Origin of the sequence: Nocardia lasii (assembly GCF_042658545.1) — a bacterium.
Classification (GTDB): domain Bacteria; phylum Actinomycetota; class Actinomycetes; order Mycobacteriales; family Mycobacteriaceae; genus Nocardia; species Nocardia lasii.
The window spans coordinates 235,416-292,594 of sequence record NZ_JBHSQN010000015.1; the positions used below are offsets into that span (position 1 = coordinate 235,416).

Here is a 57,179-nt window from a genome sequence, read left to right on the forward strand (position 1 = left end):
TACATCGGGCCGTGGCTGCCCGAACCGCTGGCCACCTCCGCCGACGGTGGGGTCGAGCACGTGCTCACCGGGGAGGCGGTGAGCACCGCGATGCTGCTGGTGTTCGAGAAGCTCACCCCGGTGCAGCGGGCGGTGTTCGTGTTGCGCGAGGTGTTCGCGTTCGACTACCCGGAGATCGCGGCCGCGGTCGACAAGTCCGAAGCCGCTGTACGCCAACTGGTTCACCGCGCCCGCGACCGCGTGCACGCCCACCGCCACACCGCGATCGCCACTCCCGAGCAGGCTCAGTCGGTGGTCGAACGGTTCATGATCGCCTCCGCCACCGGCGATGTGCAGGCCCTGATGGACGTGCTCGCCCCCGACGTGGTCTTCCTCGGCGACGGCGGCGGCGTGGTGAACGCGGTGCGCCGCCCGGTTCTCGGCCAGGACAAGGTCGCCCGACTCGTCCTCGGCCTTCTCGCCAGGGGACAGCGCATGGGCGCGATGGACGTGCACCTCGGCATCTACAACGCGATGCCCTCGATCCTGGCGAGCTTCGACGGGGTGCTCGACCAGGTGACCTCCATCGAGGTCACCGGCGAGGTGATCACGGCCATCTACAGCGTGCGCAATCCCGACAAGCTCAGGGGCGTCAAAGTTCCGGAGTAGTTGTTCAGGAGAGCTGCTTCTTCTGCACCTTGCCCATCGCGTTGCGCGGCAGGGTGTCGACGAAGCGGACCTCGCGTGGGCGCTTGTGGGCGGAAAGTTGTTCGCCCACATGGGTGGTCAGCTCCACGGCGAGATCCTCGGAGCTGTCGTCGCGGGGCACGACGAAGGCCACGATCCGCTGGCCGAGGTCGTCGTCCGGCAGGCCGACCACGGCGACTTCCGCGACCGCCGGATGCCCGAGCAGCGCCGTTTCGATCTCGCCCGCGCCGATGCGGTAGCCGCCGGATTTGATGAGGTCGATCGACTCGCGGCCGACGATGCGGTGGAACCCGTCGGCGTCGATGACCGCGACGTCGCCGGTGCGGAACCAGCCGTCCTCGGTCCAGTCCTCGGCGGTCGCGTCGGGGCGGTTGAGGTAGCCGTCGAACAGCATCGGCCCGCGCACCTGGAGCCCGCCGATGCTCACGCCGTCGTGCGGGACGGGTTCGCCCGTCTCGTCGCGCAGTCGTGTCTCGACCCCGCGCACGGGCGTGCCGACCCAGCCCGGCCTGCGCTCGCCGTCCGCGCGGGTCGACAGGGTGATCATGGTTTCGCTCATGCCGTAGCGCTCGATCGGCGCCTGGCCGGTGAGTTCGGCGAGCTTGTCGAAGACCGGGGTCGGCAGGGGCGCGCTCCCGGAGACCAGCAGTCGCGCCTTGCCCAATTCGCGGGCCAGTTCCGGCTTTTCGACGATCCGGGACCACACCGTCGGCACACCGAAGTACAGGCTGCCGCCCGCCGCCGCGTACGCCTCGGGAGTGGGCTTGCCGGTGTGGATGACGGGACTGCCGACGCGCAGCGGACCGAGCAGTCCGAGGATCAGGCCGTGCACGTGGAACAGCGGAAGTCCGTGCACCAGTGTGTCTTTCCACGTCCATGCCCACGCCTGCACCAGCGCGTCGAGGCCGGCCGCGATCGCGCCGCGGCTGAGCATCACGCCCTTGGGCGCGCCGGTGGTGCCGGAGGTGTAGAGGATGAACGCGACCGAGGCGGGGTGCGGTTCGGGATAGGTGTGCCAGGAGCGGGCGTGCAGGCGGACCGGAACCACCGGCAGCTCGGTGCCCTCCGGCGCGGTGCCGAGCCATGCCTGCGCCCCCGAATCGCGCAGAATGTGTTCGCGCTCAGCGACTCCCGCGTCCGGCGGCACCGGGACCACCGTCACCCCGGCGATCAGGCAACCGACTACCGCCAGCACCGTGCGCACGGTCGGCTCGGCCAGTACCGCGACCCGGTCGGCGCGCGAGATCCGTTCCGCGACAGAGGTTGCCGCGCCGAGCAGATCACTGCGCGACAGGGTGGTGCCGTCGATGGTGAGGGCGTCGGGGATATCGTCCCCGGCCGCGACGGCGATCGGATTCAACGAGGCGAGCAGCAGCGGCGGACCGTAGGACATCCGTCCACGCTAACGCGGCCGGCCGCGACGGCGGCTGTCGCCGGTCCGTTGACACCCCGACGACATGATGAGACATTTTACGTGTAACTCTCTCACCGGAGAGGCTTCACCGACGTGAACGGGGTCGACGATGACCATCCTCTCGCGCGCACGGGCCGGCCGATCGAAGTCGGGGCAGTTCGATGTCCGTGACCACATCGACGGCGCCGCCGCCTTCTACGGGGCGACCGCCAACATCATCATGCAGCTCAGCCTGCCGCCCGTCGGCTACGGCGTCGCCGAATCCACGGTCCACACCGGCAGCATCACGCGCCATCCCGTGAAACGCACCCGCACCACACTCACCTACCTCTCGGTCGCCCTGCTCGGCACCGACGCCGACCGCGCGGCCTACCGCGCCGCCATCAACTCCGCGCACCGCCACGTGCACTCCACCGCCGCGAGTCCCGTGCGCTACAACGCCTTCGACAAGAACCTGCAACTGTGGGTGGCGGCCTGCCTGTACTGGGGTTCCAACGACGTGCTGACCCGCCTCTACGGCCCGCTCGACGAGGCCGTCGCCGACGAGTTCTACGACTACGCCCACCACCTCGGCACCACGTTGCAGGTCCCCCGCGACATGTGGCCGGCCGACCGCGCGGCCTTCGCCGACTACTGGTCCACCCACCTACCCCGCACCACCGTGGACCCCACCATCAAGGCCTACTTCGACGGCCTGCTCGACCTCACCATGCTCCCCACCCCCCTGCGCCTGCTCTTCGCGCCCTTCCACCGCTGGTTCACCACCGGCCTGCTCCCCCCACACCTGCGCGACCAACTCGACCTCACCTGGACCCCCGCCGACGAACGCCGCCTGACCCGCCTACTCCACACCACCGGCCGCCTCTACGCCCACCTTCCCCACCCCCTACGCAACTTCCCCTTCAACGCCACCCTCGCCGACATGCGCCGCCGCAACCGCCAGGGCAAACCCCTGATCTGACCCGACCCACCGCCTGCATCGGCTCAGTCCAACGTCAGATCGGTGGCGCCACCTGCCGTGGCAGTCGCGGATGCGCCGCCAGGTACACGGCGCCCATGCCGCCGCGTCCGAGCAGCCGGTCGATCCGATATCCCGCGAAGACCGTGCCGGCCGCGAACTCCACCCCGTGCATCCGTTGCGCGCCTTCCGATCCCGTGCCGACCCGACAGTCGGACCCTAACCGATCCGGTGGTGGTCCCACGCTGCCGGAGCGGTGCCCGCTACTTCCCGGCGGCGCGACCGGTCAGTGCCGGTATCCGAGGCGTCCCGGCGTCACCGCTTCGATCAGCTCGGCCGCCTGGTCGATCGGAATGTCGACCACCAGGTAACCCTTCCGTCCCGCCGCCGTGGCCGCGACGATGGTGGCCAGCCCCGCACGCCGCTGCCAAAACGTCTGTCGCACAGTCCAGCCGATGATCCCGGGCGCTTCGAGGCAGTCGCGATTGCGATCGAGGCTGCCCCGCCGGGTGATGAGCCAGGTGGGGCCGGTGGTTCCGGGGAGAACACGATGGCCCAGACCCCGGTAGCGGTCCTCGGCCAAGGCTGCGAGGACCAGGGCGAGCACCACCGGCACACCCCACGCCCATCCCGGCAGGGAGGTGCCCGTCACGCTGAGGACGACCATGACGACCACCGCGACACCGATGGGCCACAGCGCACGGGTGTAGCGGCGGCGTCGGGCGGCGGGGCCGTGCTGATGGAGCGGAACAGTGCCGAGTGTCGCGCCGGTAATCGGTTGGGGTGCAAGGATGTTCGCCACATCAGAAGACGGCACTTCAGGGGTGCTGGTCTTGGTCAGTGGCACCGACACACCCACGGATCGCAACTCACCCACCGATCGCGACTCGCCCGCGGACCACGCGACTACCGCGTCAGAGCCACCCACCGACCCGGCCGCCGATGCCGGCGCCCGCTCAGCCCCCTCCGAGGCACGAGGCCGCCGCCGAGTACGCAGCAGTTCGTCCAGGGTTCGCTCGACAGCCGCCCGTGGCGCCTGCGGAAGAACCTTCTGCCGAGGATTCTCCCCGGTCATGATCATTTCCAACTGCGCCGCACGAGCAGCCCGCAGCAGCAGCGGCTCACTGAGCGTGGCCCCGCGGAACCGAGCCAGATCCAGGGTGATCTGACGAGCGGTGAACAGTCCGTGCCGAAGATGCAGCGTGGCACCGTTGTCGAGCACGCGCAGCCCGAACCAGGTCGCCAGATACTGCGCGCAGGCGGCCAGACTCACCAGCACCAGCGACAACACCGTCAACCCCACGACGACCAGCGCCACCCCGGTGGCGCTGTCGTCACCGAGCTGCCGCACCACCGAACTCCGGGAAATCCACCCGATCAGCCCGTACTGCGCGGCCAACCCGAGCAGCGGCGCGAAGATGGCCAGCCCGGTCAGCGACAGCGGCGCGTAGCGCACCCAGGCCGGCTGCCAGTGCCCGATCTCCATCCCGGATTCGGCATCGGGCGGTGAATCCTCGGTGGCCTCCGTGTGTTCGGCTGTATGCGAGAGCAATTCGGTGCGCAGGGGCGGGATCCGTCGCGTATCGAGGGCGTCGAGCTTGAACTCCTCCCCCTTCGCGGTCTGCTTGCCGGTCCCGATCTCGAGCACCGCCAAACCGAGCACCCGGTGCAGCAGGTCGGCTTCCACATCCACCGAGCGAATCCGCGAGCGTGGCACGGACAGCTTCCGCCGTTGCAGGATTCCCGTGCGCAACTGCACGTGATCGGCGTCGATCCGGAACGAGGTGGTGAACCAGCGCGCCACACCGTAGGCGGCCACCAGCGCCACCGGGATCAGACTCCACATCGGGTTGCCGCTGGTGGTGCCGACGATGACCGTACCGAGCAGCACCGGAATGTATTTCACGATCTCGGTCACCGGATACACCAGCAGCATGCGCGGATCCAACCGCTGCCAGTCGGTCACGGGTGCGCTCACGTGGCGTCCCCGCGGTGCTGGGCGGCGATGGCGGTCAGGCGCGAGACGGTCTCCTCGGCGATCGCCAGATCCAGCGCGCTGATCTTCACCGCCCCGGCCGAGGACGCGGTGGTGACCGTGACCGTGGCCAACCCGAGCAGCCGTTCCAGCGGCCCGCGCTCGGTGTCGACGGTCTGCACCCGCGAGATCGGCGCGACCCGCGATTCCTGATCCAGCCAACCCACCCGCGTGAACACGGCCTCGTCGGTGACCTCCCACCGGTGCACCGCGTAGCGCCACAGCGGCACCACGACCACCGTGAGCGCTCCCAGCGCCGCGACGGCCAGCCCGGCCACCGCCTGCCAGCCCCGATGGGAGTCGTCGAAGAACACCCACACCGCGAGCCCGACGAACAGCACGACCACCCCGATCGCGTTCTCCACCGCCCACAGCACCTTCGCCTTGGGACTGGGACGCCAGGCGGGTTCGGCCAGAATGGTGGAGCGCGGCAACGACATGTCGACCATGGTTCCACGGACCACCGACGGATTCAGCCCCTCGGGAATACGGGCGGGCGTGCGCGAGGTTGTCGTGGCCACGAGCACGACCACGCCGGTAACCGGCCGACCACACGTTCGGGAGAGAAGTAGCGCATGATCGACGGGGTGAGCGACCTTCCGAAGCCGAGCGTTCCGATGCAGGCACCGAGTCCGGCGGCGATGCGCCGGGCCCTGCGCCGCGCGCGCGACGGTGTCACGTTGAACGTCGACGAGGCCACCGTGCTGCTCCACGCCACCGGCGACGACCTGGTCGACCTGTGCGCCAGCGCCGCCAGGGTCCGCGACGCGGGCCTCGAGTCGGCGGGCAGGCCGGGCACCATCACCTACTCGCGCAATGTGTTCATCCCGCTCACCAAGCTGTGTCGGGACAAGTGCCACTACTGCACCTTCGTCACCGTGCCCGGCAAGCTGCGCGCCGAGGGCAAGGGCATGTTCCTCGAACCCGACGAGGTGCTCGAGATCGCCCGCCAGGGCGCCGCGCTGGGCTGCAAGGAAGCCCTGTTCACCCTCGGCGACCGCCCGGAGGACCGCTGGCCCGAGGCCGCGCAGTGGCTCGACGAGCGCGGCTACGACTCCACCCTTGACTATCTGCGCGCGGTGTCGATCCTGGTGCTCGAGGAGACCGGCCTGCTGCCGCACCTCAACCCCGGCGTGATGAGCTGGAACGAGATCGCCCGCCTCAAGCCGGTGGCCCAGTCCATGGGCATGATGCTCGAGACCACCGCCACCCGCCTGTTCACCGACAAGGGCGAATGCCACTACGGCAGCCCCGACAAGGACCCGGCGGTGCGGCTGCGCTCGATCACCGACGCCGGTCGCCACTCGGTCCCCTACACCACCGGCATCCTGGTCGGCATCGGCGAAACGCTCACCGAGCGGGCCGAATCGATCATGGCGATTCGCAAGCAGCACCGCGAGTTCGGGCACATCCAGGAGGTGATCGTGCAGAACTTCCGGGCCAAGCACGACACCGCCATGCGCGATGTCCCCGACGCCGATGTGGCGGAGTTCCTGGCCACGGTCGCGGTGACGAGACTGCTTCTCGGACCGGATGTTCCGGTGCAGGCGCCGCCGAATCTGGTGTCGCACAGCGATTGTCGTGCCCTGATCGACGCCGGGATCGACGACTGGGGCGGGGTGTCGCCGGTGACGGTCGACCACGTCAATCCCGAGCGCCCGTGGCCGAACCTGGACACCCTGCGCGAGATCACCGAGGCGGCCGGGTTCACCCTGGTCGAGCGCACCTCCGCGCATCCGAAGTACGTGCGCGCGGGTCACCCGTGGATCGACCCGCGCATCGGCGCGCACGTCGACGCGCTCACCGACCCCGTCACCGGCCTGGCCAGGCCCGACGCCATGCCGGTCGGGCTGCCGTGGCAGGAGCCGGACGAGTCGTGGGACTCCGTCGGTCGGGTCGATCTGAACACCGCGATCGACACCGAGGGTCGCGCCACCGACAGCCGCAGCGACTCCGGGCTCGGCCAGGAAGTGGTCGGCGCGTTCGGCGACTGGGAGACCATCCGCGAACACGCCCGCGACCTGGCCGTCATCGCCCCCGAACGCCTCGACTCCGAGGTTCTCGACGCCCTGCGCGCCGCTGAATCCGATCCCGCCGGACTCACCGACGACCAGTACCTCGCCCTGGCCACTGCCGAGGGCGACAATCTGGAAGCCGTTGCCGCACTGGCGGATTCGCTGCGACGCGAGGTCTCCGGCGACGAGGTCACCTACGTCGTGAACCGCAATATCAACTTCACCAATATCTGCTACACCGGCTGTCGCTTCTGCGCGTTCGCCCAGCGCAAGGGCGACGCCGACGCCTTCACCCTCAGCACCGACGAGGTCGCCGACCGCGCCTGGGAGGCCCACGTCGACGGCGCCACCGAGATCTGCATGCAGGGCGGTATCGACCCCGAACTCCCGGTCACCGGCTACGCCGACCTGGTCCGCGCCATCAAGGCCAGGGTGCCGTCGATGCACGTGCACGCGTTCAGCCCGATGGAGATCGTCAACGGCGCCTCCCGGGGTGGTCAGAGCATCCACGACTGGCTCTCGGCCCTCAAGGAAGCCGGTCTCGGCTCGATTCCGGGGACGGCGGCGGAAATCCTCGACGACGAGGTCCGCTGGGTGCTCACCAAGGGCAAACTGCCCACCTCGGCCTGGGTCGAGGTCATCACCACCGCGCACAAGCTCGGCATCCCGTCGAGTTCGACGATGATGTACGGCCACGTCGACAATCCGAAGCACTGGGTCGGACATCTGCGCGTGCTGCGCGGAATCCAGGACGAGACAGGCGGATTCACCGAATTCGTCCCGCTGCCGTTCGTGCACCAGAGCGCCCCGCTGTATCTGGCGGGGGCCGCGCGCCCCGGTCCGACCAACCGCGACAACCGCGCGGTCCACGCGCTGGCCCGGATCATGCTGCACGGGCGCATCCACAATATCCAGACCAGCTGGGTCAAACTCGGTACCCTCGGCACCAGGGCCATGCTCACCGGCGGTGCCAATGACCTGGGCGGGACCCTGATGGAGGAGACGATCTCCCGAATGGCGGGCTCCCAGCACGGCTCGGCCAAAACCGTCGCCGAACTCACCGAGATCGCGGCGGGCATCGACCGACCGGTCCGCGAACGCACCACCACCTATGGTCGCGTCGCGACCGCACCCATCCCCCTACCCATCAGTTGACACCCCGCTCGAGTGCGCTGCGCCCCACCATCCGTCGGCGCAGGTAAGGGCAGGCTGACCTGGGGGTGGGCCGAGTTCCGCGCTAGGGTTGCGTGGGCGGAGTTTTCCCGCAGGTGAGGACAGACTAGGAGAACGGCAGTGCCGTACATCATCGCTGAACCGTGCGTTGACGTGAAGGACAAGGCGTGCATCGAGGAATGCCCCGTGGATTGCATCTACGAGGGTGGCCGCATGCTCTACATCCAACCCGACGAGTGCGTGGACTGTGGTGCGTGTGAGCCGGTCTGCCCCGTGGAGGCGATCTTCTACGAGGACGACACTCCGGACCAGTGGAGCGGGTACATCAACGCCAACGTCGACTTCTTCAACGAGCTGGGATCCCCCGGCGGCGCCACCAAGGTCGGCGCGGTCGACTTCGACCCCGACTTCATCAAGGCGCTGCCCCCCATGGCCGAGGAGTGAGCACTCCGGTGCGTGGCCGCGTGAGCAGCCTGCTCCCTGATTTCCCCTGGGACACCATCGCCGCGGTGAAGCAGAAGGCGGCCGCGCATCCGGGCGGGCTCGTCGACCTGTCCGTCGGCACCCCCGTGGATCCGGTCGACCCGGTGATCCGGGCCGCGCTGAGCTCGGTCGCGGCCGTGCCCGGCTACCCGACCACCCACGGCACCCCCGAACTGCGCTCGGCCGCGGTCGCGGCGCTGGCGCGCCGGTTCGGCGTCACCGGGGTCGACCCGGCGGCGGTGCTGCCGGTGATCGGCACCAAGGAGCTCATCGCCGGGCTGCCGCGCCTGCTCGGTCTGGGTTCCGAGGACCTGGTGGTGATCCCCGAGATCGCCTACCCCACTTACGAAGTCGGCGCGCTGCTGGCGGGCGCGAAGCCGTGGCGCGCGGACGGTCTCACCCAGATCGGCCCGCAGAACCCGGCGCTGATCTTCGTGAACTCGCCGTCGAACCCCACCGGCAAGGTGCTGCCGATCGAGCACCTGCGCAAGGTGGTGGCGTTCGCGCGCGAGCGTGGCGCGATCGTCGCCTCCGACGAGTGCTACCTGGGCCTGACCTGGGAGGGCGAGGCCGTCTCGATCCTCGACCCGCGCGTGTGCGACGGCGACCACACCGGCCTGCTGGCGATCCACTCGCTGTCGAAGACCTCGAACCTGGCGAGCTACCGCGCCGGTTTCGTCGCCGGTGACCCCGAGCTCGTGGCCGAACTGCTCGAGGTGCGCAAGCACTCCGGCATGATCATGCCGTTCCCGATCCAGGCCGCCATGACCGCCGCGCTCAGCGACGACACGCACGAAGCGCAGCAGCGCGAACGCTACCGCGCCCGCCGCGAGATCCTGCGAAAAGCGTTGCAGGACGCCGGTTTCCGCATCGACTTCTCCGAGGCGGGCCTGTACCTGTGGGCCACCCGCGGCGAACCGTGCCGCGTCACCCTCGACTGGCTCGCCGAGCGCGGAATCCTCGCCGCCCCCGGCGACTTCTACGGCCCCCGCTCCCCCGAACACGTCCGCATCGCCCTCACCGCGACCGACGAACGCATCGCCCAGGCCGTCGACCGCCTGACCTGAACACCTGATCACCACGCCCTGGTGGCGGGAAAACCGCGTTTCCTGTACACCACAGCGTGGTGATCAACCGTCCAGGGGTGGGGTCGGGCGTAGCCTGCGTGGGTGGAGTTCACCGAGGTGATCGAGACGGCGGGTCGGGTGCTCGATGGCGCGGGGGTGGCGGCGATCGTCATCGGCGGGCTGATCGGGACGGTGCGGTTTCTCGGCGCGCTGGCGGGACGGCGGGATTTCGATGTCGCCTATCGGCGGTATCGGCGTGGGCTCGGGCAGGCGATCCTGCTGGGGCTGGAACTGCTCGTCGCGGCCGACATCATCCGCACCGTGGCGATCTCGCCGTCGTTCACCAGTGTCGGCGTGTTGGCGCTGATCGTGCTGGTGCGGACGTTCCTGAGCTACTCGCTCGAACTCGAGTTGACGGGGCGCTGGCCGTGGCAGAAGGCCCCGGCGAGCTAGCGCATGTTCGCCCGGTAGTAGACGTAGCCGGCCGGGGCGAGGACGCCGCAGGCGAGCAGCAGTAGCGTGCGGCCGTCGCTGCCGAGCATGATGTCGCCGCCGGGCCCGCGCGAGGCGCACACCAGGAAGCCGAAGACCCACACCACCACCGGGGCGAAGGTGAAGCCGATCCGGGTGGTCACCGATTCCATGCCGTAGACCAGGGCGACATTGATCGGCGCGGCGAACAGCGCGGCCACCGGGATCGGGATCGAGCCGATATAGAGCGGCAGGAACAGCACTTCCATGGCCAGGGTGATCAGCGCGTCGGCGAACAGCAGCACCACGATGAGCCCCGAGATCAGCGGGTCGGGCAGCGCGAAGCGCGGGAACCGCAGCACGGCGGTGGGCTGATCCTGATCGGTCACCATGGCCGTGAGTCTATTCGGCCCGCTGTGCCCGCTGCGCCGCACGCGTCCCGGAGAAGTGCCAACCGATCAGCAGGGCGGGCACGATGATCACCAGGCTCGCCACCGTCCAGGTCCCCACCGGCCGGTCGAACGCCATCAGCACCAGCACGGTGAACAGGAACGCCAGGGTCGCCCAGCCGGTGTAGGGCGTGCCCATCAGCCGGAACGCGGGCCGTTCGAGCTTGCCCTGCTTCCACATCCGCCACATCTTCAGCTGGCACAGCACGATGACCGCCCAGGAGGACAGGATGCCGATCGAGGCCATGTTCAACACGATCTCGAACGCCTGATCCGGGACGAGCCCGTTGAGTAGCACCCCGCCCAGCGCCACGCCGAAGGTGAGCAGGATGCCGCCGTAGGGCACGCCGTGACTGCTCATCACCCCGGTGAAGTGGGGCGCGCTGCCGCGCATCGACATCGAGCGCAGGATCCGCCCGGTCGAGTACAGCCCGGCGTTGAGACTCGAGAACGCCGCGGTGAGCACCACGACGTTCATCAGCGACCCGATCCCCGGCACCCCGAGCGCGGCGAAGAACGTGACGAACGGGCTCTCCCCCGCGTGATAGGCGGTGTAGGGCAGCAGCAGGCCCAGCAGCACCAGCGACCCGACGTAGAACAGCGCGATCCGCACGATCACCGAGTTGATCGCCCGCGGCATCAGCTTCTCGGGATCCTTGGTCTCCCCGGCGGCGGTGCCCACCAGTTCGACCGCGGCATAGGCGAACACGACGCCCGAGGTGACCAGGACCAGGGGCAGCACGCCGGTCGGGAACAGGCCGCCGTGTTCGGTGATCATCGGCGGCCCGGTCGGTTGGCCGCGAATGGTGAAGCGGCCCAACAGGAACACCGTGCCGACGATGAGGAAGGCGCACAGCGCGGTCACCTTCACCAGCGCCGCCCAGAACTCCAACTCGCCGAAGGCCTTGACGCTCACCAGGTTCACGATCAGCACGATCACCAGCGCGATCAACGCCAACGCCCACTGCGGCACCGCGGTCATCGGCTGCCAGTAGTGGAAGTACAGGGCGATGGCGGTGGAGTCGGCGATGCCGGTCATCGACCAGTTCAGGAAGTACAACCAGCCCGCGACGAAAGCGGCCTTCTCGCCGAGGAATTCGCGCGCGTAGGAGACGAACGACCCCGTGGTCGGGCGGTGCAGCACCAACTCGCCCAGCGCGCGCAGGATGAAGAACACGAACACCCCGCAGATCGCGTAGACGATCCACAGCGACGGGCCCGCGTCGGCGAGGCGGCCGCCGGTACTCAGGAACAGGCCGGTGCCGATCGCGCCGCCGATGGCGATCATCATCAGCTGACGTTTCCCGAGGGACTTGTGATAGCCCTCGTTCTCGTCGTCGAGATCCGAACGATCACCCACAGCGGTCATGACACGTCACCCATCGTGCGACAACACCCGAGAACGCGGACACCGGAACGGTACCGGCACCCACCTACGAACGCGCGGGCAACCCTGTGGCTAGCGACTCAATCGAGACCGGCGAACAGGTCGTGCTCGAACCCGTCGGCCTCGACCTGGCCTCGACGACCGCGTACCAGCCGGAAGTGTTCCTCGGGCAGCACCGGCAGCGCGATGTTGTTGGACAGGGCGAACTCCCGGCCACTGGGCGCGAGACTCACCTGGGTGGCGTGCGCGCGGAACGCGGCGCGCTTGGCCGAGAGCACCTCGGACACGTCGACCACGGTGGTGACCCCGCCGGTCGACATGGCGGCCAGTTCGGCCTCGACCGGCAACCGCCAGCCCGCCGGGAGCGCGCCGGGTAGTTCGTCGACGGTGCGCCGGGCCAGGGCGGCGGTGTGCTGGCGCAGCAGGTCGGCGTCGGTGAGGGTCCAGTAGAACTTGGGCACGTCCCAGCCCTGCGCGGCCGCGGCCTCGATCGCGGCGGTGGTGATCTCGTGGGCGCGGATGTGGTCGGGGTGGCCGTAGCCGCCGCGCGGGTCGTAGGTGACCACGACGCGGGGGCGCAGTTCCAGGATCACCGCGACGAGCTCGTCGACCGCGGCGTCGCCGGAGTTCACGAACGCGCGCGGGTTCGCCGCCGAGGGCGTGCCCGCCATGCCCGAGTCGCGCCACCGGCCGGGTCCGCCGAGAAAGCGGGGTGCGGCGACGTCGAGGGCCGCGAGCGCGGCGGTGAGTTCGCCGATGCGGTAACCGCCGAGCTGGTCGGCCTCACCGGCGACCAGCTGGGCGTAGCGGTCACCGATGACCTCGCCCTCCTCGCCGAGGGTGCAGGTCACCACGGTGACCGGAAGGCCGAGGCGGCGGTAGTGCGCGATCGTGCCGCCGGTGGTGAGGGTTTCGTCATCGGGGTGGGCGTGCACGAGCAGCAGGCCGCCGGTGCTCACGGGATCCTCCGCCACTGCGCGGCGTCACCGAAGATGCCGAGTTGGATGGCCCCCGCCAGCGAGACACCGTCCACGCGGGGACCGGCCGCCGCGACGACGTTGTCCTGCACGATCGGCAGCACCGTGGACAGCTCCCACAGGCGCGGCTCGGCCTCGGCGATCACGCGCGGCACATCGACCCCGCGCAGCGCCTCGTCCATCGACCCCTGCAGGCTCGGATCGCACACGCCGCCGATATTGCTCGGCGCCTTGCGATACGCCTCGGCCACCGCGAGCACGTCACCGTCGGCACCGGCGGGTTCGGCCGGGGCGCACCCGTAGCGCGAGGCCAGCGCGGTGCCCGCGTCACCGCCTGCCAGCTCCCAGCCGACGACGGCATCGATCGCGGACTCGACCAGGTCGGTGCCGTAGAGCTCCTCGGCGGGCAGGCCGCGCACGCTGGCATCGATTCCGGCACTGCGCAATTGGTCGGCGGCGGTATTGGCCACGGCCAGCGCCGACGCGTCGTCGGTGACCGCGCCGATCCGCACCGAGAGCACCTTGCCGTTGCGCGCCACCGAACGTGGTTGCGGCGCGGGCGAAGTCGGCGAGACGGTGGTCGGGGCCTCCGGGGCACGCCCGAACCCGGCCTCGGCGAGCAGGCCGAACGCCTCGTCGGTGTTCAGTCGGGGCGGCGCGGTGGGTGCGTAGCCGGGGCTCGACGGCGGAAGTACTTGCGCGCGTGCGGGTTCCACCCAGCCGCCGGTCTGCGCGCCGACCGTGGCCAGCAGCGCGGGATCGAGCAGGGCCAGCACCGCCTTGCGCACCCGCGCATCGGCGAGGTCGCCGGAGCGGCCGTTGAGGGCGAGTTGCAGTTCGCGGGCCTGCGGCATGATCGTGGTCCGCACCGAGGGGATCGCGGCCAGTTGCGCCTGGGTCGCCACGCCGCCGTGCACGAGCGCCATCTGCGCGTCGCCGGTGCGCAGCGACTCGGCCAGCTGCGAGGGCGTGCCGCCACGGCGGAACTGGATCTGATCGGGCGAGGCCGGGGTGCCCCAGAAGCGGTCGTTGCGTTCGAGCATGATCTCGTCGCGCCCACGATCGACCGACTTGATGGTGAAGCTGCCGCCCGACACCGGGATCTTGTCGACCAGGCCGCTGGCGAACCCGCCGGGCGAATCCTTCACCAGGTGCGAGGGCAGCAGGTTGGAGAACAGTTCCCGCCAGGCCGGATACGGCTGGGACATCGTCACCGTCACGGTCTTGCCGCCGCCCGAGGACGCCACGTCCGCGATCAACCGGTACCCCGCCGGATCCACCACGCCGGGCTGGCTGATCATCTGCTGCCACAGGAACCGGAAGTCCTCGGCCGCGATCGGGGCGCCGTCGGACCAGTTGGCCTGGTTGCGCAGGGCGTAGGTGATGGTGAACGGTTCCTGGGCGCTCACCTCGGCCGACTCGATCAGCGAGGTATCGGGCACCCAGTCGACCAGACCCGGATGGGCCGGACTCGGCGCCGCGCGGAACGGACTCGGCAGCACCATCGAGGAGACCGCGCTGGTCACCGGGGACTGATCCGAGCGCAGATGCGGATTGAAACCGATCCCGATGTCGTCGATCGCGACGACCACGGTGTTCTTACCCGGCTTGGCCTGGGTGGTCTTGGGCGAATCGGAGGACTCGATCGGCGGCGGCGGATTCGCCGTGCACCCGGCCACGACCGCCGTCGAGGCAATCATCGCCAGCACCATCGCGCGCCACTTCGCACGCCGCCCCAGACTCACTCCGAGCACTCTACTGTGTTTATCGGCGGCTGGCGCCGCGGGGTTGGGCCCCCGAAGCCTCGGTCTTCCCTCCCTCCGGGTACTCCTTCGTCGCACCCTCCACTCAGTCCAGACCAAGGCGGGCCCAACCCGCACAGGCTCGCAAACGCGAAAATGGGGCGGTGCCGTAGCACCGCCCCACTCGTCGTTCAGCCGTTAGTTCGCGGCGGCCTTGTCGCGGGCCTTGCGACGCGACAGGTCGCGGGCGCGCTCATTGGCGCCGAGCACGAGCTTGCGCACGCGGACCACCTCGGGGGTGACCTCCACGCACTCGTCCTCGGTGCAGAACTCCATCGCCAGCTCGAGGTCGAGCTGCAACGGCTTGGCCATGGTCTCGAAGGTGTCCGCGTTGGCGCTGCGCATGTTGGTCAGCTTCTTCTCGCGGGTCACGTTGATGTCGAGATCCTCGGCACGCGGGTTGATGCCGACGACCATGCCCTCGTAGGTGTCCGCGCCCGGCTCGACGAAGAACTGACCACGGTCGGCCAGCTGGATCATCGCGAACGGGGTGACGGTGCCCGCGCGATCCGACACCAGCGAACCGGTGTGGCGGGCGCGGATCTCACCGGCCCACGGCGCGTAACCGTGGGAGACGGCGTTGGCGATGCCGGTGCCGCGGGTCTCGGTGAGGAACACGGTACGGAAGCCGATCAGGCCACGCGAGGGGACGATGAACTCCATGCGCACCCAGCCGGCGGCGTGGTTGCTCATCTGCACCATCTTGCCCTTGCGGGCGGCCAGCAGCTGGGTGATCGCGCCCAGGTACTCGTCGGGGCAGTCGATGGTCAGCTCTTCGAACGGCTCGTGGGTCTTGCCGTCGACCTGCTTGGTGACCACCTGCGGCTTGCCGACGGTGAGCTCGAAGCCCTCCCGGCGCATCTGCTCGACCAGGATCGACAGCGCCAGCTCACCGCGGCCCTGCACCTCCCAGGCGTCGGGACGGCCGATGTCGAGCACGCGCAGCGACACGTTGCCGATCAGTTCCTGATCCAGCCGCGACTTGAGCATGCGCGCGGTCAGCTTGTGGCCCTGCACCCGGCCGACCAGCGGCGAGGTGTTGGTGCCGATGACCACCGAGATGGCGGGCTCGTCGACGGTGATGCGCGGCAGCGCGACCGGGTTGTCGACGTCGGCGAGGGTGTCGCCGATCATGATGTCGGGGATACCGGCGATCGCGACGATGTCACCGGCGACGGCGACCTCGCCCGGCTGACGCTCGACACCGACGGTCTGCAGCAGCTCGGTGATCTTGACGGTCTTGGCGCCGTCGGCGTTGATCCAGGCCACGTTCTGGCCCTTGCGCAGCTCACCGCTGAAGATGCGGACCAGCGCGAGACGGCCGAGGAACGCCGAGGCGTCGAGGTTGGTGACGTGGGCCTGCAGCGGGCCCTCCGGGTTGCCCTTGGGCGCCGGGATGTACTCCATGAGCACGTCGAACAGCGCGTCGAGGTTCTCGGCGTCGGGCGCGGAACCGTCGGCGGGCTGCTCCTTGGACGCCTTGCCCTCACGGCCCGAGGCGTAGAGAACCGGCAGGTCCAGCGCGAGCTCGGCGGCTTCGGCGGCCTCGTCGTCGAGGTCGGAGGCCAGGTCGAGCAGCAGATCGTGCGACTCGGAGACGACCTCGCCGATGCGGGCGTCGGGACGGTCGGTCTTGTTCACGACCAGGATGACCGGCAGCTTGGCGGCCAGCGCCTTGCGCAGCACGAAGCGGGTCTGGGGCAGCGGGCCCTCGGACGCGTCGACGAGCAGCACGACACCGTCGACCATGGACAGGCCGCGCTCGACCTCACCACCGAAGTCGGCGTGGCCGGGGGTATCGATCACATTGATGACGGTGACGGAACCGTCGGGGTGGTGCCGGTGCACCGCGGTGTTCTTGGCGAGAATGGTGATGCCCTTCTCGCGCTCCAGATCGCCGGAGTCCATGACTCGATCGACCAGTTCGGCTCGCTCAGCGAACGCGCCCGACTGACGAAGCATGGCGTCAACCAGCGTCGTCTTGCCGTGGTCGACGTGGGCCACGATGGCGACGTTGCGAAAATCGCGTGAAGACGACACGCCTCAATCCTCCTGCTGTTGATGTATTTGGCGCGCATTCATCTGGCATCGCGGCCTGTTACACCCTACCGGTTACCCGGCGGCGTTCGCGTATCAGGCTTTGTACTGGGACTACGCTGAGGCCCATGGGCAAGGTGAAGGCGAAGAAGGTATCGAGCCTGAAGCCGAAGAAAAAGTGCTGCAGGAAGAAGACCCGCTGCTTCAAATGTCCCGTGGTCATCATGCGGATGCAGAAGGCCGAGGCCGCCGGAACGAGCGGTAAAGATCTGAAGAAGGCGCTGAAGCTGGCGCGGCAGAAATAGTGACGAGGCGTACAACGTGAGTATGGGTACTCCACTGCTGTCCGGTCCCGAACTCACCATCGCGCTGGCCACGCTGCCCGCCTGGTCGCGCGCCGGTGACGCGATCACCCGCACCGTCGAGGCACCGAGTTTTCTCGACGGGATCGCGCTGGTCCGCAAGGTCGCCGCCGCGGCCGAGGCGGCCGATCACCATCCCGATATCGACATTCGTTGGCGCACACTGCGATTCACGTTGAGTACGCATTCGGCGGGCGGGCTCACCGGACTCGACACCGCGCTGGCGCACACCATCGACGGCATCGTCGACTGAGCCTCAGCCCTTCGCGAGCTCGACCGCGCGGCGGCCGGGCAGTCGCGCGCGCAGAGTGTCGCGACCGTGCCAGACCAGCCAGCCGAGCAGGGCGAACACGCCGAGCACGTCGACCGCGCCGAGCCAGGCCAGCGGCCACGGGCGCGGGATCGTCCAGATGTCGGGCTGGGCGAACGAGAGCACCCACGGCACGCCGACCAGCATCGTCAGCACCCAGAACCAGGCGAAGATCCGCGCCACCCGCTCGCCGCGCAGCGGACCGTAGCGCAGCCACAGCACGGTCGGGATCAACCACACCCAGTGGTGTGACCAGGAGATCGGCGAGATCATCAGCCCGAACAGCTGCACCAGCACCAGCGTGCCGAGCCGGTCGTCGGGGCCGAGGGTGCGCCAGGCCAGCAGCGCCAACACCGCCGTGAGCAGCACCGCCGCGATCCACCACGGCCCCGACTCCACGTCGTAGCCGAGGATCCGGCTCAGCGCCCCGCGCAGCGACTGGTTCCACACCGACCCCACCGGGCCGATCCGATCCGCGTCCCCGAGCAGGGTGCCGAAGTAGCGCTTCGCCTCGTGGGCGTTGATGACGAAGCTGACCGCCACGGTCAACCCGAACGCCGCCGCCGACCACAGCACCGTCGCCCACCGGCGCCGCGCCACGAAATACAGGCCGGTGATCGCGGGGGTCAGTTTGATTCCGGCGATCAGGCCGACGAGCGTGCCCGAGATCCACCAGCGCGTACTGCGCACGGCCAGCATCGCGCCGAACACCAGGAACACATTGACCTGGCCGTAGTCGATCGTGGTGCGCACCGGCTCGAGCCACACGCCCAGCGCGGTCCAGCCCACCGCCGCGGTGATCCACTTCGTTTCCTTGGCCGTCTCCGCGCCCAGCAGCAGTTCGAAACTGATCCTGATCACCCCGTAGAGGGCGGCGATCGTGGCCAGCATCCAGCCGATCGCGACCAGGGTGAACGGCAGATAGTGCAGCGGGAAGAACACCAGCGCGGCGAACGGCGGATAGGTGAACGGCAGCGGGAAGTCCGGCGTCACCTCCGAGTAGGTGAAGTCGTAGAGCCGATCGGTGAGCAGCGAGGCCGAACCGTCCACGTAGACGTGCAGGTCGACGACGTTGAGCCCGTTCGGGGCGAAGAGCATCCAGGCCAGCCGGGCGAGCACGGACAGTCCGAGCAGCGCGAGAGCCCATCGGAGGTGTCGGTTCACAGCCAGGCTTTCAGTCGAATGGGGAGGCGTCACGCCACGGAGGTGAGTCTAATTCGCGATCGGCGCGGCGGGTTTCCGGGCCTATCCCAGAAACACCACTGGTCACAGTTGCATCAACATCCCCAGGAGTAACGCCGCAGCGGGCTAGCGTCGATGCACTTGGTTCGGTCGGTGCCCGGTTCGGGCCCGGCGGCTGTACAACACGGCGACGATGTCCTTAGAGTGACCCCCGACATGTAGGGGTCGACACACCTTCGCCCATCGCATCACCGAGGTAAGGACGGCTGGACTAGTGCTTCGTAGCCGAGGATCGCGGATCGCAACGACCGCTCTCGCCCTCGCGGCAGGCGCCATGCTCGCCGCGCCCGCATCGACTATCGCCGCTCCCGCGCCCGCCCCCAAGGCGGCCGCCATCAGCGTCCCGATGGTGCCGGAGGGAGTTCCGGTCGACGCGCTGGCCGCGTTCGCGCCCGCCGTCGCCGGTCTCATCGCCGGCCCGGCCGATGTCGCGAGCCCGCAGAGCGCCCTGCTGGATCAGGCGCGCGCCCTGCTCAACACCCTGAATCTGCCGCCCGCCATCAAGTCCACCCTCGAGCGGATCATCACCTTCCTCGACGGCAGCGGCGGCGGCGGACCCGAACTCCCGCAGGACGGCCCGGCCATCGCGCAGTTCCTGTACCCGACGATCGGCCAGGGCTGCATCGGTGACGGCGCCGATTCGGTCGGCACCGCGCTCGCGGTCGCCGGTCCGGCGCAGCTGCCCCCGCCCGGGGTCGCCGCGGGTCAGGCCGGTTTCGTGTTCACCGCGCTCGGCACCAAGGCGCCGACCGGCGAGCAGAACCCGCCGATGACGGTGCAGTGGCTCAACCTCGACACCCGCCAGTCGGCGATCCAGACGCTGACCGACGAGGCCAAGATCAACCCCGGCGGCCCGGCCACCCTGTCGGCCATCGCCAGCACCGGTCACGGCCGCGTGGTCGCGGTGGTGTCGGGTTCGCTCACCACCGCCGCCGAGGGTGACGCCCCGCGCACCTGCACCTTCATGCCCACGCTCGGTTTCTTCACGGTCTAGATTTCTCCGAGTCGAGCCCGGTCCGTTCCTCGTGAACAGACCGGGCTCGCTTCGTTCACGCGACCGTCACCACTGGCCGTAGTCCTCGGCCAAGACCCGGTTCAGGTCCACGCCGATGCCGTCGATCGAGCGCTTGTCGATCTCGAACTGGTGCAGGTGAGCCGAGTCGTGGATGACACCATTGGAACCCCAATTGTGTTGCCAGAACCAGGAACCCAGGCCCGCGTCGAGGGCGCGGTCGATGGTGGGGGCGTTGGCGTAGATGCCGACGAGGTCGGAGCCGAGCACCGACTCCCAGCCCTCGATGTAGGGGGCGATCATCTCGTCGAACTCCCACTGCGACGGATTGTCGTCGATGGAGGCGTAGATCGGGGCGGTGTCGGGACCGCCGGCTTCGGCGTGCAGGGTCCAGCCGCGCTCGGCGTGCCGCTGACCCGCCGCGAATCCGCCGCGCCAGTCCGCCGTCGGCCCCTTGCCGAACTGGTAGTTCGACACGATCGACAACCCGTTGGCCCACAGGTCCTCCACCTCGGCGGCCAGCAGCGGTTTACCCTCCATCCACTCCGCCCCCGGGCGACGGTCGGACACATACCGGATCACCCCGATATGCCCGGCCGCGGCGATGGCGGCGGCGGACGGCACGCCCGCGGCGTAATCGACCATGGTGCCGAAGGATTGGGCGCGGGCGGGCGCGGCGGCCAGCCCGACTCCGAGAGTTGTTGCCGCAGCGGCGAATCCGAAGAACTTCCGCCGGGACACCGGAACAGAACGCATCGCAGGCTCCTTCGCGCAGCCCCCACCATCAACCGGTAAGCGTGCCTTTCAGACCGAGCGACTCATTGCACCACAACCCCAGGGGAACCGCCAGAACCAACAGCAACATTCGCCCCACGAGTCACAGGGGTCAGGTGGCGCCGTCGATCGCCGCGCCCACGTCGATGGTGCGCCCGGTCGGATCGGCCAGCTCGGTGCTGACCACCGCCACCACCTGCGCCACCACCTGCTTCTTGATCCCGGCCAGTCGACCCAGCGTCTTCGCGCGCAGGCCCTTGGCCGTGAACTCCAGCGAGATGTCCTCGAGCGCGGGCGGGGGCACGTCGATCACGATCAGCAGCGGTTCGGCCGCCCGCGCCGTGAGGACCAGCGGAATCTCCAGGTCGGCGCGGTACTCGTTGGCCTTGAACACATCGACGGTGATGTCGAGGCCGACCGGCAGCGTCATATCGAACACCCGCAGCTCGCCGGGCTCACCGAGCCCACGGTCGACCACGCGCGGCTGCTCGATCGAGCCGCGCACGGTCACCGTCGCGGCCCCGCGCGGCCCCTCGGCCAGCGGACCCACCTCGATCGCGCTGCCCGCCATCTGCGAGACGACCCCGGCCACCCGGTCGCGGGTGACGATCGTGGTGAAGAACCGCAGCCCGAACTCGCGATAGTCGATCCAGTCGAAGACGGTGTCGTTGCGGTGCGGTGAGCGGTAGCCGTCGAGGATCGCCTCGATGTCGAACACCCGCTCCGAGCGCACCTTCGGATCGCCGACGATGGCATTGACCCGGTTGGCGACCTCGCGCTGCACCAGGCCCGCGATCGGGTCGAGCAGCATCTCCCAGGCCGCGTCGATGGCCTCGGCGCGCAGCGTGAAGCTCACGTCCTTGGCCGTCACCGGGGCCACGTCGATCACCACCAGCAGCGGGGCGGCGGTGCGGGCGTGCAGGGTGAGCCCGATCTCGACGACGGCGGCCAGGCGCAGTTTGCGACCGCCGAGCACCAGTTTCACCGCCAGGGTGAGCGGGACCCGCACGCCGAAGCTCAGCGCGTCACCGGGTGAGCGGGTCACCACGGGCGTGCCGAGAGCGCCCTCGGCGACGAAACCGGCCAGTCCGGCCGGTCCGAGCGAGAACGGTCCGATCTTGACGCCGCGCCCGGTCATCCCCGACACCGCCGCGGTGATGCGCTCCTCGTTCACCGCGTAGGTGACGAACCGCTCACCGAAGTCGGCGTAGTCGATCCATACCGGGTCGCGTCGTGACGCCTCGTCCACCTTCACACGCACATCGGACACCGTACGGGACGAGCGTGCATCGGCTGCTGGTGGCACAACTCCCCCGTCCTGCCGATGAGGGGGAAGCAGGACGGAGGAGCCGAGGACGGCGCTGCCGGGCGCCGCAGGTTCCATGGTACGGGTAGCGGCGTGGTACCGCCGTCCAGGATCATCGCAGTTGTCTTGAGCGACAAGAGATTTCAGAATCGGCCATAACCGACCAGATCGGCTGTTTCGGCCGGGACGATGGTGCGCACCCGCACCGAGCCCATCTCGTTGCCGCCGATGGTGGTGATCGAGTCACCGTCGGCGGTGAGCACGATGTTGGTGTGCTGGCCGAGCGGGCTGTTCGGGCCGTAGAGGACCACGTCACCGGTGCGCGGGCGGTAGCCGACATCGGCGGGGGTGAAACGCCCGACCTGCTGGTAGTACTCCTGCAGCGTGTAGACCCCGGGAATGCGCCAGGAACCGGAGTTCGGGTTCGCCAGCGGTCTGCCGGCCTCGCGCATGGTCCAGCTGACGAAATCGGCGCACCACGCCTCGCGCACGCCCTCGGCGTACTTGGGGCCGTCGCCGGGTTGCTCGTACTCGCGGCGCAGGACCTGCACCAGCGCGATCTGCTGTTCGTCGAGGCGTTCGCTGTCGAGCGCGGGGAACGGCTCGCCCCAGTCGTGCTGCCACCACACGAAACCGACCACGACCACCGCCGTCGCCGCCAACACGCCCGAAATACCGACCAACCAGGACGCGCGGCGTCCCGGTCGTTGCTCCACTTGCGTCATCGTCCCCCCGTTCCGGTTCATCCTTCTGCCCTATAGGACGAATCGAAAGCCCGTTCGGTTCCCGGATTCTCGAACATTCCGGATGGCCCCCTGCGCCACCCGGAAGTCCCGCGCGCTCGACGCGTACGCGAGTACGTGTCGTCCCCTCCGGCGACCTGCCCGGTGGGGATGAGTTTTGCGAACCCTTTACTCTCGGTCAAGCTAGACGACTGTCCCAATCTGTACCGATCACCGAAAGGGTCACCAGGTGGAGAACCCCCGCGCGCCGATCGCGCGCTACCTGCGCGAGCGACGGGAGGCCGCCGGAATGACCAGGGCGGCGCTGAGCGAGTCCGCCGGCATCTCACCGGGTTTGATCCAGAAGATCGAGCAGGGCACCCGGATGCCCACCCTCGAGGCGTTGACCGCGTTGTTCACCGCGCTCGCCGTACCCGAGATGATCCGCGACCACCTGGTGTCGCTCTCGCTCGCGGACCGCTACGACCCCGCCCCACCCACGCTGGTGCGCCGCACGGATCAGGCCCTGGTCGACGGAATCAGCCATCCCGCCAGCCTGCAACTGCACCCGACATTCCATATCGCCGCCGACAACGCCGCGTGGCGGCGGCTGTTCCCCGGGCTGGAAGTGGGCGACTCCATGCTCGCCTGGATGCTGCTCGACCCGCGCGCCAAGACCGTCCTGGTCGACTGGGAACAGCAGACTCACCTGTGCGCCTACGCTTTTCGCGTCATGGGACCCGGGTTGGAGACGCAGGCGCGGATCGCCGAGCTCGTCGAATTGTGCTCGCGGGCGCCCGAGTGGGAGCGCCTGTGGACCACCGAACCCGAGTCCACCTACGAACTCGACGACCCGGTGGTGCGCTGCCGCGACCCGCGCACCGGCGAGGTGACCACCATGTCGATCCATTCCCTCGGCGCGTCGCTGATGCCGCGCCGGGACTGGTCGCTGGTCGTGTACTCGCCCCGCCCGGAGCGGCCGCGCAAAGCCCCGAGACGGCCACAGACCGACGGGTGAGCGCGCTAGGCTGCGCCGCGTGGTCACTCACCGGTCTCCCCGCCCGAGCCGGCTCGCCTGGAACAACTACTTCGTCGGTGTCGGCGGCCTGGTTCTCGGCCTGTGCTTCGGCACCTGCGCCGCGCTGATCGCCGGTCCCGCACACGAATTCGCGGCGATCGCGCTGGGCGTCCTGGCGGTGCTGTGCCTAGTGCCCGCACTGCTGCGCGCCCTCGGCGAACTCGGCGTCTGGTTGCGGCTGGCCCTGCTGCTGATCGGCTTCGCCCTGCTGCTGCCCGCGATCGTGGTGAGCGGGGAGGTTCGCGACTGGGCGGCCGAGCGCTGGGAACAGACCTGGAAATGACCTACAGGCGCTGCGGCACCGACAGCAGTAGGCGCAGGGTGTTGCTGATGAACTGCGACGCCTGCCAGCTCAGGTAGGCACCGGCGGCGGGAACCGAACTCGACGCCGACCCCGAGGCCAGTTCCGCCGAGCCGGTGGCCGAACCCGTAGCCAACGCGGCCGAACCCGAAACCGGAAGTGCCGCAGCGGTTCCCGCGGAGACCGACAGTGCGATCACGGCCGCGGCCCCCACCACGGCGGATCGGACGGCGAACGAGGTGGACACTGCACGGCCGGACAACATCAACTGAATCCCACTCTGTCGAAAAGCACTGCGAATTCCCAGTAGTACACCAGAACTCACCGAGCCAGCCCGATTCGTAAGTATTACTCCGAAGAGCAGGCAAGCTCGGTGAGTTCGTCGGTGTGCCCGACCCCGCATTTATGGTGCGCCACAGCGCGTCCGGCCACCAGACCAGAATTATCGGGGCATCGGATCGATCAGGACGCGCGCTTGTCGGCGCGTTCGCGCGCGGCATCGGCCAGCTCGGCACCGCGCTCGCGAGCCACCTCGGCGGCTTCGGCGCCACGCTCGCGCGCGACATCGACCAGCTGGGTTCCCCGTTCGCGGGCGGCGTCGGCAATCTCCGGGCCACGCTCCTTGGCGACCTCGGCGAAATGGGCGCCCTTGGCACGGGCGGCCTCGGCCACTTCCGGGCCGCGTTCCTTGGCGACCTCGGCGAAATGGGCGCCCTTGGCACGCGCGGCCTCGGCCACCTCCGGGCCGCGTTCCTTGGCGACCTCGATCAGCTGCGCGCTGCGATTGCGCAGCGCCTCGGCGATCTGCGGTCCACGTTCCTTGGCGACCTCGGCCAGATGCGCGCTCTGCTCGTGGGCGACATCGGCGATCTGGTGGCCGCGCACCTTCGCCGCGGCCGCGATCGCCGCCCCCTCGGCCGCGATGCGCGGTTCCTCCCGCGAGAACGCCTTACGCGCCCGCCAGGCCAGCGACGGTTTGCCCTCGGTGTCGGCCGCCGCGATCATCAGCCCGCCGAGCAGGCCGAGATCCTTGAGGAACCCCACGCGTTTGGCCGCGCGCCGGTCCGGGTCGTTCTCGGCCCAGAAGTCCTGTTCGGTGACCGTGCCCGGCACCACGGTCGCGGCGAGCACGAGCGCGGCCGGTCGCGGCGCCCACCCACCGGCCAGCAGCAACCCGCCGACAACCTGCGCCGCGGAGTTGATCCGCACATACGGCGTCGGGTCGTCGGGCACCCGCGCCGCCAGCGAATCCGGCAGGGCGTTGCGCCCCTGCTCCGCGAGTGCGTTCGCTGCGGCAGCCCGCGGCTTCTGGTTCATCAGCCCGTTCACTCCGGCGGCCACAAATGTGGTGCCGAGCAGCGCGCGAGCAATGCGTCGAACAGGTTTGATCGGCATCGTCGATCCCTTCGTGTCTACGACTGGGAAAACGGCTCCCCTCATTCGACTACCCGGGTCCCGCGATCACAAACGGTGGACGAGACCGGGCATGCCCCGCCCGGTGAGTACGGTCGATCGGGTGTCCGACCCCACCGTTCGCGCCGCCTATTCGACCCTGCACAGCCTCTACATCGAGGTCTGCGGTCACCTCGATGTCCTCGCCCCCGCCGACACCACCTTCGCCCGCACCCACCTGTCCCCCGGCCCCGTCCTCGACCTCGGCTGCGGCCCCGGCCACTTCACCAAATTCCTCACCGACGCGGGCATCCCCGCCACCGGCATCGACATGGTCCCCGAATTCATCGCCCACGCCCGGTCGACATATCCGGGCATCCCGTACGAAGTCGGCTCCCTGCGCTCCCTGTCCGCACCCACCGCGTCGGTTCCGGCGATCCTGGCGTGGTTCTCCCTCATCCACCTGCCGCCTGCCGAACTGCCCGAGGTCCTGGCCGAGTTCCACCGTGTCCTCACGCCCGACGGTCGGCTGGTGCTCGGCTTCTTCGAGTCCACCACCACCGAGCCCTTCCCGCACAAGGTCACCACGGCTTACCGCTGGTCGCCCGACGACCTCGTCGAAACTCTCCACAACGCCGGATTCACCGAACTCGCCCGCCTCCACCATCCCGGCGCCGGGGATGTTCGCGGCTACCTCGCGCTGGCAGTCGGCAAGTCATCGACCTGAGCGACAGCAGACCGCGGCCACGACATGATCAGCGGATTCCATGGGTGTGAGATCACTGGTGTCGATGACCGCTGTCGCGGTGTTCGAGCGGCATACAGCCGGCAATTATCGGGGAGGGGACGGAGTCAGGAGGCGCGGGTTAGTTCGCACCGCTCGGCACGGTTCGCGCGGGCACCAGGCGGGGCCGGGTCAGGCCACGAGGACCAGTTCACCCTGGTCAGCACGGTTCGCGCAGGCACCAGGCGGGGCTGGGTCAGGCAGCGAGGGCCAGTTCACTCTGGTCGGCGCGGTTCGCGCGGTCGACCAGGCGGGTGATGGCGTCGGCGACCTCGCCGGGCTGTTCGAGGATGACCGAGTGGCCCGCGCCCTCGATCTGCACGTAGTCGGCGTAGTCGACGGCGGCGGCCATCGCGATCGAGTGCGACGGGGGCGTCATCAGGTCTGCGGACCCACACAGGATCAGGGTGGGAACGGTCGACAGGACATCCAGCGCGGTCGTGCGGTCGAAGGTCTTGAATGCGCTCAGGAACCCTGCCATCGTGACGATCGAGGTCGCGTTGTGCATCGCCGCCGCCAGGGTGAGAACACGCGCGCTGACCTGGCGATCACCGAACTCGGCGGCCCGCACGACCGGCGCGAAAACCTTGCAGGACAACACCTTCGCCCGCTGCATCACCCGAGGCGCCCACCGCACCGCCGTCTGGAACCCGGAGATGAGCGGATTGCGCAGCAGCCGCCCGAACCCCGCGTCGGCCAGCCCACTCGCGGCGGTCGCGATGAGCCCGACCCCCACGATCCGCGCCCCCACCTCGTGCCGGTACTGCTCGACATAGGTCAACACCGTCATCCCACCCATCGAATGCCCGACCAACACCACCGGACCGGTCGGCGCCACCACCGCGAGCACATCATGCAGATCCCGCCCGAGCTGCTCGAGGTTGTAGCTCCGCCGCGCCCCCGCCCCCGACTCCCCATGCCCCCGATGGTCATAGCAAACAACCTTGGCCCCGGAATGCGCCCGCACCAGCGCATCCCGCACATCCGTCCACGACTCGCCCCGCAGACAATGCCCATGCACCAACACCACCGTCACCCCCGCACCCCGAGCCCCATACTCCCGAACCGCGAGCTCCACCCCGTCCCCGGCCGTCACCGAAACACGACGCTCCCCCGATCGGACAACAGTGCTGATGATCGACATCGGAACCTCCGGGTGCGCCTACGCTGACACCATCAACTCTGCGCCCGATCGCCCGCCGATATCAGACCCCCGAGTACTGATCCCCCACCCCCGAAGGGTGCCCGGAACCCCACCTTGGTGCCGCCCCCTAGAGATCTTCGGTGCTGTCCGAGGTCTCCAGCGCATGTAGCGACACGTAGCGCTGCCGCTGGGTGAACGCGGAGCCACGGCCAACGCCTACATGCGGCAGAGGATCAACGAGTTGGCGGCACACATACGCGTAGGACTGCTGGTAGAGCGGCCATGCGTCCCTTGCGGCGACAACCGCCGTGTCGGCGACGGCTACGGGACGTCGCGCGTACTGGTCCATTGCTGTGCTCACCTGCTGCAACCACTTGGCAGCCGATGAATCTATGAAACCCGCGACCGCGAGAACTCGCCGAATCTCGAATGGAACGTCGACATTCAGCAGGCTGTCGTGATGAGCAAGTCGGTTTCGAAACTTTCGTACGCCTTCAACCGCGACCGCCAGTTGCTTGCGCTGACCTGACGAGTTCGGAAATGCCCGGTAGAGGCAGTCACGCCACAGTTGCTCGTATCTGCGACCGAGCAGCCCTGACCAGAAGCCGAAGCTGAGACCAGCAACGATCTGGTTTCGTGACTCACGGTTCATCGGGCGCAGCCGCAGACGGACTGACTCCACCGCTTCAGAGAGGTCGGCGCCATCCGGAATCGGCATCAAGAACCAGGGAATACCGATCGAAGCCTCGTTGAAATGCGTTCGGAGTTCACGATCGAGGGCATTTCGCAACAGCACCTCGAGATGTCCGACAACCTCGAAAGATACTGCGGCGGTGCGGCTGGACCACGCGTACAGCTCGACGGCGACGTCGCGGTCGCCGTCAGCAGCCTTCAGGAACGGGTCGAGCCTGTGTTCGGATAGCAGGTCCCACACGTCGGTCGCGACATAGTCCCTGGGCATGGGCAGATGCTATCCTGTGCGAGAACGCCCCAGTGTCGCCTCTGAAGCAATTCATGCGCCTGGGGCTCCTTCAATTGCCCCCAGGCGCAACGAATTACACGTTGAAGCGGAACTCCACCACGTCGCCGTCGACCATGACGTATTCCTTGCCCTCCATGCGGACCTTGCCCGCGGCCTTGGCGGCCGCCATGGAGCCGGCCTCGACGAGGTCGTTGAAGGCCACGATTTCGGCCTTGATGAAGCCGCGTTCGAAGTCGGTGTGGATGACGCCGGCGGCCTTGGGGGCGGTGTCGCCCTGGTGGATGGTCCAGGCTCGGGATTCCTTGGGGCCTGCGGTGAGGTAGGTCTGCAGGCCGAGGGTGTGGAAGCCGGCGCGGGCCAGGGCGTGCAGGCCGGGTTCGGTCTGACCGATGGACTCGAGGAGTTCGAGGGCGGATTCGTCGTCGAGTTCGAGCAGTTCGGCTTCGACCTTGGCGTCGAGGAAGACGGCGTCGGCGGGAGCGACGGCGGCCTTCAACTCGGCGACCTTCGCCTCGTCGGTGAGTACCGATTCGTCGGCGTTGAAGACGTAGAGGAAGGGCTTGATGGTGAGCAGGGAGAGTTCGCGCAGCAGCTCGGCGTCGATCTTCTTGCCCGCGGCGAACAGGGTGGTGCCCTCGTTGAGGAAGCCCTCGGCGACCTTGGCGGCGTCGAGCAGCGGCTTGCGGTCCTTCTTGACCCGTGCTTCCTTCTCGAGGCGCGGGATGGCCTTCTCGAGGGTCTGCAGGTCGGCGAGGATGAGCTCGGTTTCGATGACCTCGATGTCGGCGGCGGCGTCGACCCGGCCGTCGACGTGGATCACGTCGTCGTCGGCGAACACGCGCACGACCTGGCAGATCGCGTCGGCCTCACGGATATTGGCGAGGAACTTGTTGCCGAGGCCCGCGCCTTCGGAGGCGCCCTTGACGATGCCGGCGATGTCGACGAACGACACCACCGCGGGCACGGTCTTCTCGGAACCGAAGATCCCGGCGAGCTGATCCAGACGCGGATCCGGCAGCGGGACCACGCCGACATTGGGCTCGATGGTCGCGAAGGGATAGTTCGCGGCCAACACGTCGTTCTTGGTCAACGCATTGAACAGCGTCGACTTTCCGACGTTGGGCAGACCGACGATTCCAAGGGTGAGGCTCACGAGAAAGAAAGTCTACGCGGTACCCCCCGCGCACCCCCCGCCGCCCGGTCCCCGACCTGGACCCTTGATCACCACGCTCCGGTGACGGCCGTTCCCGGTCGAGACGGACCTGAGAGCGTGGTGATCACCCGTCCAACGATCAGGGGACGAGGACGACCTTGCCGAGGTTGGCGCGCTGTTCGATGAGGGCGTGGGCCGCGGGGGCGTCGTCGAGGGGGAACTCGGCGTGGACTACGGGGTGGATCAGGCCGGAGGCGTAGTACTGCCAGATCTCCTGGCGCAGGTCCTCGTAGCGGGCGGGGTCGCGCTGGGCGAGGCGGCCGATGCGGAAGCCGGTCAGGGACTTACCGCCGGCGAGCAGGTCCTCGGTGTCGATGAGGCCGCTGGTGCCGTAGGTGACCGCGCGACCGTTCTCGGCCAGGCCGGTGAGGGTGGCGCCAAGGCCGGTGCCGCCGACGCCGTCGAGGGCGTAGTCGGCCTGCTTGGCGGCGTGCAGTTCGCCGTAGGTGACGACCTCGTCGGCGCCGAGTTCACGCACGAAGTCGAACTTGGCTTCGTCGGAGACCGCGCCGACGACCCACGCCGCGCCGCGTACGCGGGCCAGCTGGATCGCGAGGTGTCCGACGCCACCGGCGGCGGCGGTGACCAGCGCGGTTTCGCCCGCACGCGGGGCGGCGGTGTCGAGGGCGCCGAGGGCGACGAGCCCGCTGCGCATGAGCGCGACGGCGTCGACGGCGGAGGCGCCGTCGGGAATCGCGGAGGCCTGGTCGGCGGTGAGCAGCACGTATTCGGCGTACGCGTCGTCGGTACACAACCCGACGACGCGGTACCCGGCACTGAACCCGTCCACCCCGTCGCCGACCGCGACGACCTCACCGGCGACCTCGGCGCGCAACTGGGTGACGTGCTGGGCGTGGATCCGGCGGATCGCCGACAGGGTGACCCCGATGGCCTCCACCCGAATGAGCAGCTCACCGACCCCGGGCACCGGCACCTCGGCCGCGACGACCTCGAGCATCTCCGAACCACTGCCGCGCTCGTACTGAACCCGCCGCATGACACCTCCTACATAAGTTGAGCGAAGGCGTCAGATTAACCGGCTGACCTCGCGTTTTCACAGACCGTTCGGTCTCGAGTGCGAAATCTCACCGCCCCCGCGACCACGCGGGGAGAACCCTCACCGAACGGTTACCCCACCGTCGAGGCCGGGACGCGTGGGCAATGCCACACCCCGTCGGCGATCGATCCGTACCGGGCAACCGCCCACCCGACTCGCACGCGGCATCGCGTTCTTCCGCCGGCAGGCACGGCCAGCGAACTACCTGGTCGTCACCGCCGTTCCCGGCGTAGCGTGGGCCGTATGGAGGCGACCACAGAGGTGGTGACCGCGGCCCCCGCGCCGATACTGTCCGCGTTCATCGACCGGTACGTGGGCTATCGGATGGCGGGTTTCGCGCCCGGCCTGCACCGTGGCCTGCCGTCGCGGCACATGACGTTCATCGTCGCCGTCGGCCCGCCGATCGACGTGATCGAACAGACCGACCCGCACCAGGCCCCCGCCAGCTACCGCTGTGTCCTGAGCGGCCTCCAGGCGAGCCCGGCGATGATCGCGCACAACGGTTTTCAGGAAGGTGTCGCGATCGAGCTGACCCCGCTGGGGTGCCGGGTGCTGTTCGGGATGCCGGCCAGCGAACTGTGGGATGTCTCGGTCGAATGTTCGCAAGCGCACCGCGCGCTGGGCGACCAACTCGCCGATGCCGTGCAGTCCCAACAGGATTGGCCTGCCCGCTTCGCCGCCTGCGACCGCGCGTTACTCGCGGCGGCCCGCACCGAAACCCTTGCCGGACCCGAATTGACCTGGGCCTGGCGCACTCTCGTCGGAACCGGCGGCACCTGCCCGATCACCCCGCTCGCCGACCGCGTCGGCTGGACCCGTCAGCACCTGACCCGCAAGTTCACCGCCGAGTTCGGCACCAGCCCGAAACTGGCCGCGCGGATCATCCGCTTCGAACGCGCCCGCCGCATGCTGACCAGCACCCCCTCCTATATCTCCATCGCCCAGGTCGCGACCACCTGCGGCTACTACGACCAGGCCCACCTCAATCGCGACTTCGCCGAACTGGCCGGGGTGGCTCCCACCGCGTGGCTGACCGAGGAGATTCCATCCGTCCAAGACCCGGCGGCCCCCGACACGAGAGGCTGAGGACATGACTACCACCATCTGGCCCTGCCTGGCCTTCGACAATGCCCGCGCGATGATCGAATTCCTCACCACCGCTTTCGGTTTCGCGGAGAAAGCCGTCTACGCCAGGGAAGACGACCCCACGATCGTCGAACACGGCGAACTGCGCTGGCCCGCAGGCGGCGGCATCATGTTCGGCTCCACCGGCCGCGACGACTCCCCCTTCGGCACCCGCCCACCCGGCGTCGCCTCCCTCTACCTGGTCACCGACGACCCCGACACCCTCTACGCCCGCGCCACCGCGGCAGGCGCCGAGATCATCCGCGAACTCCGCGACGAGGACTACGGCTCGCGCGGTTTCAGCGCCGCCGACCCCGAAGGCAACCTCTGGAGCTTCGGCACCTACCGAGGCGAGTGATCCGGTGGCATTTTCGTGCAACTCAGCCCCCAAAACCCCATAGATCCGCCGCATCAGCGCTTCTCTGCACGTTTATGCCACCACACCTCGGCCCACCGAACCCGGCCCCTCCTGAACAAAATTTCATTCTGCGCACGAAGCTCTCCGACGCCTGTTCCCGATCGGCTACGTTGTCGGAGCTTCCTTCGAGGCTCTGCGCGTTGTACAGGAGAGTTGAGTCAATGGCGACTATCGAATATCTGCGCACCGACCCGGATTTGCCTCCGGTCGGCGTCGTCGATCGCACCCCGATCACCCCCGTGAAAAAAGCCGTGTTCGCCGCGATCGCCGTAGTCGGCGCCATCGCGTGGGCGGTGGTCGCGTTCGTGCGCGGTGAATCCGTGAACGCGGTGTGGATCGTCATCGCGGCGGTCTGCACCTACATCATCGCCTATCGGTTCTACGCGCGGTTCATCGAATGGAAGATCACCAAGCCGCGCGACGACGTGGCCACGCCCGCCGAAATCTATGACAACGGCAAAGATTTCATGCCGATGGACCGGCGGGTGCTCTACGGGCACCATTTCGCCGCCATCGCCGGTGCCGGTCCGCTGGTCGGGCCGGTGCTCGCCGCGCAGATGGGGTATCTGCCCGGCACGATCTGGATCATCGTCGGCGTGGTGTTCGCGGGCGCGGTGCAGGACTACCTCGTGCTGTGGGCCTCGACCCGTCGACGCGGCCGCAGCCTCGGCCAGATGGCGCGCGACGAGCTGGGCGCGGTGGGTGGCGTCGCCGCGATCGTGGCGATTCTGGTGATCATGACGATCCTGCTGGCGGTGCTGGCACTGGTCGTGGTGAACGCGCTCGGCGAGAGCCCGTGGGGCGTGTTCTCCATCGCGATGACCGTCCCGATCGCCCTGTTCATGGGTGTCTACCTGCGGTATCTGCGCCCGGGTGCGGTCGGCGAGGTCTCCGCGATCGGCATCGTGCTACTGCTGGCGGCGATCATCGGCGGCGGCTGGGTGTCCGAAACCGAATGGGGCGCGGACTGGTTCACGCTCTCGCGCACCACCATCGCCTGGTGTCTGATCGCCTACGGTTTCCTCGCCTCGGTGCTGCCGGTGTGGTTGCTGCTCGCCCCGCGCGACTACCTGTCGACGTTCATGAAGGTCGGCACGATCGTGCTGCTCGCGGTCGGCATCCTGATCACCATGCCGGTGCTGAAAGCGCCCGCGGTGTCGGAATTCGCGCACACCGGCAACGGCCCCGCGTTCGCGGGAAGTTTGTTCCCGTTCCTGTTCATCACCATCGCCTGCGGTGCGCTGTCGGGGTTCCACGCGCTGGTCTCCTCCGGCACGACGCCGAAACTGTTGGCCAAGGAATCCAATGCCAGGATGATCGGCTACGGCGGCATGCTGATGGAGTCGTTCGTGGCGGTGATGGCGATCATCACGGCCTCGATCATCGATCAGCACCTGTACTTCGGCATGAACGCCTCGGCCGGTCTCACCGGCGGAACCGCCGAGGGTGCCGCGAAGTTCACGAACTCGCTCGGCCTGTCCGGGGATCCTGCGACCCCGGCCCTGTTCACCGATGCCGCCGCCGAGGTGGGCGAGAATTCGATCGTCTCGCGCACCGGCGGCGCCCCGACCCTGGCGGTCGGCATTGCCGAGGTGTTCTCGAGTTTCCTCGGCGGTTCGTCGATGAAGGCGTTCTGGTACCACTTCGCGATCATGTTCGAGGCGCTGTTCATCCTCACCACCATCGACGCGGGCACTCGCGTCGCGCGGTTCCTGGTGTCCGACGCGCTGGGCAATTTCGGCGGCGGGTTCACGAAGTTCCGTGATCCGTCGTGGCGGGTGGGCGCGTGGCTGTGCTCGCTGCTGGTGGTGGCGGGCTGGGGCAGCGTGCTGCTGATGGGTGTCGGCGATCCGTTCGGCGGCATCAACGCGCTGTATCCGCTGTTCGGCATCGCCAACCAGCTGCTCGCGGCGATCGCGCTGACGGTGGTGCTGACGATCATCGTCAAACGCGGGCAGTGGAAGTGGGCGTGGATTCCGGGCATTCCGCTGGCCTGGGATCTGATCGTCACGATGACCGCGTCCTGGCAGAAGATCTTCTCCGACGATCCCAAGCTCGGCTACTGGACCCAGCACAGTCTGTGTCAGGCGGCCAAGGAAGCGGGCAAGGGCTGTCTGACCGCCAAACCCGATCAGGTCGACATCGCGATCCGCAACACCTTCATCCAGGGCACCCTGTCGATCGTGTTCGCCGTGCTGGTGCTGATCGTCACGGCGGTCGGGCTGTGGGTGTGCGCGCACGCGATCCGCACGGGCACGGTGTCGAGCAGCGAGACCGAGGAGCAGCCGTCGAAGATCTTCTCCCCCAGCGGTTTTGTCGCCACGGCGGCGGAGAAGGACGTGCAGAAGCAGTGGGACGCGCTGATCGCCGAGGGCAAGGTGCGCGCACCCGGATCGGCACACGTCTCGTGAGTACGCACGGGGACGCGGACGGGCGCGTCCCCGTGCGACCGCTCGGTAGCGGCGGTGCGACCGACGCCGCGCGGGGCCCCCTCGGCCGGATCTGGGGTGTCGCGCGGGGTATCGGCCGGTGGTACAGCGCGATCAACGGCGGTCAGGACTACCAGCGCTACGTCGCGCACCATCGGCGCAACCACCCGGACGACCCCGTGCCGACGGTGCGCGAGTACTGGCGCGAACGCTATGCCGACGCCGACCGCAACCCCACCAATCGCTGCTGCTGACCCGCCGGAAACGGTGGCCGATTTCCGCTAGCACCCGATCGTGGCGGGTGCCAAGGTGGAACCCATGACGGCATGGGACTTCGAGCATTGCTACCGGGCGGTGTCGACCCGCGACGCCCGCTTCGACGGGCAGTTCTTCACCGCGGTCCGCACCACCGGCATCTACTGCCGGCCCTCCTGCCCGGCGATCACCCCCAAACGCGCCAACGTCTCCTTCCTGCCCACCGCGGCCGCCGCCCAGCAGGCCGGATATCGCGCCTGCCGCCGCTGCCTGCCCGACGCCGCGCCCGGTTCGCCGCTGTGGAACGTGCGGGCCGATCTGGCCGCGCGCGCCATGCGGTTGATCGACGACGGGGTGATCGAGCGGGCCGGGGTGCCGGGGTTGGCGGCCACGCTCGGGTACTCGCAACGCCAGCTCACCCGGGTGCTCACCACTGAACTCGGGGCCGGACCGCTCGCCCTGGCCAGGGCCCATCGCGCCCACACCGCCCGCCTGCTGATCCAGACGACCTCGATGCCGATGTCGGATATCGCGTTCGCGGCGGGGTTCGCGAGCATTCGACAGTTCAACGACACGGTGCGCGAGGTGTTCGCGGTGAGTCCGTCGACCATGCGCACCGAGATCCGGCGATCCCCGCGCACCGACGTGGTCGCGCCCGCGACGCCGGGCGTGATCACCTTGCGACTGCCCTACCGCGAACCGCTGGACACCGGGTGGCTGTCGCGGTTCCTGTCGGCGCACGCCGTGGTGGGGATGGAGTTGTGGGAGGACGGCGTGTACACGCGGGGCCTGCGGACACCGCACGGGCACGCGACGGTTCGGCTGTCGTTTCAGCCGGGGCATGTGCGAGCCGAACTGGCGCTGCGGGATATGCGGGATCTGGCGCCGACGGTGGCGCGAGTGCGGCATCTGCTCGACTTGGACGCGGACCCGTTGGGGGTGGACGAGGCGTTGGGGATCGGTGATCGAGGCACCGCCGGCACGGTCGGTGATCTAGGCACCGCCGGCACGGTCGGTGGCCGAGGCACCGCCGGCACGGTCGGTGATCTAGGCACCGCCGGCACGGTCGGTGGCCGAGGCACCGCCGGCACGGTCGGTGGCCGAGGCGCACGCGAGCCCGCGAACAACGCACTCCGTGGCCGCACCGGAGACACCGAGCCGGGAGACTCTCGCGACGCGCCGGACCTCTCCGCCGCCGCCCCGACCGGCCGAGGCCCGCGCGGCGACGCACCGGGTTCGCGAGGGTTCACGCCGGGGATTCGGGTGCCGGGATGTCTCGATGGTTCGGAGTTGTTGCTGTGCACCATGATCGGGCAGCAGATCTCGGTGCGGGCGGCGGCGACGCAGGTGGCGCGGCTGGTCGACGCGCTCGGTGAGCCGATCGACGGGCCGGTGCCGCGCCTGTTCCCGACCGCCGAGGCGGTCGCCGAGCACGGTGCCGACGTGTTGACCGGGCCCGCGCGCCGGGTGGCGGCGATCGTGTCGGCGGCGCGGGCGATCGCCGAGGGCGATTTGGTGCTGCACTCGGGTCGCACCGCCGCCGACCTGCGCCGCGACCTGCTCGCGCTCGACGGGGTCGGCCCGTGGACGGCCGACTACGTCACCATGCGCTTGCTGGCCGATCCCGACATCCTGCTCGACACCGACCTGGTGGTCCGGCGCGGCGCGGCCAGAGCCGGGATCGACCTCACCGACACCGACCGCTGGGCGCCGTGGCGCTCCTACCTGTCCATGCACCTGTGGAAGACCGAGCTCGACTCTCGCAGAGGAAGCGAAACACCATGACCGACAACATTGTTCGCAGTGCCGACGTGGCGACCGTCGATACACCGATCGGCCCGTTCACCGCCGTCGTCGACTCCGACGGCGCCGTGCTCGCCTCCGGGTGGACCGGCGATCCGACCACCCTGACCGGCCTGATCCACGCCACCCTGCGGCCGACCGAACTGCGACTCCGGGACTCGCTCGGTGCGGTGACGCAGGCCGTCACCGACTATCACGCCGGCGACCTCACCGCCATCGACGCGATTCCCGTACGGCAACGCTCGGGTGAGTTCCTCGTCCACGCCTGGGACATCCTGCGCAAAGTCCCCGCCGGCGAGCCGGTCACCTACACCGAGTTCGCCGGACTCTCCGGACGCCCGGCCGCCACCCGGGCCGCCGCCAACGCCTGTGCCCGCAATGCCGTGGCCCTGTTCGTGCCGTGCCACCGGGTGGTGCGGATCGGCGGCGCGCTCGGCGGGTTCCGGTGGGGGTTGGACGCCAAACGGTGGTTGCTCACGCACGAAGGCTGATCAGGCCAGTATTGCGCGAGTGGATCTTTTTTCAGGGTCCAGTAGGGCGGATTCTGTTAGCTATGCTCACTCGCCGTCTTGTCGCGCTGTATGTCGGTCTGTGGTTGTACGGGACCTCGATGGCGGTGATGATCCGCGCCGGGCTCGGGTTGGACCCGTGGGACGTGTTCCACCAGGGCCTCGCCGCGCACCTGCCACTCAGCTTCGGCGCCGTCACCGCACTCACCGGCGTGGTCGTGTTGCTCGCGTGGATTCCGTTGCGGCAGCGGCCCGGACTGGGCACCCTCAGCAATGTGATCGTGATCGCGGTCGCGGTCGACGCGGGCCTGTGGTTGATCCCCGCCGCCGAGAGCCTGTGGGTGCGGGTGACGGCCATGCTGGTCGCGGTGGTGGTGAACGCGGCCGCCACGGTCCTCTACATCGGCGCCGGGATGGGGCCGGGTCCCCGCGATGGACTGATGACTGGACTGGTCGGGCGAACCGGTTGGCCGATCTGGTCGGTGCGCACCGGCATCGAGGTCACCGTGCTGACGACCGGGTGGTTCCTCGGCGGCAGCGTGGGGATCGGCACGCTGGTCTACGCCTTCGGCATCGGCCCACTGGTCCAACTGATGGTGCCGCTGATCGACGGCCGCCTCCCCGGTTTCGCGCCAACGCCCGCCCAGCGTCCGACCCCGACGACGCCCCAAGCCACTACGTGCTGATCGGCCGTGGATCCCGACCACGTTCACCGGGCTCGCTGCACTCGCGCCGGGAGGCTTGGCGCCCCCCAGGCTCCCGGTCCGTGTCCGCACCGGCAGGCTTCGCACCCCGAGGCTCCGCAGTCCGGGCCCGCACCGGCAGGCATCGCGCCCCAAGACTCCGCAGTCCGAGCACGCACCGGCAGGCATCGCGGTCCGAGCCCGCACCGGCAGGCATCGCGGTCCGAGCCCGCACGGGGAGGCTTCGCGCCCCAAGGCTCCCCGGCCCGGAGCCCACACCGGCAGGCCTCGCGCCCCGAGGCTCACCGGTCCGAGCACGCACCAGGAAGCTTCGCGTCCCAAGGCTCCCCGGTCCGAGCCCGCACGCGCGACAAGCCACTGCCCTTCGGCGGGGTCCGTGGTGGTTAGGAGACCGTCGCTTCGAGGCGGGAGCCGGTGCGGCCGCGTAGGACGTGTAGGCGGCTGGGGATGCGTTGGCGCATTTCGTCGACGTGGCTGACGACGCCGACGACCCGGCCGCCCGCGCGGAGTTCGTCGAGCACGCCCATGACGGCGTCGAGGGTGTCGGCGTCGAGGCTGCCGAAGCCCTCGTCGATGAACAGGGTGTCCAGGACCACGCCGCCGGTTTCGGCGGCGACCACATCGGCGAGGCCGAGCGCCAAAGCCAGTGAGGCCATGAAGGTTTCGCCGCCGGAGAGGGTTTTCGCGGAGCGGACGGCGCCGGTGTAGTCGTCGCGGACGTCGAGCCCGAGACCGCCGCGCCTCCCGCGCGGACCCGCCTTGTCCGAGTGGACGAATTCGTAACGGCCACCCGACATTCGACGCAGTCGCAGCGACCCGGCCACCGCGACCTCCTCCAATCGCGCGGCAAGCACATAGGACCGCAACGACATTCGCCGATTGTTCTCCCCGCGCCCGGCGACCACCTCGGCCAGCGCCGCGAGTTCGTCGAAGTCGCGCTGCTGGGGCGCGATCCGCTCGACCTCACCCCACAGCTGCGTCCCCAGCTGCTCGAGCTGCGCCACCCGCTCGGTCGCCGCCGACTGCACCGCGACCGCCGCGGTGAGCGCGCGCTGCGCCTCGGCGAAGCGCTGCTCCAGCGCGTTCAGGTCGCCCGGAACCTGGTCGGCGACAGCCCGAATCCCCGGTTCGGCCAGCACCGCCTCGGCGTGGGCCCGCGCCCGATCCGCGCCGGTCAACTCGGCCTCGATCGCCGCCTGCTGCCGCGCGGTCCGCGCCGCGGCGGTGACGACCTCCGCGTAGGCGATCAGCAGCGCGATGTCGTCACGAGGCGGGGCCGGTGGTTCATCGGGCGTGACGGTGTCGTCCGGCTCCGCGTCGAGGGAATCGAGGGAATCGATCTCGAAAAGGTCGAACAGGCTCGGCATGTCAGGTTCAGCGCGGGCATGAGCGGCAGGTCCACCATTGCCGGACTCGGGAAGCGCGGAAGCATCAGCGTCGTCCCCCGCCGCGTCGGCCGAACGCGGGGAAGCAGAGCCCACCTGCGCGGATTCCGCCGGGATGGAGGAGTCTTCTACGCCGGCCGCCACGCCTCGGCCACGAGAGGTACGGACTTCAGCTTCGGCGCGGTCCCCACCCGGCCGCGCTTCCGTCCCGGGCTGGTCAGGGACGGGGGCGATCCGGTAGCCCTCGGGCACGAGTCCAGCTGCGTGGGCGAGGTTTTCGACGCGGAGGGCGATGGTGTGGACCGCGTCGTGGGCGGTGGATCGGTCGGCGCGGGTGGTGCGCAGGGTGGCGGCGGCGGTGATGAGGGATTGCAGGCGGGTGGTGCGGGCGTCGACGGTGGTGTCGGCGCCCGCGGCCGTGCGGAGGCGGGCGGTGAGTTCGTCGAGGCGGGTGCGGGTGGTGGCGATGGTGGCGGTGATGGTGCCGAGGCGGGCGTCGAGGTCGCGGGACTGCTCGTGCAGGGCGGCTTCCTCGGTGCGCAGGGCGTCGAGGCGGGTGGTCAGGGCGGGGACCCGGTCGGCGGCTTCGGCGGTGTCGTCGAAGCGGTGGGTGGCGGCGCGGACCGCGTCGGCGAGGGTGACCGGATCGGCGTCACCGCCACGGGCCGTCATGGCCTCGATCTCGCGTTCGATGGCGCCGATGCGCTCGGCGACCCGGTCCCGCGCGGCCTCGGCGGCCTGTTCGGCGGCCTGCGCGGCGGACTCGGCGTCCTTGGACACCGCGTCGTCGGTCGGGCGCGCCGGTTGCGGGTGTTCGGCGGAACCGCACACCGTGCACGGCGCACCCTCGGTGAGCGCGCCCGCGAGTTCGGCGGCCATCCCCGCGAGGCGACGAGCGCGCAGGTCGAGCACCCGTTCCCTGGCGTCGAGGTGGGTCCGGCGCGCGACGTCGAGTTCGCCCTGTGCCCGATCCAAAGCCGGTCGCTGACGGGCGATTTCGACAGCGGCCGCCGCCGAGTCCTGCCACTTGGTCAGCTCGTTGCGCACCCCGGGCAGCGCGGCGGCGGCATCGGTCGCCTCCCGAAGCTGCTCCTGCACCGAGGCGATCGCCGTCGGCACTTCCAGTCGTCGCCGACTCAATTCCGCCGCACGCCGGGTGAGCTGCGCGACCTGACTCTCGTACCCGGCGAGATCCTCCCCGAGCTTGCGCGCGGTCACCGCATCGACCCGCACCTCCCCCAGCACCCCGAGCAGCCCGTTCCACTGATTGATCGCCGCGTCGAGATCACCCCGAACCTCCACGCCCGCCGACTGTTCCGCGCCGGCGCTCGCCGCCGCCACACGAGAAGAACCCGCTCGACCGGCAGGCTCACCAGCCACCGACCCCACACAGTCCGCCGCCCGAGACTCCCCCGCACTGTGTCGCTCCGAGCCCCGCAGGTGAGAACCCGAAGAGTTGGCTCGACCCCCGGCTGATTCGACCGCCTCGCTCCGACCGGCACCGTTCCGCACCGGCTCAGTCCGGTCGCCCGCCCGCGACGACTCGTCCCACTCCACGCTCAGCAGGTCGACGCCCGCGATATCGGCCGCGGCCGGGTCGCTCAGGCGGGTGGCGAGTTCGGTGGTCGCGTGGGTGGTGGCGGCGTCGGCGCGACGTAGGGTGCGGACCGCGGAGCGGGCCTCGTCGATGGCCTGGACGACCGGTTCGGCGCGGCGGGCCCTGGCCAGTTCCTGTTCGAGTTCGGCGCGGCGGGGGGCGGCGGCGAGGTAGGTGTCGAGTTCGGTGCGGGCCGCGGTCATCCGGGCGTGCAGGTCGGTGATGCGGCGTTGCTGCTCGGCTTCGGCGCGGGCCTCGGCCGACTCCTTCTGGCGCAGTTCGGCATTCGTCAACGCCTCGGCCAGTTCGGTGCGCGCGGCGGCGAGCAGTTCCTGGGACCAGGTCACCGAATCGGTGATGCCGATCGATTCGGCGCCGCCGAATCCCGCCGCCATGCCGACCTTGGTGATCAAGCGGTCGATGCCGTGGCGGCGCCCGCCCAGCTCGCTCTCGGCGGCGCGGCGCCGATCCGCGAGCCACTTCTCGGCGGTGCCGAAACGCTCGGTGTCGAAGAGCTTCTCGAGCAGTTTCTCGCGGTCCTCGTTCTCGGCGCGCAGGAAGCGGGCGAAGTCGCCCTGCGGGAGCAGCACCACCTGGAAGAACTGGTCGGCGCTCATCCCGAGCAGGCGCAGCACCTCGTCACCGATGTCGGTCGGGCGGGCGAGGTTCTCGCCGCTGCCGTCGAGCCAGGTGAGCGTGGCCTGATGTTTCAGGACCGTGGTCCCGGTGCCCTTTTTCTTGGGGCGCTCGTATTCCGGCGAGCGGGTCAGGCGCAGTAGCCGACCACCGAGCGTGGCCTCGAGCACGACGCGCGGCGCGGTCTGCGGATCGGCGTGGTCGGAGTGCAGGCGCTTGCTCTCCCCGCGCGCACCGGGCACCTTGCCGTAGAGGGCGAAGGCGATCGCGTCGAGGATGGTGGTCTTGCCCGCCCCGGTGTGCCCATGCAGCAGGAACAGTCCGTCGGCGCCGAGCGCGTCGAAATCGACGACGGTGGTCTCGGCGAACGGGCCGAAGGCGGTGAGTTCGAGCCGATGCAGCCTCACTCGCGGCCACCGAACACCGGGCCACCGAACACCGGGCGACCGCTCACGCCGACAGCTCCGCGACCGACGGCTCCGCGACCGACGGCTCCGCGACGAGTTCGCCGCGACCGGAATCGGTCTCGCTGACCGCGGCGGCCAGCGCTCGTTCCACCCATGCCATCTCCCCCTTGCTCGGTGTGCCACGAACATCGGACAGGAAGCTCGCCGCGACCTCGCCGTCGCGCCGACCGTGCACGCGCTCGCGATAGTGCAACTCCGGATTACCTTCCGGCCGCGCCCATTCCACGTGCACCGCGTGCGGGAACCGCCCGCGCAGTTTACGCATCGGGTCCACCGGCCGCGCGGTGTCGGTGAGCGTCGCCGACACGTAATGCTCCTGCGCGGAATCGAATTCGGCCGCGGTGAGCAGGGTGTCGAGCGTGCCGGTGAGCCGACTGAGCCCCCGCACGCGCGGCAGCTCGTGCCGGGTGACCGCGCCGAGCCCGTCGGCGTCGAGATCGGCGATCCACACCGCCTTGCGATGTGAGTTCTCGCCGAACGAATACGGCAGCGGAGAACCGCTGTAGCGCACCGACTCCGAGAGCGTCTGCGGCGAATGCAGGTGGCCCAGCGCCACGTAGTCGATGCCGTCGAAGGCCGACATGGGCACCGTTTCCACCCCGCCCACCGAGATGGACCGCTCCGACCCGGTCGCCTCCCCGCCGACCACGAACGCGTGTGCCAGCACCACCGTGCGCGCGCCGGCGCGCTCGGCGATATCGGCGCGAATTCGCGCCATCGCCGCGTCCAGGATCTCGGCGTGCGAATGCGCCTGCGGGACACCGAGTTCCGCGCGGGTGATCTCGGGTTCCAGGTACGGGATGCCGTAGAAGCACACCGCACCGTGCGCATCGGACAGCACGATCGGGCGGTGCGCGTCGGCGACCCGCGTGCACAGGTACAGTCCACCGGCCGCGGCGAAGCTGGCGCCCGCGCCGAGGCGTGCGGGCGAATCGTGATTGCCCGAGGTGGCCACGATGGTCGCGCCCGCCGCGCGGATCGCCTCGAATCCGCGGTTGCACACGCCGATCGCGTCGGCGTTGGGAATCGAGCGGTCGTAGATGTCGCCGGGCACCACCACCACGTCGACGGATTCGCTCGCCACGAGTTCGGCGACGGCCGTGAGCACGCGCGCCTGATCGGCCAGCAGGTCGACACCGTGAAAGGTGCGCCCGATGTGCCAGTCGGAGGTGTGCAGGATCCGCATGCCGCGAACCGTAGGGCACACCACCGACAGAATTCAATCGACGCCCGCCGCGACGCCCGGTTTGCCCGGGAATTGCGAACTTGTCGGTGCCCTCGGGCAGTATCGCCGCCATGACCGCTTCGATGCTCGTCGCGCTCGTCTTGGTATTCACCGCAGGCTTCGGTCTCGGCTGGTTGGGCCATGCCGCCCGGGGTGGGCAGCGCGCTGCCGCCGCGGAGGCCCGGCTCGCCGCCGCACAGGACAATCAACGGTTGCTGCAACAGTCACTGCACTCGGCCAACGAGGATGCGGCGCGCCGACATTCGGTCGCGATCGGGGCGATGGTCGACCCGCTGCGCGACGCGGTCGGGGCGCTGGAACAACAGATCCGGCAGGTCGAGCACCACCGGATCGACGCGTACTCGGGATTGCGCGAACAGGTCGCGGGGATGCAGCGCACCTCGCACCGACTCTCGGATCAGACCGGCCAGCTCGTCGCCGCGCTGCGGGCGCCGCAGGTGCGCGGGCGGTGGGGCGAGATCCAGTTGGAGCGGGTCGTGGAATTGGCGGGGATGACCAGGCACTGCGATTTCGACACCCAGGTGAGCAGGCCCGGCGGCGACGACCGCGGCGCGGTGCGCCCCGACATGGTGGTGCGCCTGGCCGGCGGCAGACACATCGTGGTCGACGCGAAGGTGCCGTTCTCGGCGTACCTGGACGCGGCGACCACCGACGACCCCGCGGCCCGCGCGCCCCTGCTCACCCGCCACGCCAAGCAGCTGCGCGCCCACGTCGACCAGCTCGCCGACAAGGCGTACTGGGCGGCCTTCGACCCGGCGCCCGAATTCGTCGTGCTGTTCGTGCCCGGCGATCCGTTCCTCGACGCCGCGCTCACCACCGACGCCGACCTGCTGGAGTACGCGTTCGGCCGGAACGTGATTCTGGCAACCCCCACCACCCTGATCGCGCTGTTGCGGACGGTGGCGTTCAGTTGGCGGCAGGAGGCGCTGTCGCGCGATATGGCAACGGTGCAGCAATTGGGTAAGGAGCTCTACACGCGGTTGGGCAAGGTCGCCGAGCATCTGGACAATCTCGGCGTGAATCTCGGTAAGGCCGTAGCGGCTTTCAACTCGACGGTGGGTTCGGTGGAGTCACGGGTGATGGTCACCGCGCGCCGGATGCACGATCTCGGCATCGCCGATCAGCCCCTTCCGGCAATCCGGCTGACCGAGACCAGACCGCGCGCGGTGGCCATGGCGGACGCCGAGGATCGCCTCTGAGATCCTCGTGCCGTGGCGCCCGCGCGGGCGTTGTGCAGTTAGTGTCATGGTGTGGCTGCTTCCCAACGTGCGCGATCCCGGGTGCCCGCGCCGCAACGCTCGATCGTGTCCTCGGTACCCGGCGTTCCCGCCTGGGCCGCGATTCTGCTCGCCGCGGGTGCGACGGCTGTCGGGTTCCTGATCGACGGATTCGGCGGCGAGTCCTACCCGACGGGCACGTTCTCGGCGCTGTACGTTCTCGGCTGCGTGCTGGCCGTGTGCGCGGTGCGTTTCCGCGGCCTGTTCTCCACGATGGTGATGCCGCCGCTGCTGCTGTTCGTGGCGGTGCCGGTGGCCTGCCAGCTGCTGGGTGGGCGCGCGACCACCTCGATCAAAGACGTTCTGATGAACCTGATCATCCCGCTGGTGGAACGCTTCCCGACGATGGCGCTGGCGACCGTGCTGGTCCTGCTGATCGGCGGCGCCCGCATCGCACTCGCCAAGCGCGCACCGCAGACGGCGGCCCCGACCACGCGCGAACGCCGCACGGACCGCAAGTCCGAGCGCTCGGCCGAACGCAAGCCGACCAAGCGCCGCAAGCCCGAGTCGGCCGACGACCTCGCCGCCGCCGCCCGCAAGCGCCCGCGCCGCACCGCCGTCATCGACGACCCCGACACCGAGGTCGACATGGCGAGCCCCGCCCGCCGCGGCGGCCGCCCCACCGACCCGAAGCGCACACCCGGCCGCGGCCGAGGCGCCCGCCCCACAACGCCTCCCCGCGAAGACGCCCGCACGGCCCGAGCCGCCGCGCGCGAACCCGACGCCCGCCCCACCCGCGCGACGACACCTCCCCGCGAAGACGCCCGCACGGCCCGCGCGGCCACCCCTCCCCGTGAACCCGACGCCCGCACGGCTCGCGCGGCCACCCCGCCTCGCGAAGCCNAGCCACCCCACCCCGCGAACCCGATGCCCGCACGGCCCGCGCAGCCACCCCACCCCGCGAACCCGATGCCCGCACGGCCCGCGCAGCCACCCCACCCCGCGAACCCGACACCCGCGGCGCACGCCCCACCACCCCACCCCGTCAACCCGATGCCCGCCCCACCCGCGCCGCAGCCCCCGCGCGCGAACCCGAACCGGCCCGCATCCCCCGCCGCCGCGGCGAAGCACCCCCGCACCCCCAACCGAACGTGCGCTACCGAGACCGCGCCGACTCGTCCCGCACCGAACGGCGTCGACCGGACAACGTGTAAAAGAAATCCCCGTCCAGCGGACGGGGATTTCTTCGTTCGGAGACCGGCCGACTCAGCTCGGCGAGGCCGCGTTCCCGCGCGCGGGCCGAAGCTCGCGCGGCAGCGAGAACACCAGTGTCTCGTTGGCCGTGGTCACCGGCTGGACCGCACCGAACCCGTGCTCGGCCAACAGTTCCAGCACCCCGGTCACCAGGATCTCCGGCACCGAGGCGCCCGAGGTGATGCCGACGGTATCCACCCCGTCGAGCCAGGCCGGATCGATCTCGCGGGCGTAGTCGACCAGGTAGGCCGCGTTCGCACCGGCGCCGAGGGCCACCTCGACCAGCCGAACCGAGTTGGAGGAGTTGCGCGAGCCGACCACGATGACCAGCTCGCATTCGGGCGCCATCGCCTTGACCGCGGTCTGCCGGTTGGAGGTGGCGTAGCAGATGTCGTCGCTGGGCGGGTCCTGCAAGGTCGGGAAGCGGGCACGCAGGCGTTCGACGGTCTCCATGGTCTCGTCGACCGAGAGCGTGGTCTGCGACAGCCAGATCACCTTCGCGGGATCACGCACGGTGACCCGGTCCACCGAGTCCGGCCCGTCCACCAGCTGCACGTGCTCGGGCGCCTCACCGGCGGTGCCCTCGACTTCCTCGTGGCCCTCGTGGCCGATCAGCAGGATGTCGTAGTCGTCGCGGGCGAAGCGTTTGGCTTCCTGGTGCACCTTGGTGACCAGCGGGCAGGTGGCGTCGATGGTGCGCAGGTTGCGCTGGGCGGCGGTTTCGTGCACGACCGGCGCCACCCCGTGCGCGGAGAACACCAGCAGCGCGCCTTCGGGCACCTCGTCGGTCTCGTCGACGAAGATCACCCCGCGTTCGCGCAGGGTCTCCACGACGTGGCGGTTGTGCACGATCTCCTTGCGCACATAGATGGGCGCGCCGTGCTTCTCGAGCGCCTTCTCCACGGTCTCGACGGCGCGGTCGACGCCCGCGCAGTAGCCGCGCGGTTCGGCCAGCAGTACGCGCTTGCCACCGGCAGCGAGCGCGCCCGGGGAGCGCGCGATACCGACGTTCAACGGGATTGCCGAGGTCATAGTCCACAGCTTACGTGCGTGGCACGGCCGCGATCAGGGCGGTTCGCGGGGAAAAAGTCACATCGGTGGGCCCCGGTCCTTTGCATCACCGCCGCTTTACGGCAGGCTGGGGGCATGTTTCGACCTCCGTTCCTGGCTCGGGTAGCCGCCGGCGCTGCCGTGTACGCCTTAGAAGAGACCCGGCGACTGCCCGTCGCCGCGGTCAACTTCCCGATCACCGCGCTCAGTCGCGTGTTGCAGACCACCATGCATCTGCAGCAGTTCGTCACCAGCCTCGCCCTCAAGGGCGACAGCGTGTTCGAACGTCTGGGTTCGGCACCGGCCGAGCAGCCCGAGTGGGCCACCTTCGACGAGGATCTCGCGCCGCCGGTCGCCACCAACGGCCACGCCAGCCTCTTCGACCTGTTCGAGGAGGCCCCGGTCGCCGAGGCCCCGCAGACCAACGGCAAGGTCGTGCCCGCCTCGCTGCTGGTGCTCGAGGCCGAGGACGAGGTCGTCGAGCCCGAGCCGGTCGTGGCCCCCGAGGTCGCGATCCGCTACGACTACCCCGCGATGACGCTGGCCCAGCTGCGCGCCCGCCTGCGGATGCTGACCCTCGAGGAGCTGGCGCAGCTGCTGGCCTTCGAACAGCAGACCCGCGCCCGCGCCCCCTTCGTCACCATGCTCACCAACCGCATCGCGACGGTCCGAGCGCAGCAGTGACCTCGAGGCGACCGCGATCCCCATAGGGCGCGGTCGCCTTTTGGTTGTGTCGGTGCCGCCGCGTAGAACTGTCGTATGACTCAGGACGGCGTCGCGCAGACCGGCGCTCCGGCGAACTCGGCGGAGCAGCCGTATCCGGTGCGGTCGGTCGCGGTGAAGGTCGCCCAGTGGATCGAACGGCTCGGCAGTATCTGGGTCGAGGGGCAGGTCACCCAGATCAGCGCGCGGCCCGGCACCCGCACCGCGTTCCTGGTGCTGCGCGATGCCTCGGTGGACATGTCGCTGTCGCTGACGTGCGATCCCGAACTGCTGCGCAGGCTGCCGGTGCCGTTGACCGAGGGCAGCCGGGTGGTCGTCTACGGCAAGCTGCAGTTCTTCACCGGGCGGGGCACGCTCTCGTTGCGGGTCACCGAGATTCGCGCGGTCGGCATCGGCGAACTGCTGGTGCGGATCGAACGGTTGAAGGCCCTGCTGACGGCCGAGGGACTGTTCGACGCCCGCCTGAAACGACCGCTGCCGTTCCTGCCCGCGACCATCGGCTTGATCACCGGCCGGGCGAGCGCAGCCGAATGCGATGTCGTCTCCGTGGCCCAGAACCGTTGGCCCGCAGTCCGTTTCGTCATCCGCAATACCGCCGTGCAGGGTCCCACTGCCGTGCCGCAGATGCTCGAGGCGCTGGCCGAACTCGATCGTGACGCCGAGGTCGAGGTGATCGTGCTGGCCCGTGGCGGCGGCAGCGTCGAGGATCTGCTGCCGTTCTCCGACGAGGCACTGTGCCGGGCCGTGGCCGCCGCGCGCACCCCGATCGTCAGCGCCATCGGCCACGAACCCGACAACCCCCTGCTCGACCTGGTCGCCGACCTGCGCGCGGCCACCCCCACCGACGCCGCCAAGCGCATCGTCCCCGACGCCGCCGCCGAACTGGCCGGCGTGCGCGATATGCGGGCCCGGTCGGCCGCCGCCCTGCGCGCGTGGGTCCAGCGCGAATCGCACACCCTCACCCAGTTGCGTTCGCGTCCGGTCATGGCCGATCCGCTGCGCGAACTGAACCACCGCCACGACGAACTCGAACGACTCCGCACCGCCGCGCGCCGCACGGTCGAGCAGCTGCTGCGCACCGAGTCGACCACCGCGGGCCATCTGCGCGAGAAACTCACCGCCGTGGGTCCGGCCGCGACGCTGGCCCGTGGTTACGCTGTCGTGCAGCGCGTGGCCGGTCCCGAACGCCATGTCGTGCGCTCGATCGACGATTCCCCCGCGGGCAGCCAGTTGCGCATCCGGGTCGCCGACGGCGCCGTCACCGCCGCCGCGCTCGGCGCCACCCGCCTGACGCCCGAGTCCACCGACGAGAAGAGGAAATGATCGTGGCCGACGCCGGTTCCGAGAACGACACCATGACCGAGATCGCCGCCTTCGGCTACGAGCGCGCCCGCGACGAACTCATCAACGTGGTGAAGATGCTCGAACAGGGCGGCCTCGACCTCGACGACTCCCTGGCCCTGTGGGAGCGCGGCGAAGCGCTGGCCACCCGCTGCGAACAGCACCTCGCGGGCGCGCGCCGCCGCGTGAAGGACGCGCTGTCGCGCGCGGACCTCGACACCGCCGACTGAGCCCGCTCCACAAACGCAATTCCCGCTTTACGACCATGAAACACAGTCCCGGCACGCTGATCACCGTTGGTAAATCGATTGATCAACCGGTGGTCGGGAGGCGTACGCGGTGGAGATTTTCGTCGACGGACTGTTCGTGCCGGTGCACGACGGGTCCGCGCCCTATCGGGGCTTCCTCGCCGCCGAGAACGGCGTCATCACCGCGACCGGCCCCGGCTCACCCGAGATCCCGCCCGGCGCCACCGTGGTGGACCTGGCCGGTCAACTCGTGCTGCCCGGCTTCGTCTCGGCCCACAGCCACCTGTGGCAGTCGGTGTTCCGCGGCCTGGCCGACGGCTGCTCGACCTACGGCTGGATCGAACAGCTGCACCTGAAGTTCGGTCCGCTGCTCACCGAGTCGGACCTGTACGCCTTCACCGTGCACGGCGGCCACGACCTGCTCCGCCACGGCATCACCACCGTCTGCAATCACACCCACAGCTTCGGCGACGGTGCGGCGGGTCAGTGGCGGGCCGCACTGGACCTCCCCCAGCGAACCATCTACTCGCACAGCCCTTCTCGATCCGACTCCGCCGCCGAGCGCCTGCGAGGAATCGAACGGTTCCAGCGCGACACCGCCGACATCGACGACCCGCGCATCCTCGCCCGCTCCTACAACACCACCTGGCCCCTCGACGAACCCGCGATGCGCACCGAGGCCGACCTCCTGACCGAGTACGGCATCGGCAAACACCTGCACTACCTCGAGGACCCCGCCGCCACCGAACGCCAGCGCGCCGAGTTCGCCCAGCTGCTCGCGACCGGAAGTGTCGGCCCCGACACGGTTTTCGCGCACTTCATCCACACCACCCCCGAGATCGTGGCCGAGGCGGGTGCCCGCGGCGCGGCCATGGTGTGGAATCCGCTGTCCAACGGCAGGCTCGGCTCCGGCATCCCCGATATCGCCGGATACCGCGCCGCCGGGCTGCGCATCGGTCTCGGCGTGGACGGCCAGGCCAGCGCCGATGTGGCCGACCCCTTCCAGAACATGCGCACGGGCCTGTACCTGCTGCGCGCCACGGCCAGGAACGCGGCGGTCATGAGCAGCCGCGAGATCCTGCGCATGCACACCCTCGGCAGCGCCGAAGCGCTCGGCGTCGAGGACCGGGTCGGCAGCCTCGAACCCGGCAAGTTCGCCGACTTCCTCGTCCTGGACCCCGAACGCCCCAGCACGGGGCCACTGTCCCCAGATCTGTACGCGCACACCGTCCTCGCCCTGTCCGCAGCCAACATCACCGACGTGCGCGTCGGCGCCCGCAGCGTCTCCACCGGCTTGTTCGCGCCCGCGACCACCGAAGTCCACGAGCGCGTCGCCGCCCTGCGCGCCCTGCTCTGAACCACACCCACCGCCGACCTGGCGGCACACACGAATCACCATGGAGCACAACACATGTCACCCGTCGAAGCCATCTCCCGACTACGCACCGACCTCGGCCCCATCGACCATTCCACCGACGCCCGCAAACTGCGCAGCAAGAGCCGCGACCGCTTCGCACAGAGCCCGGTGCTACGAGACCTGTTGCGCGGCCGCAATGCCGAGATCTTCATCGCCCCGCGCGACAAGGAGGAACTGCGCACCGCCGTCGCCGCCTGCGCGCGCCACCGCATCCCGATCACCGTGCGCGGCGCGGGGTCCGGGCAGTTCGGTCAGGGCGTACCGCTCAGCGGCGGCGCGGTGATCGACGTGACCGCCCTGACCGGCGTGCTCGACTGGCACGGTGATCGCGGCAGGCAGGTCCCGCGCACCGTGCGCGCGCTCACCGGCACCGTGGTGGCCGATATCGACGCCGCGATCCGCCCGTCGGGCTGGGAACTGCGCATGCACCCCTCCACCTCCCAGCAGGCCACCATCGGCGGCTACATCGCGGGCGGACACGCCGGAATCGGCAGCTGCCAGTGGGGCATCCTGCGCGACACCGGCAATATCACCGCGCTGGAAGTGATGACGGTGGAGGAACATCCGCGCCTGATCGAGCTGCGCGGGCGCGATGTGAACACCGTGCATCACGCCTACGGCGCCAACGGCATCATCACCGAGGTCGAACTGCCGGTCTCGCCCGCCTGGGAGTGGCACGAGCTGGTGATCTCGTTCCCGGAATTCGAACAGGCGGCGCGCTTCTCGGTCGATATCTGCAACAGCGACGGCGTGCTGAAGAAGGTGGTGTCGCCGCACGCGCATCCGCTGCCGCAGTACTTCCCGGACCTGGCCGGGCTGATCCCCGACGGCGAGGCGATGGTGCTGCTGATGGCGGCGGTGCAGTCGGTCCCGAACGTGGAGGACCTCGTGCACGCCAACGGCGGCCGGATCCGCTACCGCTGCATCGAGGGCAAGGGCACCTACGGCGCACCGCTCTACGAGTTCACCTGGGGGCATTCGATGATGCACTACCAGCGCCGCAACAAGAAGCTGATCGGCCTGCTGGCGCTGTACCCGCAGGAGAACCTGTACGAGTCGATCGTGCGGATCCACCGCGACTTCGCCGAGCTTGGTCCGGTGCACCTGGAGATGAAGCGGATCGACGGCGGACTGTCGTGCCAGGGCTCGCCGGTGTTCGAGTTCGAGAGCCAGGAACAGCTGGCCGAGATCACCGCGCGCTTGCAGCGGGCGGGGCTGTCCATCGCCAACACCCACACCCCCGTCCTCGGCGCGAGCGGCATGAAGCCGTGGGGCCCGAAGGAGGCCGCGTTCAAACGCGAATTCGACCCCTACGGCCTGCTGGCCCAGGGCAAAGCCGACGACGTGGTCGCCACCGACACCGTCTCCACCTCGACCGCGCTGCCCAACAGCGGCTGGTCCTACCGACTGAGCAACTGAGAAAGGCGCCCATCATGCAACTCTCCCGTCGACATGCCCTGCGACTGACCGGCTGCGTCGGAGTCGCCGCCGGCCTGGCCGCCTGCTCCCCCGCCGCCTCCCGTTCGACCGGCTCCGGCGACACGATCGCCATGCAACTGGGCTGGATCAAGAACGTCCAGTTCGCCGGGGAATACCTCGCGCTCGAGAACGGTCACTTCCGCGACGCGGGGCTGAGCGTGGAACTGCTCGCCGGTGGCGCGGCGGGCACGAGCACCGAGGCCGGGATCGACACCGGCAAGGTGTGGATCGGCACCTCCACCCCGCAGAAGGTGGCCGCCGCGATCGAACGCGGGGTGCCGGTGCGCATCATCGGCGCGACCATGGCCACCAGTCCCGCCTGCGTCACCTCGCCGGATTCCGCGCCGCTGCGAACCCCGAAAGACCTGGTGGGCAAGCGAGTCGGCGTGGCGGACCACAATCTGCCGACCTTCGAGGGCCTGCTCACCGCCAACGGTGTCGACCCGTCGTCGGTGACAGTCATTCCGGTGCAGTTCGATCCGTCCCCGCTGGTCAACGGTGAGGTCGACGCGTGGTCCGGGTTCACCACCAACGAACCGGTCTCGTTGCGCGCCAAGGGTTTCCCCACGTACTCGTTCCTGTACGGCGACTTCGGAATGCGCACCTGCGCCCAGGTTTTCGTGGTCTCCGAGCAGTCGCTGACCGACGAACGCGCCCGGTGCAAGTCCTTCCTGACCGCCGAGATCAAGGGCTGGAAGGACGCGCTGGCCGATCCCGATCGCGGCGTCGCGCTGGCCGTGGACAAGTACGGCGCCGACCAGAAACTCGACACCGCCCAGCAGCGGGCCCTGCTCGACGCGACCCTGCCGCTGATCCTGACCCCCGACACCCGCCGCGACGGCCTGTTCACCCTCGCCCCGAGCCTGATCACCGACACCGTCACCGCGCTGGGCCGCACCGGTTCCACCGTCACCGCCGCCCAACTCTTCGACACCTCGCTGCTCACCGAGCTCTACGCCGAGAACCCGGGGTTGCGATGAGCGGCATCGAGATCAGCGGACTCACCAAGACCTTCACGGCGGGCAAGCGCACGGTCGACGCGCTGACCGAGGTGGATCTGCGTAGTGCGCGGGGCGAATTCCTGTCCCTGCTCGGGCCGTCGGGCTGCGGCAAGTCGACCATCCTGCGCATCCTGGCCGGGCTCGACACGCCCACCTCGGGTTCGGTGCTGGTCAACGGCCGCACCCCCGAACAACTGCGCACCGACCACGAGCTGGGCATCGCGTTCCAGGATTCGGCGCTGTTGCCCTGGCGCAGTGTGCGATCCAATATCGCCCTGCCCCTCCAGGTGGCCGGGCTCCCGGTCGACCACGCGGTGATCGACGGTCTGATCGACCTCGTCGGCCTCGCCGGCTTCGAGTCCGCCAAGCCCGCCCAACTGTCCGGCGGTATGCGCCAACGGGTTTCGATCGCCCGCGCATTGGTCGTGAAGCCCTCGGTCCTGCTGCTGGACGAGCCGTTCGGCGCGCTCGACGACATGACCCGGCAGCGGTTGAACAGGGAACTGCTGCGAATCTGGACCGAGAAGCCCGCCACGACCCTGATGGTCACGCACGGCATCGGCGAGGCGGTGTTCCTGTCCGACACCGTGGCGGTGATGTCGGCGCGGCCGGGTCGCGTGCTGGAACTGGTCGAGATCGACCTGCCGCGACCACGGACGCCCGAGATGATGCGCACCCCGGAATTCCACGCGCTGCACGATCACCTCTCCGGCCTGCTGTTCGGCGAACGGCGCTCCGCGTGAGCCGCCCGGCGAGCGCGACCCTCGCGCGAGGAGGCCGAGTCCGACAGGTCGGCGCGCGGCTGTCGGGCCTGCGAGGAGCCGTGATCCTGCTCGTGCTGTGGGCGGTGGCGGGCCTCGAGACCACCGCGGTACCGACGCCGTGGGCGGTCCTGGCCTCGGTCGCCGACGACGGATTCGACCTCTACGGCCCGAACCTGTCGATCACCGCGTGGGGCGCGCTCCAGGGCTTCGCCGTCGGCAACCTCGCCGCCATCGCGGTCGCGCTCGCCGTGGCGGTGTTCCCCCGCACCGAACCGTTGGCCGCGCAACTGGCGGTGATCAGCTACTGCGTGCCGCTGCTGGCGCTGGGCCCGATCGTGCTGGTGGTGTTCGGCGGCCGCACGCCCACGGTGTTCCTGGCCGCCGTCTCGGTGTTCTTCACCTCCATGATCGGCACCCTCACCGGCCTGAAATCGGCCAACCGCACCAGCATCGACCTGGTCGACGCGTACGGCGGCAACGGCTGGCACCGCCTGACCCGCGTCCGGATCCCCACGGCGCTCCCGGCCACGACCGCCGCGCTCCAGATCGCCGCGCCCGCAGCGGTTCTCGGCGCGATCCTGGGCGAATACCTGGGCGGCGTGGACAGCGGCGTCGGCGTCGCGCTCACCGCCGCCCAATCCTCCTACGACCTCCCCCGGACCTGGGGCATGGCGCTGGCCGCCGGATTGCTCGCGGGCACAGGCTATTTCGTGGCCTCCCTGACCGGCAGGCTCGTCCGAACGCGGTTGTACGGGCCGGGAACCATCACGAAGGGCGAATCATGAAGAGCGTCATGGCATTTCTCGGCTCGGTAGCCCTGGCCACCGTGCTCGTGCTCGCCGTGTGGTTCGGCTTCCTCGCCGCCTTCCCCCAGATCGGCCCGCGCATCGGCCAGACCCCGATGGACGTGTGGACCTACCTGGTCGACGGCAAGCCCGCCCACCGCGCCCAGATCATCGACGGACTCACCATCACCCTGCGTGACGCCGGCCTCGGCTTCGTGGTCGGCATGGGTCTGGCGCTCAGCGGCGCCGCCCTCGCCCTGCTCTCCCGGGAATTCGAACGCAGCGCGGTGCCGGTGGCGACGCTGCTGCGCTCGATCCCGCTGGTCACCCTCGCGCCCATCCTGGTCGCCACCTTCGGGCGCGGCATGACGATGGTGGCGATCACCGGCGCGCTGGTGGTGTTCTTCCCGGCCTTCGTCACCATCGTGGCCGGACTGCGCGGGGCGCCGCAGCAGAGCATGGACCTGATCCGCGCCTACGGCGGCAGCGAGGCCACGGCCCTGCGCATGGTCGCGCTACCCGCCGCCCTGCCTTCACTGTTCGCCGCCCTGCGAATCTCGGTGCCGGGTTCGCTCATCGGCGCACTGATCGCCGAATGGCTCGGCACTGGACAGGGTTTGGGCTCCTCGATGCTCAAAGCCATTCCGCGCTACGACTATCCGCAACTGTGGGCCTCGATCGCCGTGGTCGCCGCCGCCTCGATCGTGCTCTACACCCTCGTCGGCGCCGTCGAACGCCTCGTCACGCTGCGCTTCGCCGACCCCTCGGTACTCTCATGACCACGAAGGAGGTACGGGTGCCACCGAGGCCGACCATGCGCGATATCGCGACCGCCGCCGGTGTCTCACCGTCGGCGGTCTCGCTCGCGCTCGCGGGCAAGGGCCGCATGGAGGACAGCACCCGCGCCCGCATCCTGGCCACCGCCACCGAACTCGGCTACCGAATCAACCGCGAGGCCAGGGCCCTGCGCACCGGGCGCACCATGATGATCGGGCTGGTCACCTCGATGGTCGCCGACCAGGTCGACGACGCCGAATCCCGCCTGGACTGGTACACCCGCACCGCACTGGCCGCCGCCAACGAGTCCTTCCGCCACGGCTACGCCCTGGTGCTGGTCCCCCCGCTGGGCGATCACGACCGGGTCCACGATCTCGCCGCCGACGGCGTGCTGCTCATCGACCCCGACCCCGCCGAGGGCATCGTCGAAGCAGCCACCGCCCGCGGCCTCGCGGTGGTGACCATCGGCGGCCACGCCCCCGCCCCCGCCAGCTCGGTCGCCCTCGACCGCGACGCCGCCGTCGACCTGGCCATGACCCACTTCCAGGCCCTCGGCGCCCGCCACCCCGCCCTGCTCGTCGACAACAGCGGCAGGCAGAACGCGGCCGCCACCCGCACCGCCTACGAACGCTGGTGCCCCACCGCGGGCAAAACCCCGATCGTGGCGACCGTCGACTTCACCGAGGACGGCGGCCGCACCCGACTCGCCCACCGCGCCTGCCATCAACTCCTCACCGAGCGCCCCGATGTCGACGCCGTCTACGCCCCCCTCGACTCCGTCGCCGCCGGGTGCGTCACCGCCGCCCGTGAACTCGGCCGCACCCTCGGCACCGACCTGCACCTGATCACCTCCGAGGGCAGCATCGCCCGCGACACCGACCCGCCCCTCACCGCCATCGACACCCACCGCGAGGAACAGGCCGCAGCGGCTGTGCGCATGCTCGTGAGCGCGCTCACGACGGGGGAACGGCCACCGAACCAGCTGTTCCGACCCAGCCTGATCGTGCGCTGACAGCGGGCCGACGGGTCACGCCCGAGGCGCGAGCGGGCCCAGCTCGACCGCCGCCGCGAGCATTTTCGTGCACTTCTCCGCGCCACGACGCCGAAAACGGTCTGCCGCGCGGCGGAATGCACGAAAATGCCACCCCGACCGGACCGGTGTCGAGCGCGCTCAACCCGCCAACGGCGGCGCGGCGGTAATCGCCGCGGCCAACGCGGTGAACGCGGCCTCGTTGCCGGCGCCGGTGATCAGAATCCGCACCCCACCCAGATCGGCGATCCAGCCGGACTCCTCGGTCGGCTCCGCGTAGACCACCCACTTCTGCCCGGCCACCTCCTTGGTCCCGGTCGGGTAGCGCGAGCCGAGCACGTGCCGCGACAGGGCTTCCTCGGTGGCGTCGCTCTGCGAGTACCGCATGTAGGTGCCCTGCGAGGTGATGTAGCCGACGGTGCTCACCGCGCCGCCACCGGCGGCGGTGATGCTGTCACGGCTACCGGAGTTCGACACCCAGCCCTCGGGCAACGCCGGTTGACGGATCGGGAACGACATCGTCTTCGCGTCGAGCTTCAGCGCGGCGGTGGCGTCGAAGTAGGGGATCTGGCCCTGCGTGGGGCCGCTGGTGGCCACCGTGCACTGGCTCGCGACCCCCGCCAGCACGACCGCGGCCAGCACCAACGGGATCAGCGACCAGAACAGGTCACGGTAGTCGTTGAAAATGCGGTGTTTCTGCTGGGCCACGGCTACCAGTATCCACTCGGGCCCCGACCGGACCGCCGACGGGTCGCGCCGGGAGGTCGTGCACGGGCGTGCCGTTTCGGAATGCGACAATGCACCCGTAACACCAACGCCAAGGAGGCACTCCGCAATGACGGCATCTTCGCCCGCCCCCAGCCGCCGTGAGGCACCCGACCGCAA

The 57,179-nt window shown here is 69.6% G+C and carries 54 protein-coding genes and 1 pseudogene (2 of these 55 cut by a window edge); 32 read left to right on the forward strand and 23 right to left on the reverse strand.

The window, feature by feature from the left end; all coding sequences use genetic code 11:
* Window positions 1–648, forward strand: the 3' portion of a protein-coding gene (locus ACFP3H_RS23180; RefSeq protein WP_378609138.1) for an RNA polymerase sigma-70 factor. It extends 225 nt beyond the left edge of the window; the window shows 648 of its 873 coding nt (coding positions 226–873); the start codon falls outside the window, past its left edge; it ends in the stop codon at window positions 646–648.
* 4 nt (window positions 649–652) lie between these two features.
* Here ACFP3H_RS23180 and ACFP3H_RS23185 read toward each other — a convergent pair whose 3' ends face one another.
* Entirely contained in the window at window positions 653–2,080 is a 1,428-nt protein-coding gene (locus ACFP3H_RS23185) for an acyl-CoA synthetase (protein ID WP_378609140.1), read from the reverse strand.
* 130 nt (window positions 2,081–2,210) lie between these two features.
* Between ACFP3H_RS23185 and ACFP3H_RS23190 the strand changes: the two genes are divergently transcribed.
* Window positions 2,211–3,062 (forward strand): oxygenase MpaB family protein, encoded by an 852-nt coding sequence (locus ACFP3H_RS23190; RefSeq protein ID WP_378609141.1) that lies wholly within the window; start codon window positions 2,211–2,213, stop codon window positions 3,060–3,062.
* A gap of 34 nt (window positions 3,063–3,096) precedes the next feature.
* Here ACFP3H_RS23190 and ACFP3H_RS23195 read toward each other — a convergent pair whose 3' ends face one another.
* From ACFP3H_RS23195 to ACFP3H_RS23205, 3 genes are all read right to left on the reverse strand, one after another.
* Entirely contained in the window at window positions 3,097–3,234 is a 138-nt protein-coding gene (locus ACFP3H_RS23195) for a hypothetical protein (protein WP_378609601.1), read from the reverse strand.
* A 111-nt stretch (window positions 3,235–3,345) separates the two neighbouring features.
* The gene (locus ACFP3H_RS23200) at window positions 3,346–5,037 is read right to left on the reverse strand and encodes a PH domain-containing protein (protein ID WP_417629266.1); all 1,692 of its coding nucleotides are present in this window, start codon (window positions 5,035–5,037) and stop codon (window positions 3,346–3,348) included.
* Entirely contained in the window at window positions 5,034–5,534 is a 501-nt protein-coding gene (locus ACFP3H_RS23205) for a PH domain-containing protein (protein ID WP_378609574.1), read from the reverse strand. The genes ACFP3H_RS23200 and ACFP3H_RS23205 overlap by 4 nt, the downstream gene beginning before the upstream one ends.
* Window positions 5,535–5,669: 135 nt before the next feature.
* On the opposite strand from ACFP3H_RS23205, the gene ACFP3H_RS23210 reads away from it, so the two are divergent.
* From ACFP3H_RS23210 to ACFP3H_RS23225, 4 genes are all read left to right on the forward strand, one after another.
* A complete protein-coding gene (locus ACFP3H_RS23210; protein ID WP_378609143.1) occupies window positions 5,670–8,264 on the forward strand; it encodes a bifunctional FO biosynthesis protein CofGH in 2,595 nt (864 codons plus the stop codon).
* A gap of 138 nt (window positions 8,265–8,402) precedes the next feature.
* On the forward strand, window positions 8,403–8,726 hold the full coding sequence (gene fdxA / locus ACFP3H_RS23215; RefSeq protein ID WP_378609144.1) for a ferredoxin: 324 nt from the start codon (window positions 8,403–8,405) through the stop codon (window positions 8,724–8,726).
* Window positions 8,727–8,746: 20 nt separating this feature from the next.
* Entirely contained in the window at window positions 8,747–9,832 is a 1,086-nt protein-coding gene (gene dapC / locus ACFP3H_RS23220) for a succinyldiaminopimelate transaminase (RefSeq protein ID WP_378609146.1), read from the forward strand.
* A gap of 102 nt (window positions 9,833–9,934) precedes the next feature.
* Complete coding sequence (locus ACFP3H_RS23225; protein ID WP_378609147.1) at window positions 9,935–10,285, forward strand: DUF1622 domain-containing protein; 351 nt, start codon at window positions 9,935–9,937, stop codon at window positions 10,283–10,285.
* On the opposite strand, the gene ACFP3H_RS23230 is transcribed toward ACFP3H_RS23225, so the two are convergent.
* The 5 genes from ACFP3H_RS23230 to typA all read right to left on the reverse strand — a co-directional run bounded on the left by ACFP3H_RS23230 (window position 10,282) and on the right by typA (window position 16,958).
* Window positions 10,282–10,695 carry a hypothetical protein gene (locus ACFP3H_RS23230; RefSeq protein WP_378609149.1) on the reverse strand — a complete coding sequence of 138 codons (414 nt, stop codon included), beginning with the start codon at window positions 10,693–10,695 and terminating at the stop codon, window positions 10,282–10,284. The genes ACFP3H_RS23225 and ACFP3H_RS23230 overlap by 4 nt on opposite strands.
* 10 nt (window positions 10,696–10,705) lie before the next feature.
* Window positions 10,706–12,121, reverse strand: coding sequence for an amino acid permease (locus tag ACFP3H_RS23235; protein WP_378609150.1), 1,416 nt, complete (start codon window positions 12,119–12,121; stop codon window positions 10,706–10,708).
* 98 nt (window positions 12,122–12,219) lie between these two features.
* The gene (gene mshB, locus ACFP3H_RS23240; RefSeq protein WP_378609152.1) at window positions 12,220–13,098 is read right to left on the reverse strand and encodes an N-acetyl-1-D-myo-inositol-2-amino-2-deoxy-alpha-D-glucopyranoside deacetylase; all 879 of its coding nucleotides are present in this window, start codon (window positions 13,096–13,098) and stop codon (window positions 12,220–12,222) included.
* Window positions 13,095–14,828: an ABC transporter family substrate-binding protein gene (locus ACFP3H_RS23245; protein ID WP_378609575.1), complete on the reverse strand. Its 1,734-nt coding sequence runs from the start codon at window positions 14,826–14,828 to the stop codon at window positions 13,095–13,097. The genes mshB and ACFP3H_RS23245 overlap by 4 nt, the downstream gene beginning before the upstream one ends.
* Window positions 14,829–15,056: 228 nt before the next feature.
* On the reverse strand, window positions 15,057–16,958 hold the full coding sequence (gene typA, locus ACFP3H_RS23250; RefSeq protein WP_378609153.1) for a translational GTPase TypA: 1,902 nt from the start codon (window positions 16,956–16,958) through the stop codon (window positions 15,057–15,059).
* A gap of 125 nt (window positions 16,959–17,083) precedes the next feature.
* On the opposite strand from typA, the gene ACFP3H_RS23255 reads away from it, so the two are divergent.
* A complete protein-coding gene (locus ACFP3H_RS23255; RefSeq protein WP_378609155.1) occupies window positions 17,084–17,260 on the forward strand; it encodes a hypothetical protein in 177 nt (58 codons plus the stop codon).
* Between the two features lie 22 nt (window positions 17,261–17,282).
* A complete protein-coding gene (locus ACFP3H_RS23260; RefSeq protein WP_378609157.1) occupies window positions 17,283–17,570 on the forward strand; it encodes a 4a-hydroxytetrahydrobiopterin dehydratase in 288 nt (95 codons plus the stop codon).
* Between the two features lie 3 nt (window positions 17,571–17,573).
* Here ACFP3H_RS23260 and ACFP3H_RS23265 read toward each other — a convergent pair whose 3' ends face one another.
* Window positions 17,574–18,791: a mannosyltransferase gene (locus ACFP3H_RS23265; protein ID WP_378609158.1), complete on the reverse strand. Its 1,218-nt coding sequence runs from the start codon at window positions 18,789–18,791 to the stop codon at window positions 17,574–17,576.
* Between the two features lie 292 nt (window positions 18,792–19,083).
* On the opposite strand from ACFP3H_RS23265, the gene ACFP3H_RS23270 reads away from it, so the two are divergent.
* Window positions 19,084–19,863, forward strand: coding sequence for an Rv1157c family protein (locus ACFP3H_RS23270; protein ID WP_378609159.1), 780 nt, complete (start codon window positions 19,084–19,086; stop codon window positions 19,861–19,863).
* Between the two features lie 66 nt (window positions 19,864–19,929).
* On the opposite strand, the gene ACFP3H_RS23275 is transcribed toward ACFP3H_RS23270, so the two are convergent.
* The 3 genes from ACFP3H_RS23275 to ACFP3H_RS23285 form a co-directional block, all read right to left on the reverse strand.
* Window positions 19,930–20,637: a DUF1906 domain-containing protein gene (locus ACFP3H_RS23275; RefSeq protein ID WP_378609161.1), complete on the reverse strand. Its 708-nt coding sequence runs from the start codon at window positions 20,635–20,637 to the stop codon at window positions 19,930–19,932.
* 130 nt (window positions 20,638–20,767) lie between these two features.
* Complete coding sequence (locus ACFP3H_RS23280) at window positions 20,768–21,916, reverse strand: hypothetical protein (protein ID WP_378609162.1); 1,149 nt, start codon at window positions 21,914–21,916, stop codon at window positions 20,768–20,770.
* Window positions 21,917–22,104: 188 nt separating this feature from the next.
* Window positions 22,105–22,686, reverse strand: a complete 582-nt coding sequence (locus ACFP3H_RS23285; RefSeq protein ID WP_378609164.1) for a CHAP domain-containing protein — start codon at window positions 22,684–22,686, stop codon at window positions 22,105–22,107.
* 247 nt (window positions 22,687–22,933) lie between these two features.
* Between ACFP3H_RS23285 and ACFP3H_RS23290 the strand changes: the two genes are divergently transcribed.
* Window positions 22,934–23,701 (forward strand): helix-turn-helix domain-containing protein, encoded by a 768-nt coding sequence (locus ACFP3H_RS23290; RefSeq protein WP_378609165.1) that lies wholly within the window; start codon window positions 22,934–22,936, stop codon window positions 23,699–23,701.
* A gap of 19 nt (window positions 23,702–23,720) precedes the next feature.
* Complete coding sequence (locus tag ACFP3H_RS23295; protein WP_378609166.1) at window positions 23,721–24,044, forward strand: hypothetical protein; 324 nt, start codon at window positions 23,721–23,723, stop codon at window positions 24,042–24,044.
* 1 nt (window position 24,045) lies between these two features.
* Here the strand turns inward: ACFP3H_RS23295 and ACFP3H_RS23300 are convergent, their stop codons facing one another.
* The gene (locus tag ACFP3H_RS23300; protein ID WP_378609167.1) at window positions 24,046–24,309 is read right to left on the reverse strand and encodes a hypothetical protein; all 264 of its coding nucleotides are present in this window, start codon (window positions 24,307–24,309) and stop codon (window positions 24,046–24,048) included.
* Between the two features lie 215 nt (window positions 24,310–24,524).
* Window positions 24,525–25,457 (reverse strand): DoxX family protein, encoded by a 933-nt coding sequence (locus tag ACFP3H_RS23305; RefSeq protein ID WP_378609168.1) that lies wholly within the window; start codon window positions 25,455–25,457, stop codon window positions 24,525–24,527.
* 121 nt (window positions 25,458–25,578) lie between these two features.
* On the opposite strand from ACFP3H_RS23305, the gene ACFP3H_RS23310 reads away from it, so the two are divergent.
* On the forward strand, window positions 25,579–26,181 hold the full coding sequence (locus tag ACFP3H_RS23310) for a class I SAM-dependent methyltransferase (protein ID WP_378609169.1): 603 nt from the start codon (window positions 25,579–25,581) through the stop codon (window positions 26,179–26,181).
* A 253-nt stretch (window positions 26,182–26,434) separates the two neighbouring features.
* On the opposite strand, the gene ACFP3H_RS23315 is transcribed toward ACFP3H_RS23310, so the two are convergent.
* The 4 genes from ACFP3H_RS23315 to ACFP3H_RS23330 all read right to left on the reverse strand — a co-directional run bounded on the left by ACFP3H_RS23315 (window position 26,435) and on the right by ACFP3H_RS23330 (window position 30,574).
* On the reverse strand, window positions 26,435–27,382 hold the full coding sequence (locus tag ACFP3H_RS23315; RefSeq protein ID WP_378609170.1) for an alpha/beta fold hydrolase: 948 nt from the start codon (window positions 27,380–27,382) through the stop codon (window positions 26,435–26,437).
* 127 nt (window positions 27,383–27,509) lie between these two features.
* Window positions 27,510–28,343: a hypothetical protein gene (locus tag ACFP3H_RS23320; RefSeq protein WP_378609171.1), complete on the reverse strand. Its 834-nt coding sequence runs from the start codon at window positions 28,341–28,343 to the stop codon at window positions 27,510–27,512.
* Between the two features lie 94 nt (window positions 28,344–28,437).
* The gene (gene ychF / locus ACFP3H_RS23325; RefSeq protein ID WP_378609172.1) at window positions 28,438–29,517 is read right to left on the reverse strand and encodes a redox-regulated ATPase YchF; all 1,080 of its coding nucleotides are present in this window, start codon (window positions 29,515–29,517) and stop codon (window positions 28,438–28,440) included.
* A 139-nt stretch (window positions 29,518–29,656) separates the two neighbouring features.
* Window positions 29,657–30,574: a quinone oxidoreductase family protein gene (locus tag ACFP3H_RS23330; RefSeq protein WP_378609173.1), complete on the reverse strand. Its 918-nt coding sequence runs from the start codon at window positions 30,572–30,574 to the stop codon at window positions 29,657–29,659.
* A gap of 303 nt (window positions 30,575–30,877) precedes the next feature.
* Between ACFP3H_RS23330 and ACFP3H_RS23335 the strand changes: the two genes are divergently transcribed.
* From ACFP3H_RS23335 to yczE, 7 genes are all read left to right on the forward strand, one after another.
* On the forward strand, window positions 30,878–31,720 hold the full coding sequence (locus ACFP3H_RS23335; protein ID WP_378609174.1) for an AraC family transcriptional regulator: 843 nt from the start codon (window positions 30,878–30,880) through the stop codon (window positions 31,718–31,720).
* Window positions 31,721–31,724: 4 nt separating this feature from the next.
* Complete coding sequence (locus tag ACFP3H_RS23340) at window positions 31,725–32,117, forward strand: VOC family protein (protein WP_378609175.1); 393 nt, start codon at window positions 31,725–31,727, stop codon at window positions 32,115–32,117.
* Window positions 32,118–32,338: 221 nt separating this feature from the next.
* Entirely contained in the window at window positions 32,339–34,588 is a 2,250-nt protein-coding gene (locus ACFP3H_RS23345) for a carbon starvation CstA family protein (RefSeq protein WP_378609176.1), read from the forward strand.
* A gap of 110 nt (window positions 34,589–34,698) precedes the next feature.
* Window positions 34,699–34,860 (forward strand): YbdD/YjiX family protein, encoded by a 162-nt coding sequence (locus ACFP3H_RS23350; RefSeq protein ID WP_417629269.1) that lies wholly within the window; start codon window positions 34,699–34,701, stop codon window positions 34,858–34,860.
* 64 nt (window positions 34,861–34,924) lie between these two features.
* A complete protein-coding gene (locus ACFP3H_RS23355; protein ID WP_378609177.1) occupies window positions 34,925–36,646 on the forward strand; it encodes a DNA-3-methyladenine glycosylase 2 family protein in 1,722 nt (573 codons plus the stop codon).
* Entirely contained in the window at window positions 36,643–37,155 is a 513-nt protein-coding gene (locus ACFP3H_RS23360; protein WP_378609178.1) for a methylated-DNA--[protein]-cysteine S-methyltransferase, read from the forward strand. The genes ACFP3H_RS23355 and ACFP3H_RS23360 overlap by 4 nt, the downstream gene beginning before the upstream one ends.
* A gap of 62 nt (window positions 37,156–37,217) precedes the next feature.
* Window positions 37,218–37,859, forward strand: a complete 642-nt coding sequence (yczE, locus tag ACFP3H_RS23365; protein ID WP_378609179.1) for a membrane protein YczE — start codon at window positions 37,218–37,220, stop codon at window positions 37,857–37,859.
* Between the two features lie 401 nt (window positions 37,860–38,260).
* Here the strand turns inward: yczE and ACFP3H_RS23370 are convergent, their stop codons facing one another.
* Window positions 38,261–41,902 carry an AAA family ATPase gene (locus ACFP3H_RS23370; protein ID WP_378609180.1) on the reverse strand — a complete coding sequence of 1,214 codons (3,642 nt, stop codon included), beginning with the start codon at window positions 41,900–41,902 and terminating at the stop codon, window positions 38,261–38,263.
* Between the two features lie 43 nt (window positions 41,903–41,945).
* Window positions 41,946–43,148 (reverse strand): metallophosphoesterase family protein, encoded by a 1,203-nt coding sequence (locus ACFP3H_RS23375; protein ID WP_378609181.1) that lies wholly within the window; start codon window positions 43,146–43,148, stop codon window positions 41,946–41,948.
* Between the two features lie 110 nt (window positions 43,149–43,258).
* Here ACFP3H_RS23375 and ACFP3H_RS23380 point away from each other — a divergent pair, with 110 nt between their 5' ends.
* Complete coding sequence (locus ACFP3H_RS23380) at window positions 43,259–44,407, forward strand: DNA recombination protein RmuC (RefSeq protein WP_378609182.1); 1,149 nt, start codon at window positions 43,259–43,261, stop codon at window positions 44,405–44,407.
* Window positions 44,408–44,512: 105 nt separating this feature from the next.
* Window positions 44,513–44,833, forward strand: a pseudogene (locus ACFP3H_RS23385) (DUF6542 domain-containing protein); the annotation flags it as partial.
* A gap of 858 nt (window positions 44,834–45,691) precedes the next feature.
* Here ACFP3H_RS23385 and ACFP3H_RS23390 read toward each other — a convergent pair.
* Window positions 45,692–46,711 carry a 4-hydroxy-3-methylbut-2-enyl diphosphate reductase gene (locus ACFP3H_RS23390; RefSeq protein ID WP_378609183.1) on the reverse strand — a complete coding sequence of 340 codons (1,020 nt, stop codon included), beginning with the start codon at window positions 46,709–46,711 and terminating at the stop codon, window positions 45,692–45,694.
* Between the two features lie 114 nt (window positions 46,712–46,825).
* On the opposite strand from ACFP3H_RS23390, the gene ACFP3H_RS23395 reads away from it, so the two are divergent.
* From ACFP3H_RS23395 to ACFP3H_RS23440, 10 genes are all read left to right on the forward strand, one after another.
* Window positions 46,826–47,413, forward strand: a complete 588-nt coding sequence (locus ACFP3H_RS23395) for a lipid droplet-associated protein (protein ID WP_378609578.1) — start codon at window positions 46,826–46,828, stop codon at window positions 47,411–47,413.
* A gap of 75 nt (window positions 47,414–47,488) precedes the next feature.
* A complete protein-coding gene (xseA, locus tag ACFP3H_RS23400) occupies window positions 47,489–48,775 on the forward strand; it encodes an exodeoxyribonuclease VII large subunit (protein ID WP_378609184.1) in 1,287 nt (428 codons plus the stop codon).
* Entirely contained in the window at window positions 48,772–49,023 is a 252-nt protein-coding gene (locus ACFP3H_RS23405) for an exodeoxyribonuclease VII small subunit (RefSeq protein ID WP_378609185.1), read from the forward strand. The genes xseA and ACFP3H_RS23405 overlap by 4 nt, the downstream gene beginning before the upstream one ends.
* 109 nt (window positions 49,024–49,132) lie before the next feature.
* A complete protein-coding gene (locus ACFP3H_RS23410; RefSeq protein ID WP_378609186.1) occupies window positions 49,133–50,398 on the forward strand; it encodes an amidohydrolase family protein in 1,266 nt (421 codons plus the stop codon).
* A gap of 54 nt (window positions 50,399–50,452) precedes the next feature.
* Window positions 50,453–51,877: an FAD-binding oxidoreductase gene (locus tag ACFP3H_RS23415; RefSeq protein ID WP_378609187.1), complete on the forward strand. Its 1,425-nt coding sequence runs from the start codon at window positions 50,453–50,455 to the stop codon at window positions 51,875–51,877.
* Between the two features lie 14 nt (window positions 51,878–51,891).
* On the forward strand, window positions 51,892–52,917 hold the full coding sequence (locus ACFP3H_RS23420; RefSeq protein ID WP_378609188.1) for an ABC transporter substrate-binding protein: 1,026 nt from the start codon (window positions 51,892–51,894) through the stop codon (window positions 52,915–52,917).
* Window positions 52,914–53,681: an ABC transporter ATP-binding protein gene (locus ACFP3H_RS23425; RefSeq protein ID WP_378609189.1), complete on the forward strand. Its 768-nt coding sequence runs from the start codon at window positions 52,914–52,916 to the stop codon at window positions 53,679–53,681. The genes ACFP3H_RS23420 and ACFP3H_RS23425 overlap by 4 nt, the downstream gene beginning before the upstream one ends.
* Window positions 53,682–53,761: 80 nt before the next feature.
* A complete protein-coding gene (locus ACFP3H_RS23430; protein ID WP_378609190.1) occupies window positions 53,762–54,487 on the forward strand; it encodes an ABC transporter permease in 726 nt (241 codons plus the stop codon).
* Entirely contained in the window at window positions 54,484–55,266 is a 783-nt protein-coding gene (locus ACFP3H_RS23435) for an ABC transporter permease (RefSeq protein WP_378609191.1), read from the forward strand. Before ACFP3H_RS23430 ends, ACFP3H_RS23435 begins: the two co-directional genes overlap by 4 nt.
* 17 nt (window positions 55,267–55,283) lie before the next feature.
* Window positions 55,284–56,276 (forward strand): LacI family DNA-binding transcriptional regulator, encoded by a 993-nt coding sequence (locus ACFP3H_RS23440; RefSeq protein ID WP_378609193.1) that lies wholly within the window; start codon window positions 55,284–55,286, stop codon window positions 56,274–56,276.
* A gap of 159 nt (window positions 56,277–56,435) precedes the next feature.
* On the opposite strand, the gene ACFP3H_RS23445 is transcribed toward ACFP3H_RS23440, so the two are convergent.
* Window positions 56,436–57,002: a DUF4245 domain-containing protein gene (locus ACFP3H_RS23445; protein ID WP_378609194.1), complete on the reverse strand. Its 567-nt coding sequence runs from the start codon at window positions 57,000–57,002 to the stop codon at window positions 56,436–56,438.
* Window positions 57,003–57,129: 127 nt separating this feature from the next.
* On the opposite strand from ACFP3H_RS23445, the gene glpX reads away from it, so the two are divergent.
* Window positions 57,130–57,179, forward strand: partial view of a class II fructose-bisphosphatase gene (gene glpX / locus ACFP3H_RS23450; protein WP_378609196.1) — the beginning only. The gene runs 994 nt beyond the window's last position; the window shows 50 of its 1,044 coding nt (coding positions 1–50); the start codon lies at window positions 57,130–57,132; the stop codon falls past the right edge of the window.

What these genes read in the sequence shown, in the direction of transcription:
- ACFP3H_RS23185 (WP_378609140.1), bottom strand. Translation starts at nt 2,080, where the DNA reads ATGTCCTACGGTCCGCCGCTGCTGCTCGCCTCGTTGAATCCGATCGCC.
- ACFP3H_RS23190 (WP_378609141.1), top strand. Translation starts at nt 2,211, where the DNA reads ATGACCATCCTCTCGCGCGCACGGGCCGGCCGATCGAAGTCGGGGCAG.
- ACFP3H_RS23195 (WP_378609601.1), bottom strand. Translation starts at nt 3,234, where the DNA reads ATGCACGGGGTGGAGTTCGCGGCCGGCACGGTCTTCGCGGGATATCGG.
- ACFP3H_RS23205 (WP_378609574.1), bottom strand. Translation starts at nt 5,534, where the DNA reads ATGTCGTTGCCGCGCTCCACCATTCTGGCCGAACCCGCCTGGCGTCCC.
- ACFP3H_RS23210 (WP_378609143.1), top strand. Translation starts at nt 5,670, where the DNA reads ATGATCGACGGGGTGAGCGACCTTCCGAAGCCGAGCGTTCCGATGCAG.
- ACFP3H_RS23230 (WP_378609149.1), bottom strand. Translation starts at nt 10,695, where the DNA reads ATGGTGACCGATCAGGATCAGCCCACCGCCGTGCTGCGGTTCCCGCGC.
- ACFP3H_RS23235 (WP_378609150.1), bottom strand. Translation starts at nt 12,121, where the DNA reads ATGACCGCTGTGGGTGATCGTTCGGATCTCGACGACGAGAACGAGGGC.
- ACFP3H_RS23245 (WP_378609575.1), bottom strand. Translation starts at nt 14,828, where the DNA reads ATGGTGCTGGCGATGATTGCCTCGACGGCGGTCGTGGCCGGGTGCACG.
- ACFP3H_RS23255 (WP_378609155.1), top strand. Translation starts at nt 17,084, where the DNA reads ATGGGCAAGGTGAAGGCGAAGAAGGTATCGAGCCTGAAGCCGAAGAAA.
- ACFP3H_RS23260 (WP_378609157.1), top strand. Translation starts at nt 17,283, where the DNA reads ATGGGTACTCCACTGCTGTCCGGTCCCGAACTCACCATCGCGCTGGCC.
- ACFP3H_RS23275 (WP_378609161.1), bottom strand. Translation starts at nt 20,637, where the DNA reads ATGCGTTCTGTTCCGGTGTCCCGGCGGAAGTTCTTCGGATTCGCCGCT.
- ACFP3H_RS23285 (WP_378609164.1), bottom strand. Translation starts at nt 22,686, where the DNA reads ATGACGCAAGTGGAGCAACGACCGGGACGCCGCGCGTCCTGGTTGGTC.
- ACFP3H_RS23305 (WP_378609168.1), bottom strand. Translation starts at nt 25,457, where the DNA reads ATGCCGATCAAACCTGTTCGACGCATTGCTCGCGCGCTGCTCGGCACC.
- ACFP3H_RS23315 (WP_378609170.1), bottom strand. Translation starts at nt 27,382, where the DNA reads ATGTCGATCATCAGCACTGTTGTCCGATCGGGGGAGCGTCGTGTTTCG.
- ACFP3H_RS23320 (WP_378609171.1), bottom strand. Translation starts at nt 28,343, where the DNA reads ATGCCCAGGGACTATGTCGCGACCGACGTGTGGGACCTGCTATCCGAA.
- ACFP3H_RS23330 (WP_378609173.1), bottom strand. Translation starts at nt 30,574, where the DNA reads ATGCGGCGGGTTCAGTACGAGCGCGGCAGTGGTTCGGAGATGCTCGAG.
- ACFP3H_RS23335 (WP_378609174.1), top strand. Translation starts at nt 30,878, where the DNA reads ATGGAGGCGACCACAGAGGTGGTGACCGCGGCCCCCGCGCCGATACTG.
- ACFP3H_RS23340 (WP_378609175.1), top strand. Translation starts at nt 31,725, where the DNA reads ATGACTACCACCATCTGGCCCTGCCTGGCCTTCGACAATGCCCGCGCG.
- ACFP3H_RS23345 (WP_378609176.1), top strand. Translation starts at nt 32,339, where the DNA reads ATGGCGACTATCGAATATCTGCGCACCGACCCGGATTTGCCTCCGGTC.
- ACFP3H_RS23355 (WP_378609177.1), top strand. Translation starts at nt 34,925, where the DNA reads ATGACGGCATGGGACTTCGAGCATTGCTACCGGGCGGTGTCGACCCGC.
- ACFP3H_RS23360 (WP_378609178.1), top strand. Translation starts at nt 36,643, where the DNA reads ATGACCGACAACATTGTTCGCAGTGCCGACGTGGCGACCGTCGATACA.
- yczE (WP_378609179.1), top strand. Translation starts at nt 37,218, where the DNA reads ATGCTCACTCGCCGTCTTGTCGCGCTGTATGTCGGTCTGTGGTTGTAC.
- ACFP3H_RS23375 (WP_378609181.1), bottom strand. Translation starts at nt 43,148, where the DNA reads ATGCGGATCCTGCACACCTCCGACTGGCACATCGGGCGCACCTTTCAC.
- ACFP3H_RS23380 (WP_378609182.1), top strand. Translation starts at nt 43,259, where the DNA reads ATGACCGCTTCGATGCTCGTCGCGCTCGTCTTGGTATTCACCGCAGGC.
- ACFP3H_RS23390 (WP_378609183.1), bottom strand. Translation starts at nt 46,711, where the DNA reads ATGACCTCGGCAATCCCGTTGAACGTCGGTATCGCGCGCTCCCCGGGC.
- ACFP3H_RS23395 (WP_378609578.1), top strand. Translation starts at nt 46,826, where the DNA reads ATGTTTCGACCTCCGTTCCTGGCTCGGGTAGCCGCCGGCGCTGCCGTG.
- xseA (WP_378609184.1), top strand. Translation starts at nt 47,489, where the DNA reads ATGACTCAGGACGGCGTCGCGCAGACCGGCGCTCCGGCGAACTCGGCG.
- ACFP3H_RS23405 (WP_378609185.1), top strand. Translation starts at nt 48,772, where the DNA reads ATGATCGTGGCCGACGCCGGTTCCGAGAACGACACCATGACCGAGATC.
- ACFP3H_RS23415 (WP_378609187.1), top strand. Translation starts at nt 50,453, where the DNA reads ATGTCACCCGTCGAAGCCATCTCCCGACTACGCACCGACCTCGGCCCC.
- ACFP3H_RS23420 (WP_378609188.1), top strand. Translation starts at nt 51,892, where the DNA reads ATGCAACTCTCCCGTCGACATGCCCTGCGACTGACCGGCTGCGTCGGA.
- ACFP3H_RS23425 (WP_378609189.1), top strand. Translation starts at nt 52,914, where the DNA reads ATGAGCGGCATCGAGATCAGCGGACTCACCAAGACCTTCACGGCGGGC.
- ACFP3H_RS23435 (WP_378609191.1), top strand. Translation starts at nt 54,484, where the DNA reads ATGAAGAGCGTCATGGCATTTCTCGGCTCGGTAGCCCTGGCCACCGTG.